Here is a 57,671-nt window from a genome sequence, read left to right as displayed (position 1 = left end):
CACGCTCGCTTCCGCTTTCGTAAAGGGGACATGGGAGTTTTCGGCGCGATTATTCAAACGTTTGTGCGATTGATCCTCGACGCCGGCATGATCTTTCCGCGCTGCGGCATAGGAGCCGAGCTTGTAGGTGAAAAGTCATTTTATCTTGAACTTGATATTTTTCTCCCGGCGATCGAAGGCGGGCATAGTAAACATGCTGTCTACCATCTTGTTGTGTCCACATTGGAATCCGCGATAGACGCCCGAACGATGAGAGATCTATGAAGGTCAATGACCGAACGATACGGCGCGCCTTGATCGTCGTCGCGCTGGGCGGGCTCGCAGTTGGGCTTGTGGCCACGCTTGCGGCGCGGTCCGAGATCGCGCACTGGGCCTGGATCACTGGAACGGCGCCAGTTATCACAGTTCTCTTGTTTGCGATTGTCCGTGACCTGCGCGCCGGCCGAATGGGCGTCGATCTGCTGGCGCTCCTTTCGATGGCCGCGGCTCTTGCACTTGGCGAAACCCTCGCCGGAGTGATCGTCGCCGTCATGTACGCCAGCGGCCAGGCACTGGAAGACTACGCGGTCGGGCGCGCGGAACGAGACTTGAAAGCACTCATCGATCGCGCGCCGCGCGTCGCACATCGAAAGCGCGGTGACGCCCTCGAAGATGTGCCGATCGACCAAGTCGCGGTTTGGGACACGATTCTCGTGAGCGCCGGCGAGGTCGTTCCGATCGACGGCCAGGTCGCTAGCTCCAGCGCCTTGATCGATGAGTCCATGTTGACAGGCGAGCCCCTCCCTGTGATGCGACAAGTCGGCGAAGCTGTGAGTAGCGGCACGATCAATGTCGGCGAGACATTCGAGATGCGCGCCAGCGCGACAGCGGGCGACAGCGCTTATGCCGGAATCGTTCGGATGGTCACTGCGGCGCAGACCGCCAAGGCGCCATTTATCCGTATGGCGGATCGCTATGCGCTTCTACTCGTGCCCGTCACGCTTTGCATTACCGGCGTCACTTGGTGGTTGTCGGGTGATCCCATCCGAGCGCTGGCGGTGCTCGTTGCGGCGACGCCCTGCCCGTTGATCCTGGCTGCGCCGGCCGCCTTTATTGGAGGCACCGCGCAAGCTGCGCGCCGCGGCATCTTGGTCAAGGGCGGCGGGCCGCTCGAGACGCTCGCGCGCATCCATACCGTGATGTTCGACAAGACCGGAACCTTGACGGTTGGCGGCGCTCGCCTCGTGGCCGTTGAGACCGCTCCTGGCGTGGCGCCCGACGAAGCGTTGCGGCTTGCAGCCTCTCTCGAACAGGCGTCGCACCATGTTCTGGCGGCGACGATCGTGTCCACAGCTCAAAGCAAAGGCCTCTCTCTTCACGCACCTGATAATGTTCGCGAGGCCTTGGGATCCGGATTGGAGGGCGTCATAGAGGGGCGCAAAGTCAGCGTCGGCTCACTCCAATTCGTCCACGGCGAAGGCCGGCTCGAGGAATGGGCGCGCCGGGCCGCTCGGCGCGCATCCTGGCGTTCGGCGCTTACGGTGTTCGTGGCCGTCGACGGCCGCGTGATCGCAGTGCTTTTATTCGGCGACGAGCTACGCCGCGAAACGCCGCGAGCCATTCAGGCTCTGCGACGTGCTGGCGTCGCCAGGATCGTGATGGTGACGGGTGATCGTGCCGAACCGGCCGAAACGATCGGCGCGGCCCTCGATCTCGACACGGTGCTTGCCGAGCGCGTTCCCTCCGACAAGGTCGACGCGGTCGTCATGGAGCGACGGCTCGCTCCAACCTTGATGGTTGGCGACGGCATCAACGATGCCCCAGCTCTTGCCGCGGCAAATGTTGGCCTGGCCATGGGCGCGCGCGGAGCCAGCGCCTCCTCGGAGGCTGCAGACGCGGTCATTCTGGTCGATCGGCTGGATCGCGTCGCCGAGGCGGTTGCGATCGCCGGGCGTACGCGGGCGATCGCGATGCAAAGCATGATCGCGGGAATGGGCCTGTCGGGAATAACGATGATCGCCGCTGCGTTTGGATATGTGACTCCGGTCGCTGGAGCACTCATCCAAGAGGCCATCGACGTCAGTGTGATTCTGAATGCGCTGCGCGCGCTTGCGCCGCCGGGCGCCTTCGATCAGCCTCCGATGTCGGAAGCAGCAGCGACCGTTCTTCGCGAGGATCACGAAAGGATAGAGATTAGCCTTGAGCGCCTACGTCAAATCGCAGACGCGCTGGATGGCGCAGAGGCGGCCGAGGCGGTCGAACATGTTCTCGAGGCCAATCGGATTGTGGAGACGGTCATCGTCGGACACGAACGCGAGGACGAAGAGACGATCTATCCGCGCGTATCGAAGTATCTCAACGACAGCCATGGGTTGAGCGCCATGAGCCGCGCCCATCGTGAAATCTTGCATCAGGCCAGGCTGTTGGGGCGCTTGTCGGACGGGCTGCGGCCGAATGAGGCTGAACCCTATCTCATACGCGACGCCCAGCGTATCATTGAGTCCATCGAATCTCTGGTGCATATACACAACGCGCAGGAAGAAGACATTTATGAGCACGCTGCGGCCCGGCTGGGCCTTGAGGCGAGTGCGCCGCGCGATGGGACGCCGAGGATGCATTCCGGACGTGGAGCTGCGGCATTTGAACATGCGCTCGAAAGCGCGTCCGAAGGCAGAGGACGTTGGCCGATGCTCGCGGGCGCGCTGATCCTCCTTGCTCTGGTGGCCGGCGGCGCTTATTGGGGCGGCGACTTTTTTGCTCGCTTTCGCCCTGGGGCGCCCTTGGCGGAACGCGAATTGAGCGAGATTAAGACCGTGGGCGTTGTCAGCGGCGAGACGGAGATGCCGATCACAGCTAGCGTCTCTGGGGTCATCGCGGCGGTTTCTTGCGACATCGGTTCCATTGTGAAGGCTGGGCAGGTTTGCGCGGAAATCGACTCCCGCCCGTACCGTCTCATTGTCGAACGCAGCAATGCCGATCTGACTCTCGCCAATGGCCGGCTCACGAAGGCCAAAGCCCAATTTGCTCGCGCGCAAGCGACCTATGAGCGAGCCCAGAATCTCTCTAACCGCAAAGCTATCGCCTCCGGCGCGCTGACGGCCTCGCAAAAACTATTGGAGCAAAGGCAGGCGGACGTCGTACGTGCAGAAGCCTCCGTCGCCCTGATCGAAGCGGCGCTCAGTTCGGCGCGAGGCGATCTCGAGCGCACATCCATCCTTTCGCCAATTGAGGGGACCGTGGTCGCGCGAGACGTCCGGACCGGCCAAACGGTTGTGGCCGGCCATCCTCTGTTTCGCGTCGTCGCCGATCCTCGCATCGTGAAAATCAGAGTTAGCGTCGATGTACGAGTTGCCACCGCACTGCGAGTCGGCGACGCGGTGTCGTTCAGCGTCGAGCGGGAGCCCGACTATCGGTTCGAAGGCCAGGTAACGCAGATTTCCATTGACCCGAGGGCGACGGAACCCTCCGGGAAATATGACGTCGTCGTCACCGCGGCAAATCCGGATCTGCGGCTCGCGCCGGGTATGTCGACGACGATCCGGATGACGCCTCGGAGTCAGGCCGCTCCCGCCGCCCGACGACGACATAAGTCTCCGTCCCAATCTGCCGATGACGCCGTCAGTCAAAAACGGCGACAGCATAGCCGTCGCCTGGGACGGAGCGTTCTTGCGCGCCATTTAGGAGGCGGCGATAATCAAACAGGCGCCACGGCCGGCTGAAGTTCGTCGGCGCTAAGTTGGGTTTGCTCGATGGATCAGCCCGCGATAACGCGCCCTGCCGTTTTCCTCGCGCGGGGCCTATGCAAGAGTTACGTCTCGGGCGAGCGCGTAATCTATGCGCTACGCAATCTGGATCTCGACATCTACGAGGGCGAGTTTGTCGTTCTACTGGGGCCCTCGGGATCTGGAAAGTCGACATTGCTCAATATTCTCGGCGGGCTCGATACGCCGACCTCGGGAAATGCTGCTTGGAGGGAACACGTACTGACGGGGGCGAGCGAAGCGGAGCTCACACGCTATCGACGCGAACATGTCGGGTTCGTATTTCAATTTTACAATCTGATACCCAGCCTCACTGTATTGGAAAATGTCCAGCTCGTCGCGGAGATCGCCTTAAATCCAATAAGGCCGGAAGTTGCGCTGGATCTCGTCGGGCTCTCTGAAAGGCTTGACCATTTCCCGTCGCAGCTTTCGGGCGGAGAGCAGCAGCGCGTCGCTGTCGCGCGTGCGATTGTTAAACGACCGGATGCGCTTCTATGCGACGAACCGACAGGTGCCCTCGATCTTGAAACCGGCAAAATGGTCCTTGCGGCGATCGCCCGCGCGAATGTAGAGATCAGGTCAACGACGATCGTCATTACACATAACAGTTCTATAGGGGGAATGGCCGACAGAGTCCTGCGTCTCAGCCAAGGCCGCATTAGCGCTGTCGAACACAATCGTCGCAAGATCGAGCCAAAGGATTTGAGCTGGTGAGCATGCTCGATCGAAAGGTTCTCCGTGACCTTTGGAACCTACGTGGACAGGTGGTGACGATTGCGCTTCTTGTCGCCGCTGGCGTCACGGTCCTGGTCGGATCGGTCAGCGCCTATGTTTCTCTCGTCACAACAGCGGAGAATTATTATCAGACGAATCGCTTCGCAGTGCTTTGGGCCGATGTGAAGCGCGCCCCGCGCAATTTGGCGGGTAGGATCAGCGAAATTCCCGGGGTCGGCATCGTCGAAGCGCGTGTTGTTAAAGAGGTCCGGGTCGACTGGCCGCAATCGGAAACGGCAGTGTCCGGGCGGATGATCTCGCTCCCCGACGCAGGGCAATCGGAATTGAACGGCCTCACGATTTCGATCGGGCGTTCCGTCGATCCGGCTCAGCGGGACGAGGCGGTCATCAACGCGGCTTTTGCGGAGAGCTGGAACGTTAGACCTGGAGACGCCATAGACGTCGTTCTAAACGGACATGCGCAGAAATTCCGCATCGTCGGGATCGCAAATTCTCCCGAGTTCGTCTATGCGGCGACCCCTGGCAAGCCGCTCCCAGACGATCGCACCTTTGTAGTCATGTGGGTCGCAGAAAGGGCGGTCGCTGCTGCTTTCAACATGGAAGGCGCGTTCAATTCACTCACGTTGTCGCTCGCTCCCGAGGCGATGGAGGCTCAGGTGATCGCCGAGATCGATAGAATCTTGGCGCCTTATGGAGCGGTTGGCGCCTTCGGGCGGCGCGATCAGCCCTCACATCGCTTTCTCTCCGACGAACTCGCTGAGCAGCGAACGCTGGCCTTGACGGCGCCACTCATCTTTTTTTCGATTGGAGCGTTTCTGCTCAATATCGTGCTGACACGTCTAATCGAGGCACAGCGCGAGCAGATCGCGGCTTTAAAGGCGCTCGGCTTCCCTTCCGTCCCGATCGCCATGCACTATGCAAAATTTGTCGGAACAATCGCTCTCGCCGGTTCCCTCGCAGGCGTCTTCATGGGGATTCGTTACGGGCAGGGAATGGTGGCCAATTACCGACCGTTTTTCCGCTTTCCGGACCTCGTTTATGTCGTACCGACCTGGCTCCCTGTCCTGGCGACATTGGCAAGTCTCGCTTCGGCCTTGAGCGGCGCGGCGCTGGCGGTACGGCGGGTGCTAAGGTTGACCCCGGCGGAGGGAATGCGCCCGGAGACGCCTGCGGGCGTCGCATTTCGCTTTGTCGACGAACCAATTCTAAGGAGATGGGGCCCCGGCACGAAGATGGTCTGGCGCGCGATCCTCGGCCGACCTGTGAAATCCGCATTGACCGTCCTCGGTCTAGCGCTCGCATTGCCGATGGTTGTCATGGGTCTGTTCTGGTGGGACGCTCTCGCCTACATGGTCGACGTCCAGTTTCGATTCGTCGAGCGCGCTGATGGGACCGTCACGATTGATGAACCCGTCTCTGATCGGGCTGTCCGTGAGATTGCGCATTTGTCGGGGGTTTGGGCGGCAGAGGGGTTGCGTGTCGTTCCTGTGCGGCTTTCGGCCGGCCACCTTAATTATCGCATGACGCTCACTGGCCTGGACGCCGACGCGGTCTTGCGCGCGCCCCGGGACGAGCGTCTGAGGGTCCATGCAGCCCCCCCAGAAGGACTGCTGTTGACTCGCGGTCTTGCCGATAGGTTGCATGTCGCGAGGGGGTCGGTCGTTGTCGTAGAATGCCTCGAAGGTCGCCGGGACGTGTTCCAGTTACCAGTCGCTGCCATCGTCGACGAGGCCCTCGGTTACAACGCTTACGTGGAAATTGGCGCACTCAACCGCTTGCTTCACGAAGGACGGGTGGTCAACCAAGTCGTCATGAGCGTCGATCCAACGCAATCGAATTCGATTTGGCGACGACTCGCGGAACGTCCGCACGTGATGACGACATCGGTCAAATCGGCGTGGTTGCGCATCTTCGATGAAAAAATCGGCGGGCTTGTCGTTCTTGCCGCCGTCGTACTGACGGCCTTTGGCGTAATCATCAGCGTGGCGATCGTCTATAACAGCGCTCGCATCGCCCTGCAGGAGCACGCATGGGAGCTGGCGAGTCTCTGCATCCTGGGCTTTACGCGCGGGGAAGTGTCGAGGATTCTTTTGGCGGAGCTCGGCGTGCAAATCGCAACATCCATCCCCTTGGGCCTCGTGCTCTCGCAATATATCGTGACGGTCATTCTTGCCGCGCGCAGCAATGAGAGCTTTAGCATTCCGCCTGTCATCAGCAACGCCACCTTCGCCTCCGCGACGCTTATTGTGTTCGGCGCAGGCGCGGCAAGCGCGTTGCTCGTGTGGCGGCGGATTGATCGGCTAGACCTCACGACGGTTTTGAAGACGCGAGAATGAAATGAACAATGCATGGCGCGTGCTGATCGGCGCAGTCCTTGGTCTTGGAGCCTTTGGAACCCTGTATTGGGCGTTTCGTCCGACGCCTGCCATTGTTGAGATTGCGACTGTAGCCGAAGGGACATTCCGGGCGACTGTCGAGGAGGACGGCAAGACCCGAGTCCGCGATCGTTATATAGTGTCCGCGCCTCTTTCTGGCCGTCTGTTGCGGATCGCAGTCAAAGCCGGGGACGAAATTAAGGCAGACAGCGTCCTCGCATGGATTGTTCCGGCGCAGCCAAGCATTCTCGATCCGAGGTCGCGGCGCGAGGCGCAGGAAAAGCTGGGCGCCGCGGAGGCGGCGCTCCAAGAGGCGTCCGCTCGTTTGGATCGGGCGCGGGCCATACTGGATCAGGCCAAAACAGATGTGCAGCGCGTTCGGATTCTCGAGCAACGCGGTTCCGCGACCGCTCAGCGGAGGGAACGGGAGGAGCTCAACCTGCAAACGAGCGAGCGCGAATTCAAAGCGGCGGAGTTGCGCAAACACGCAACCGAACACGATGTCGAGCTCGCGCGCACCCTGCTTCGGCGCTATGACGACAAAACCCCCGACGAGCGGTGGAAGGTGACGGCGCCCGTTGATGGACGCGTGCTGCGCGTCGTCCAGGAGAATGAGGCTGTCGTTACGGTAGGTGCGCCTTTGGTGGAAATCGGCGATCCCAGCGACCTGGAAGTCATTGTTGATTTGCTCACGACCGACGCCGTTAACGTGAAGCCTGGCGCCGACGTTGAGCTGGAGCGATGGGGAGGGCCGGCTGCTCTGCGTGGTCGTGTTCGACGCGTTGAGCCGGGCGGATTCACCAAAGTGTCCGCCCTTGGCGTGGACGAGCAGCGTGTCTGGGTGATTATCGACATCACGTCTCCCCGCGAGCAATGGTCCTCTTTGGGGGACGGGTTTCGGGTCGATGTTCGCATTGAGACCCAGACACTTCCCCAGGTGGTTATCATTCCTGTCGGAGCGTTGTTTCGACGCGAAAGCGGATGGGCGGTTTTCACCGTGGAAAACGGCGTCACACGCGAAAAGCGAGTCGATTTGATCGTCCGCTCAGGTCGACTCGGGGCAGTCAGATCGGGATTACACCCAGGGGAACAGGTCATAATCTTCCCCCCAAGCAATTTGACAGAGGGCTCACGCGTCCAGCTTAGGCCGAGCTAGCGCGCCGATTATAATCAATCGCTGATCTAGCCCCTAAGCGCGAACCGGAGGAGCCGTATCCCCTCGGACTTTCGCACCACAGCAGTTAGGATAGCAGCAAGGAAGGCGAAGTCGGATCGAGCCTGCAGGCCTGCGGCAGTGCTCGAAGGAGGCGCGGATGCATCAGCTAAAGCTTGTCTTTTGCCTCCTATTGTCCGCCGTTGCCCCTTCGGTAAAAGCCGCCGAAGTTTGTCGAGACATCATCGGTGAGGATCAATCGGTTGAAGTAGCAGCCGGCAAAACCGCCCGAGTGATGTTTTTTCTTCGCGGTCCAGAGGCAGGGTATATCGAAATATGTAAAATACACGGCCAGAAAACGGAGCTTGTGTTTGCTGCCGCAGCAGAGGCAAGTGGCTGGTATCAAGCAGTTGACCTTCCAGCGGAAACAGCAAAATTCCAGGCAAAGAACTACTCAGCATGGATTGCAGGGCCCATTCCGCATTCGTGGACCGGCGTAAGAAGGAGTTCTACCCCCGATGGTTACACGTTTAATTGGTTTGAGAACGCGGACGACTCGATCCCGAATATGATTGTCGAATTTTGTCTTCAGGGCGACCCCGAAAAATGCCCGAGCCATTCTCCCGTGCAGCGAGCGAAGAATTTGGCAGGAATGAGTGAAGACGCACGCAAACGATGGTTGTCGCGCTGGGCGGAGAAGCACGGCTATAAGACGAGCCGACCGGATTGAGGAATGTCGCGGCGTGCGTGACCAATGCCGAGCTGAAGGTTTTCAATGGTTGGCAGTCCGGTTCGGAGTGCGGAGGCCTCGATCACCCCACGAGCAGGAGGTTCGCTTGCTAAGTCATGTGGTAACACACCTATCTTCAGGGCCATTGGCGAAGGGCTGAAAAATGGGGAGGCCGGATCGGGATCCCGCGCCGACTGGGGGCGACTATTGGTCGAGAGCCCGGGTTCATGCCTTCGCCCGGCTGGCCGCCACTTTCGGCGGGATTTATATTTGTTCCCTTGTGTGGGCGCCGTTCTTATCGACGTTCACCTGGGCGTTGACGCTGGCGATTCTGTTCGCGCCTGCTCACAAAGCGATCGAAGAGAGGCTGAAAAGCCCAAATCTCGCGGCCGCCGCTTCTGTGCTAATTGTCGCGCTGATCGTCGTGGCGCCGATGTTCTTCGTCGCCGAGAGACTTGTTAGCGAGGCGGCAGTTAATGCGGATTACATTCAACGTCAGATTGCGTCGAGTGATTGGCGACAGATAATCGAGAGGCGCCCCTGGGCCGCTACACTCAGCCACTGGATTGCGGAGGAGATTGACCTCCGAGCGATTGTTGGCCAGGTCGCGTCTTGGCTCACGAACATGGGCGCCGCATTTGTTCGGAAGTCAACCGCTGAGCTCATTGGCGCCCTCATTACTTTCTATGCTCTTTTCTATTTGCTTCGCGATGGGCGCGTTGCGCTGTTGATGATGAAGCGCATTTCGCCGCTAGCTGGATCTGAGACGAACCTCATCAAAACTCGCGTCGCGGATACGGTTTACGCAATCATATACGGAACCGTCGTCGTTTCCGCCGTACAAGGCGCTTTGGGTGGACTGATGTTTTGGTGGCTGAACCTGCCAACTCCGTTGCTTTGGGGCTTGGTCATGGGGATTTTGTCAATCGTGCCAATCCTTGGCGCTTTTGTCGTCTGGATTCCAGCGGCGATCGTTCTGGCGCTCGACGGACATTGGACCAAGGCGATTATTCTGGCCTCATGGGGCGCTCTGGTCGTCGGCACGGTGGACAATTTCCTTCGCCCCCTACTGATGAGCGGTCGGCTCAAAATCCATACGTTCACGACCTTCATCTCATTGGTTGGCGGTCTCAACCTCTTCGGTGCGCCCGGGCTCATCCTTGGACCGGTTGCTGCGACGGTAACGATCGCGCTTCTTAGTTTATGGCGCACGCGTGACGAGACGATGGAAACGATCGATGGCGTTCCACCTACGCCCCCGGCAAGAAAACTATGGCATTGCGCGTCAATCAACGAGGTTTTTGACCAGCTCGGCGTTTCGGCGATGGGTCTATCGACGGCGAGAGCGTTAGAACTGCTCGCCGCTCACGGGCCCAACACTCTGAAAGAAACCAAACCAATTCGGGCATGGGCGATCTTTTTCGCCCAATTTGGCAGCATTCTCATTTGGATCTTGATCGCTGCCGCCGTCTTATCCGGGTTCCTCGGCGACGAAATGGACGCGATCATCATCTTGGCCATCGTGTTCCTGAACGCCTTTGTCGGATTTTATCAGGAGTTCAGCGCCGAAAAGTCGATTTTAGCATTAACGCGGATGACCGCTCCTCGCGCGAAAGTATGGCGCGACGGCGCGTTGACGACCATCGCCTCTGCGGAGGTTGTTCCAGGCGATATTTTGGAGCTAGAAGCGGGCGACCTCGTCGCCGCCGATGCGCGACTGCTGAACGCAGCGTCGCTCGCTTGCGTCGAGTCCGCCTTGACAGGGGAATCGGAAGCCGTCGCCAAGAGCGCCGAAACATTAGATCAAACCGACCTTCCAATCGGCGACCGCAAAAACATGGTTTTCATGGGGACCAGCATTGCGACTGGCTCCGGTCAAGCGGTTGTGGTCGCTACCGCGATGCAGACTGAGTTCGGCGCTATTGCCTCTCTCCTTGGCGAAGCGGGCGAGGATGCCGGAACCCCAATTCAGCAGAGGTTGGAAGTTTTCGGGCGCGTCCTGCTCTGGGCCACACTCGCGATCGTCTCGCTGCTGTTCGGACTGGGAGTTTGGCGGGGCGGGGATGCGCTTGAACTCTTCATGACGTCGGTCAGCCTCGCTGTTGCGGCGATACCTGAGAGTTTGCCGGCTGTCGTCACTGCGGCGCTTTCCCTAGGCGTGATGCAGATGTCGCGACGTGGCGCTTTGGTTCGAAGACTTGCGTCTGTCGAAACACTCGGGTCGACGAATGTAATCTGTACCGACAAGACGGGGACTCTCACGGTCGGACAAATGACCGTGCGGCGTCTATTTGTTGCCGGGCGGACTTATGAAGTCACGGGTGAGGGCTATGGCCCCGAAGGCGATATCCGCTTTGAAGGTAAGGCTATTGATCCCGGTTTCGGTGGTTTGAGACTCCTCGGTGAGATTCTCGTCGGGTGCAATAGCGCTAGTTTAGAGCGAGAGAACGACGCCTGGAAGGTAATCGGCGATCCAACGGAAGGCGCGCTCCTCTCGGCTGGGCGAAAAGCGGGGGCCGACAGAGACAGCCTGGAACAAGAGCAGCCGAAAATTTTCGAGATCCCATTTGACTCGGACCGCAAACTCCACTCGGTTGTCCGTCGCCTGCCCGAGGGGCGGCTGCGCGTCTTAACGAATGGCGCGCCTGAACTTTTGCTCGAACGTTGCTCGCACATTTTTGGCGAGTCAGGCGTGCGTCAGATAACGGCTTCCGACCGGGAGGAGATCGCGCGCCGGAACGCTGAATTTGCGGGTGGCGCCTTGCGCGTCCTCGGATCGGCGTTTCGGGATTTCGATGCCATCACCCTCGATCCATCTGGGTCGCCGACGGTCGAAGGTGATCTCGTATTCGTCGGGCTGTCCGGGCTATTCGACCCGCCGAGACCGGAGGCGAAGGACGCCATCGCCAAGTGCCGAAGCGCAGGCGTTCGCGTCGTGGTCATTACCGGTGACCATCCCCACACCGCGACCGCCATTGGCCGTGACCTCGGGCTGGATGCCGAAGGCCGCGTTTTGTCCGGCGTCGAGCTGGACAAGTTGACGGACGAGGGCCTCGCGAAAGAAGCGCCGAATACCGCAATCTATGCCCGGGTGAGCGCCGAGCATAAGCTAAGGATCATTAAAGCGTGGCAAGCGAATAAGGCAGTCGTCGCCATGACGGGGGACGGCGTAAACGACGCGCCCGCAATAAAAGGGGCCGATATTGGCGTCGCGATGGGGCGAGCCGGCACGGAGGTGACGAAGCAAGCCTCCGACATGGTCATTACCGACGACAACTTTGCGACCATAGTCGCGGCCATAGAAGAGGGTCGCGGGATCTATGAAAACATCCGAAAGACGCTTTTATATCTTCTAGCCTGCAATTCCGGCGAACTGCTTTTGATGACGATCTGCATCATCATTGGCTTGCCTGCGCCGCTCCTCCCAATTCATTTGCTGTGGATCAACCTTATTACGGATGGTCCGCCGGCGTTATGCCTTGCTGCGGATCGGGTCGACGCCTCGGTTATGAGCAAGCATCCGCGTGAGCGGAACAAGGAAATCGCCGATGAAGAATTTCTTTGGACGATGTTGCTTGTCGCGGCGCCGACGGCCGGCGTGTCATTCGCCGCTTATGCCTACGGTCTCTATTCCGCGGATTTAGAAATTGCCCGCACCTACGCTTTTATGGCGATGATCTTTGCCCAGCTTTTCACTTCCCTGGGCGTGCGGAGCCGAACGCCAATCTGGCGCCAGAGCTTGTTTTCAAACATCGCCCTTCTGATCGTAATCGTCGTATCGATCTCCATGCAGATCTCGATACAGCAAAACCACTTTCTTGCAGACCTCCTCAAGACAGCGCCGATTCCATTCAAAGACACGGTCAAATTGTTGACGGTCGCCCTCATGCCTCTGCTCGCACTGGAAACTGTTAAATTTCTTGAGTCCCTTTTTGACGGGGAGAGGACGGACCGTCTGGGATTCGCCTTGGACCGGGACGAAAGTGATTTTGATCGAACTGAATCGACGATCTTTGCTCGAAAGAACGGAGACGTAGAGACGACTGGGCGCGGCTTGGATTTGGTAAGAGGCTCAGCGATCGGCGTGTTCGCCATCATGATGGTTATCGGAGGATGGTTTTATTGGTCCTGGCGGCAAGCACCCGGTATCCAATCCGCTGAAAACGAAGCGCGTGGATTGGTAACCCGTAGCCTTACGGCGATTGGCGCTGTCAGCACAGAAAGTGCGTCTCCAGTTGTGGCGGCTGCGCCAGGCATAATCGAAACTCTCTATTGCGATGTCGGTGTGAGAGTTGTCGCCGGTCAGCTATGCGCGAAAATTGATCCGCAGCCCTACCAAGCTGTTGTGGAGCGCGCAAGAGCGAATCTTGCGGCGGCAAGAGCGAAATTTGAAACGGACGCGGCAGAACTTACGCGCGCGAAATCGGCGCTCGAGCGCAATCAGGCGCTCGCGCAACGCCGCGCCGCAACACGCCGCACGTTGGTTGGTTACGAAGGCGCCTATAAACGAGCGCTGGCGAAAGCTAAACGTGACGAGGATCTAATCGCCCAACTTCAATCGGAGCTGAACGCCGCCGAAATCGAGCGCGAAAAAACGAATATCGTTTCTCCGGTTGACGGCACGGTAATTTCCCGATCCACCGAAATCGGCATGAGAGTAACGGCGGGCTCAGTTGACGCCCCGCTGTTTCTCATCGCCTTAGCAAATGCGGAGCTCAAGGCTCAATTTGATGAGAATGACGCCAGCGAGATCAAGATTGGGGACCCGGTCTCCGTCACGGTCAACCACCTGCCGAACCGCATTTTTCAGGGGACGGTTAAAAGTGTCCTTGAATTGTCGCAGACGACGCTGGGCAATAGGCCCTACAACGTCGTCGTCAGCGCGCCAAATCCGGAGGCTTTGCTTGTCCCGGGGATGAAGGCGACAGTCCGAATTGCGATCAATCGGCAGAAAGATATATAGAGCGCAACATCTCGCCTCCATTTCCCATTTTTCCAGCGGCGCCTGGCGAGCGCATCAATTAGTCAGGGACCAGGTCCATTCCGGTCTCTGCCTTCGGAGTCATTCTTTTCCCGCGCTCTTGACCGGCTCGCGCGGAATGGCTCGGGTCGAACCGTGCCGGTGGAGCGCGAATTCGGAGTCCCTGCTGACGTTGAGCCGGGCTACGTCGAGCGGGCCGACGAGCTGATATCGAGGATACCCAAAATTACAGGATCACGCGCGAGGCGCACTCCATAGCCCGCTGGTTCGAAGGCTACCTGCCGCGGATGCGATTCGGCCAGGGCAACGGCAAGAAACGCTCGTCGAGCCAAGGCCTCATCGGTCTGTCCATGACAGGCTCGCTCTGCGCCCTTCGGCAAATCACTAATTTTTTCTCAATCATCGTCGAACGAGCCTTGTTCGGCGCCCTTGTGGCAAGCTTTGCAGTCGCCTTTAAATTTTGCGCCATTCTCCGCAAGAGCAGCCGGACCAACCCGGTTTCTCTTTTCATGTTTGCGTTTCCACCACGGTAGGTCGGTGATACGCGCCGGCGTGACCTCTGGATTGAGGTCGCGAAGCAATTTCGCACCGATGCCTCCCGTGTCAGCGGCATTGCCGACAAGGTAGTCGGCAATCGCTTTTGTCGTCGAGCGAAGCGTTCTCGCCAAAATGGTTGTTAAGATTGGCGACGATCGAGGACCACGAGCGGGCGGGTAGAAGTGCGGGCGGATACAGCATATGGCAGGCCGCGCATTCCTTGGCGACGGTCTTGTCTCGCACTGGGGTAAGGCTCAACCCATCGGCCATTAGCGACTGTGCGCCGAAAGCAACGCCAGACAACGCGGCTACGACGGCGATCGTTCCGGAATTCACATAGTGGCCCATTAGTGATCTCCTCAGATCAGATGGAAAGCAGGAACGCGAGGATGTCGGATTTCTCCTGAGCGGAACATTCCCGACAGAGAACGTCCGAACAATTTCTCTTGAACCATTTCTCCACCTCCGCCCGATCGGTGAAGCGATTGGGCGCGGCGGAAGCCGCCATCGGCTCAATCATTTTACCCGCGCGCGTCTTGCCCGGGCCGGAATGATTGGTGGTATGGCAGGAGATGCAGGACGGCGATTCGGCCTTTCCTCCGGCATGGGTGGCGAAAAACGGGGCTTTGCCACTCGGTCTGTAAATCGGACGCGAGCTTGTTGAGGCCTACGGCGGAATGATTTGGCTCGGACGTAGCGACCTAGGCGGGCTCTCCGTTGAAGTCTCTGTTCCTTATCGGAACCCCAATTGAGATTATTCGACCGCCAACCTTATCGTTCGTGATCCTCTTCGGCGTGCCGTTTTGACCGATCGCCCTTAGCGGGAAGGGAAGCGCCGCTTTGCGATCCCGATTGGCCGCCAGCAGGAAGTGGCGCCGCCCTTGTCGACGGCCCGATACATCGTATGTGTTCTAGGGGCTATACGAGGGAATTTTCCGCTCCGTTGTAAAGGCGTTCGCGTCCGACCTTTGTCCCTGAGCATCTGCGGGCCGGAGGTATCGGCTGATTCAGCACGACCGTGGCCTCCTGCAACTTATTGCCAGCATCGTCACAGGACTCCTCTGGGACAAGGTTGGCCATGCCGCTGGGTCGCCTGTGCCCCCCTCGGTAGCCTCGCGCTTCTCTTAGTGGTGCTGGCGCGCAGGAGTCCGGGCGACTAAAGAGGGCAGTCCCCTCATAAGACATGGGCGGGCGCGAGACGGCATTCCATCGCGCCGGTTTCGATCTGGATTGTCGCGTGCTGAATGCAAAAGCGATGTTCCAGCTCGTGAGCTATTTCTGCTAAAAGCTGGTCGTTCAATTCGACGCATGGGCACACAAGATGCGCAGTTAGAGCAGTTTCGGTCGTGCTCATCCCCCAAATATGGAGGTCATGAACTTCGGTGACGCCGGGCAATCTCGTCAAATAATTTTCCACTGTCGAAGAATCGATTCCTGATGGAACGGCGTCGAGCGCGAGATTGAGCGTGTCGCGCATAAGGCCCCAGCCGCTCCAGAGGATTACAACGGCGACCGCGATGCTGGTGGCTGGATCGAGCCACAACCACCCGGTTTGACCAATGACGAGCGCTGCGACCACCACGCCGAGCGACACGGCAGCGTCCCCCGCCATGTGAAGGAACGCGCTTTTTATATTCAGATCATGCGCGCGCCGGCGTAGAAAAAGCAGAGCCGTCGCTGTGTTGATGACGATTGCAGCCGATGCCACCCATAGCACCGTACCGCTTGCGACCGGCTGGGCATTGGTGAGCCTTTGCGCGGCTTCAACGAACAAGCCGCCCGTGGCGACGAGGAGCAATGCCGCATTGCCGAGGGCAGCCAAGATGGAAGCCCGCCGATAGCCGTAAGTATGCGAAGCGCTTGGCTGCCGCGTCGTCAGCCACGACCCTCCCCAAGCTAAGAGCAGGCCGAGAACATCCGAAAAATTGTGCACGCCATCCGAAATAAGAGCGAGCGAATTCGACAGGAACCCAAACGACAATTCCGTCAGAACGAGCCCGAGATTGAGGGCCGTCCCGACCGCGAACGCGACGCCAAAGCTATTCGGCGCGTGGGTGTGGTCATGCTTGTGGTGCGGATGTTTGCTCGGCATCTCGAACTTGTAACGTAGTTTGTTTGGTTTTTGTACTCTTCTCCGGTCGCGATCTTCTGTCTACAAAAATCAAGCGGTCCGTGAGAAAGGTCGGCGCTGAAAGGATTCCTTCGGGTGGGCGTTGTAGGATCGTCGGCGAGTGACCAACGACGTGCTGGATATGCAACAGACGGCCGCAGCCGCGGGGGAAAATTTGGGCGCCGAGAAGATCTATATCGTCGCCGATGCGAGCTATTTTGGAAGCAATGGGGCGCGGCAATGTTGTAGAGCCCGGGACGCTTATGCCGAAATTTTTCGGGGGCTAGCGATAACTTGGGAGGTTTCAAATGACAAAGGCTCCGATGCTCTCTATGCCTTAGCCGCTGCCTTCCTCATCTTTTGGCTTTGGCAGCACATCCTCGACGCCCTGCCATTCTTAGTCGTAATCGCTTGCCCCCTCATGCATCTCTTCATGCATCATGGCCATGGCCGCTGTCACATTGCATGAAATTGTAAGAATGCGCCGGTTCGTGCGCGTTGCGCAGCTAATTGGTTCTTCCTGACGCTCTGTTGCAGCAGGAATCCCTTTTCAGCCCCTAACTTTCGGAAAAGAGCGCGGAAATGCTGGTAACACGCTATTGATTGTCCGCCGGATCCAACCACCCAAGTAGTGGTCAGCGAGGGCGATGCCCACAGTCCAGAATGCGACCTCCAAAAACCGTATTCGGAGGAGTTCCGATAAGACCCAAGCCGACGGATCAGCCTGTCCCAGGCGAACGATTTGCGACGCCACCATTGAAGCAAAGGCGGCAACGAGCCAAAGCGGCGCAGGAATGTTCCAGTGTGACATAGCTGAAGTCGGGCGCGGACGCGTTGAGTAAGGCTAGACAGCGACGAGCTAAGTGCTAGAGCTCGCCGAGCAGTCGAACATTTAGGGGGGCCAGACTGAACAGATGTCTCGAATTGCAGCGATAGCGACAATGGTCGCGGTAGTCTCCTTCATTTGACATGCGAAAGCCCCGGAGCGTGGTAACGCTCACGAGGCCAATACACCTCGCCTTGCGAAGTGCAGAGCGAACATCTAACTATTGGCAGGAACGCGCCGCGCGGGGTCTTTGCGTAACCTGGTCCTGGTCTGAGCAATATGATCGACTTTGGTGCGTCTGGAATGTCAGTCTTGAAGTTCAAGACGCCCGCGACCTGGCAGGTCGCGCTACAATACCCCGTGGCGTCATGCTGTCTTGCATGTGCCCTCCTTTTCTTAAAAAGGACTAACTCCGGTTTGTCGCGCCGATACTCGAGGTCCAGCTTGATCACAGGGCTAGCCGCCCTTACGATCGCGATAGAATGAAATGCTGAACCTAGAATCTGTACTTCGACCCGGTTTTGAGACAACCGACGGCGGCTATTCAGGCGGCCAAGGGTAGCTGTGCGATGTTTCCCTCGGCAACTGAAAGGTGTTCGGTTCTTACCTGATCCGGCGTTTTGTAGCCATGCCGGGCGACGAGCCAGGTTTTGTTTTAACGTTCGGCGAATTCCAAGAGGGCCAACAGGAGTCCTCGATCGTGTGGAACGCCCTGACCCACAGCAGGTTCTCCTTCAGCGTATGGATGAAGCGCTCGGCGACGCCATTGCCCTCGGGCTCGCGCACGAAAGAGGGCGAGGCTTCAATTCCCAGGCATCTGAAAATCTTCCGACATGTAATTGGACCCGTGATCGTGACGCAGTCTCAATCCGCAGGCAGTTTTTGGAGCGATCGCGCCGAAGCAGCGTTTCACGCCCTGCCGAACCGGCTCCAGCGCCTCGAACCTATTGGCTGATTTTGCGGCGTGAACGCCGACGACCTCCGAGTTGGCGTGTTCGACGGCGACGAACACATAGGCCTTGCCTTCGTCGGTCGTAACCGTTTGCGTCATGTCGGTTCCCCACATTTCATTGACGCGATCGGTGATGATCGTGCCGTCATGCGTCTTGGCCGACGCCGACACCGCCCGATGCGGCGCAAGCAATCCATGTTCGCCCATCACGCGCCGCACCCGCCGGGGACTGGCGCGCACGCCAGAAAACCGGAGCCGCGCCCATATCTTCCCGTAGCCCTAGCCATGGAATTCAGAGGCCTGGATTTCGCGGCGGATATGATCCGCCGGTTCGGAGGCCCGCGTCACGCGCGACAATCCATAGATGCGACCGAAAGACAGAGAACGAGCTCGGCTCATTTCCTCGGCCTCCGGCGGGCCAAAGGGCGTTTGTTTTCCAGGACGTCAATCTTGGCGTAGAGAAGCTCGTTATCCATGGTGATCTCGCCCACCTTGGCCTTCAGCCGGGCGATCTCATCGTCGCGGTCATCCTCTCGCGCTCCTTCAGAGCTGAGGTGGCCCCCGCCAGAGCCCGATCCCGCCATTCGGTCAGCTTCTGGATGGTGACATTGGTCTCGCGAGCCACCAGTTCCAACGGCTCTCCGCGCAGGAGGCGGGCCACAACCGCCATCTTGCGCTGAACGGAAAAACGCTGGCCCCTGGCGCTAACCTTCTCTTCTTTGGTCACTTTCATATCTCCGGTTGCGGTTCAAATTACCGCAGCCGGCTGTCTTACCTAACCGTGTCGCACCCCAGCTGAACCTAGAATCCGCTTTCGTCAATCACAAATCGACTGCGACCCATCAGTGCGTCGAAGCAACCAAGCGGACACGCTTCGTCGCCGGTAACGGTAACTTCGACGATGAGTTGATGAACGTCAGGCGCAAATCACTTTGCACGCACCATGTCAGCCTGCCTCTCACGCGATTCGTGACGACCTTTTTTGGTGTTAACCGGCCCGAAAGAAAAAGGGCGGCGCATGATACGGCAACGTCGGGCGGGCCAGCTCCTTTTCATGCCGCCGTTGGAGCCGTCCCGGCTGGCATAGGCGAGGCCGATATTGGCACGGTCGGTGGTGGCCTTACGGCATTGGCTACTGCTGGCGCTGGGACCCCTATTATGCCCGCTGGGTTTGGATCTGCTATTGGCAAGGGACTGACGCCTCAGCCGACGCGTGTGTGGTAATTAAGGCTGGCGAGGGTGACCGCTCTCTTGCTGTGACGATCAGCGGGGAGGAGCCGCTTCTCGACCTAAGTGTGGCCGAGGCCGTTAGTTACGCGGAAGGAAAGTAAGCGGGGAAATCAGACACCTAAGATAACCCCGCTAATCTGCGCGGCCTTGCGTTCCTTGTCGACCGCAGGAGAGTCATGTCCGCATATTTCAGCCAACGCGTTTTCCGATTTTCCTCAGCACTTCCTACAAGGACGCCGCGCCACAGGCGGCTGAAATAGGCTTAAATGCCATAGCAAAGACGCCCCCGTCACTACATCCGCGCATCGGCGCGCGCGCGGGTTCTGTCGCAAACGTTTTTTATTGCGGGATCGGCCTGGGTTATGCTGGTTGGGAGCAGGGCGGGCGGAATAGCACAATGATCGAGTTCAAAGGCAGCCATTTTGAACGTGACGTGATCCTGTGGGGCGTGCGCTGGTATGTCGCCTACCCGATCAGCTACCGGCAACTCGAGGAGATGATGGAAGAGCGCGGGGTCGAGGTCGACCATTCGACGCTCAATCGCTGGGTCGTCAAATACGCGCCCGCGCTGGACCGTCAGTTCCGTTCCCGCAAGCGGCCCGTCGGCTCCAGCTGGCGGCTGGATGAGACCTATGTGAAGATCAAGGGCTCCTGGAAATATCTCTATCGGGCCGTCGACAAAGCCGGCGCCACGGTGGACTTCCGCCTGACGACAAAGCGGGATCGCAAAGCGGCGTTGCGGTTCCTGCGCCGAGCGATCGGTCAAACCGGCGCGCCGAAGAAGATCACGATCGACAAGAGCGGCGCCAACACCGCGGCGATTGAGAGTAACAACGCGCAGCACGAGGCGGGCATCGAGATCCGGCGAGGGAAATATCTGAACAACATCGTCGAACAGGACCACCGAGCGATCAAGCGAGTGGCGCGGCCGGCGCTCGGGTTCAAATCCTTCCGCTCAGCCGCGGCGACGCTCACAGGCGTCGAGCTCATGCACATGATCCGGAAGGGGCAGTTGCGAACGACGGGTAAAATGCGCCCAGCGAAGCAGTTCTACGCTCTCGCGGCGTAAGCCTTGAGAGCCCCGCTATCGCGCGTCTCGTCCTCAAGCAAAATTTGCGACAGAACCAGAACTATGGGCAAGGGTCCTCCCGCGAGCATGCTGCCGCGGCGCCCCGGTATCTTGGTCTCAGGATCGTCGTCGCGACGAGCTTCGCCCGCATCCGTCGGCAAAACCTGATCAATTACCCGGAATTCTTCCGCTCCAGCTCGTTGAGCCAGGTGATTTTGATCGGCTAGAAGAGAACGCCACACTTTGGGTCCAGAGGCTGTGCCAGAAGCTCGCAAGCGGTGACGCGATCGTGTTGGAATCAGCCGGCGAGACAATAGAGACGCTACACGGTCTGACGCCCCACCAAGTGGAAATCATCCTCGCTGGCGGCGTCATAAATCAGCGAAGCAGACAGCTTGCGAACTAATCGTCGGGTCCGCTCTTCGGTCCACGCAACGAGGAGAATCAAAGCGGAGCAAGGAGATGACTGAAATAGAGAAATTGGTGCGAAATATCGAATTGCTGAGGGGGTCGATTAAAACAGATTGGGCCGATCTGAATTCGAACCCTCTCAGAGAGAAGGAAAGGGAAGATATCCGTTCCCATCTAGAGATTTGCCAAGCCGAACTTAAGAATCTTCTTGAGCGATTGTTGGCGTCGGAGGACGGTAAGTCAGTTTAGAGCTGATGTCGATTGGTACTTCAATCTAAGACTCTGGGGTACGGGTACGATTTCAGGCATTTCATGTGAGACTTCGGCGGGCTTAGTCTCGATTGAAAGGGAAATGCAGTCCGCGGTTCTCTTTGGCTGAAACTGGCATCGCGCAAGAAAATGGCTTCATCGATCGACCGGTCGACGAATTCCACTTTGAGTGGCCAAAACGTCTGCGTCAGTCCCGATCGAAATGCCCAGAGTGGCACTTCGGTCTCAGGTAAGTTCATTAAATTTCAGTGACAGGGGAGTCCCAGATTGAACTGCCGATCGACACCAGGCCTCGCCCGTTGAAATGGAGGGCTCCACGACGGGAAGAGGCGCTCTGCCGGCTATCCACAAGGTGCCGAAGAGGGCTGCACCTTCAGGCGACTCGCGCCGGGTTTCACGCGAGCTGTCATAAAAGACTTATATCGGAGGTCGAGGCTGAACCGCCCATTGTCGCGAGGCTTGAACTATCGAACGAGGCGAGCTATGTCCCTCGTCTTTCAAGGCACCGCCTTCGACAACTCCTACACGTGGAGCTTGGGCGGCGATATGTCCGAAAAAAAATTGGAGGATAAGGTAATGTCAAATCATTTCACTGGACTCAGCCTTGGCCCGCCACTCGATGACCAGCGGCTCGATCTCTGCGATCTTTATGTGTTTCAGTCCCCTGCGGACAGCACGAAGACGGTCTTCATACTCAACGCGAACCCAGCGGCGGACGGATTTCATCCGGATGCGATCTACCGGCTGAACATCGACACTGACGGGGATTGCGTTACCGATGTGGCGATCAGCTATATCTTTTCGCCGGTGATAGATGGCCGGCAAAACGCGAGCGTCTTCATCGCAAAAGGAAACGACGCAAGGTCGCCAGAGGCCGTCGGGGAGAAAATAATCTGCGGCGCCGAGGTTTCTTTTAAAACATCTCCGAATGTCGTCTCCGCTGGCCCCTATCGGTTTTTCGCGGGTAGCAGAAGCGACGCCTTCTTCTTCGACCTCGAGGGAATCCTCAAGCTCTACGACACGAAGGGAGGACGAAACTTCACGTCGCCGCAAATGGGCGGGAAAGCGCCTTGGACGGGAATTGACGCGAATCTGCAAGCGAACGTATGCTCGACGGTCATCGAGATTCCGACGGCGGCGCTCAATCCCAAGCCGCTGATTCGCGTCTGGGGCAGATGCAGTCTGCGCCGGGACGGCAAGCTGATCCACGTCGATCGCGCCGGGCATCCCTCGGTCAGCAGCTTCTTCAACACAGACGAAACGAAAGAGGAATATAACGCCAGCGAGCCAGTCAACGACCGCGCCCGCTGGCTGGGCCAGTTCGTTCACTTGATGGGCCATACTGGCGATTATTCAGAAGAAGAAGCGGTGCGGGCGATCGATGCCGAGGGCATTCTGCCTGACATGCTGAGTTTCGACCCGTCGAAACCTGCGGCCTACCCCAACGGCAGGCTTCTGACCGATGATGTCCTGAATAACCGCCTCGCCTTCCTGTCGAAGGGCGAGATCCCGCACGACGGACTCGTGCCTCACACTGACATTCTGGACGACTTCCCCTATATCGGCACGCCTCACTTGAAGACGTTGTGAGGCGGCCTGGACTTTCCTGAGCGGTAGCTTTGGAAGAGTCGGGCTCTGGTCTCATAAGAGGGTTCTGTCGCAAATTTTTGCTTGAGAACGAGACGCGCGATAGCGGGGCTCTCAAGGTTTACGCCGCGAGAGCGTAGAACTGCTTCGCTGGGCGCGGGACCCACTCTCCGGTGACCGTGATCCATTCCCCCGCGGAAATCGTCGCGGCGTGGCCGAGACAGTGACTAGGTCGCGATGACCGCGCGCCTTCACGCGCAAGACGCAGAAGCCATTCTCCTCATTGTGGAATGTCACACGCTCGACGATTCCGGCAAGAACCTCTCCGGCTCGAGGCGATGTCAAATTAACTCTCTCAGAGGGCAGCGAAGTCCCCGCTGCCTCGATTTTAGGCGGGTAGCGTCACGGATCTCCACTCGGCGAACGCCCTGAGGCGATGCAGATGTATAGCGATGGCGGAGTGGCGAGAAGGTTGGGGCGGGACGAAGAGGTTGCGGAGTGCGGAGAAAACGTCGACGAAGCGCTGCAACCCGCGCCACGATCTGAACCCCTGCATCGCTCGCTCTCGCTTTCGTAGCGGGACATGGGAGTTCTCCGCGCGGTTGTTCAAACCCTTGTGGGATCGATGCTCGACGTTCGGCAGAGTCTTCCGCTGCGCTACGGCATAGGAGCCGAGCTTGTCAGTGACCATCCGCCGAGGGCGGCAGCTCTGCTTATGGAGGAGGCGCTTTAGCAATCGTTCGGCGGCCCTGGCGTTGCGGCGAACCTGGACGATTTCGTCGAGGACGTAGCCATCCTGGTCGACGGCCCGCCAGAGATAGCGCCTCTCGCCGTTGATCGAGACGACGACCTCGTCGAGATGCCAGACGTCGCGCCTGCCGGGCTTTTTGCGCTTCAGGCGATGGGCGTCATCCAGCCCGAATTTCATGGCCCAGCGGCGGATGGTTTCATAGGAGAGAACGATCCCTCGCTCGAGCAGCATTTCCTCGACGAGGCGCAGGCTAGGCGGGAACCTGAAATAGAGCCAGACGGCGTGGGCGATGATCTACGCCGGGAAACGATGGCGTTTGTAGCTCACAGGCGGCTGGGTCATGCCCGCCCTTGTCGGCCCAAAGCGAGAGCTGGCCCCGCAAATTCGGGCAGTAGGTTGAGTGGATTTTCTGCCTGACGGCGGCGAGGATTCTCGCTGAGAATCAGGAGCATTGGATGACGAAGAGGAGCCGCCGGACGCATTCTCCGGCGTTTAAGGCGAAAGTGGCTTTGGCCGCGATCAAGGGCGAGAAGACTCTGGCCGAACTTGCGCAGCAGTTCGACGTCCATCCGAACCAGATCACGACGTGGAAGAGCCAGTTGCTGGACGGCGCGGCGGGCGTGTTCGGGCCGGAGAAGACGGAGCCCAGGGAAGCCGCCGTCGATCTGAAGACGCTTCACGCCAAGATCGGCGAGCTGACATTGGAAAACGATTTTTTGTCCGGCGCGCTCGGCAGGGCCGGCCTGCCGAGCGCAAAAAGATGATCGACCGCGACCACAACCTCCCACTCGCCCGGCAGGCGAAGGCGCTCGGCCTCGCCCGCAGCACGGTCTACTATATGCCTCGGCCGGTTTCGGCCGAGGACCTGAAGCTGATTCGGCGCCTCGACGAATTGCATCTCGATTATCCCTTCGCCGGGGCGCGGATGCTGCGCGATCTCTTGCGGCACGAGGGCGTCGTCGTCGGCCGCCGGCATGTGGCGACGCTGATGAAGCGAATGGGGATCGAAGCGCTCTATCGGCGGCCGAATACGAGCAAGCCGACGCCAGGACACAAGATCTACCCGTATCTTCTGCGCAGCGTGACGGTCGAGCGGCCGGATCATGTCTGGGCGATGGACATCAGCTACATCCCCATGCGGCGCGGCTTCGTCTATCTGGCGGCCATCGTCGACGTGGCGAGCCGGCGCGTGCTGGCGCATCGCGTGTCGATCACGATGGAGGCGGAGTTTTGCATTGAAGCTGTGAAAGAAGCGCTGGCGAAGCATGGCAAGCCCGAGATCTTCAACACGGATCAGGGGAGCCAGTTCACCAGCCTCGACTTCACGCGGGTGCTTCTCGATGCAAAGATCGCCATCAGCATGGACGGCAAAGGCGCCTGGCGCGACAATGTCTTCGTCGAGCGGCTATGGCGCAGCGTGAAATACGAAGAGGTTTATCTGCGCGCCTATGACACTGTGTCCGAGGCGCGTGCGTCGATTGGCCGTTATCTCGCCTTCTACAACGAGCGGCGCCCGCACTCGAGCCTTGACGGGCGCACGCCCGACGAGGCTTACTTCGGCGTCAAGGAAACAGCGATGGCCGCATGACCGTCGCTTTCGATTTTGCCGCCGCTCTGGTCGGGCTACGCCCTCCCGACGCCGCGGCAAAATCGAACCGCCCCGCGTTCAGCAAACCCCGGCAGAAATCCACTTAAAATCCGCGGGGAGCTGTCCAAACAACCGGAGCCAGCTCTGCGCTACCCAGCTGTTAACGTGACAACACCGGCGCCGGCGCCCAACCGAGGGCTCGCGCTCGCGTGCAGCGGGGTCAACGCGATTGCGCTCGTTGACATCACCAGGAAAGCGCAGTGAGCATGACGATCGTAACGTCGCAAGGCGGCGAGTTGCTGAAGCCGACCTATGCTCGGCGCGGCTTCCTCCCGGACGCCGACCCCCTCGCCGCGTTTCCCTCGGGCTCACCCTACGCCGCGCTGGACGAGATCGGGCGCGACCTGCCGAGCCTGCTGCATGACAAAGGCTTTAGGGCTTATGCGCGCGCCCTGCATATTCCGACGTGGGACGACCCCCTTTCCGCCGACACGCTGCCGCAGCTTCGTCTCTACTACTTGCGGGTTGGCTTCCTTGCTTCCGCCTATATCAACCAGGTCGGCGAGGAGCCGGCGACGACTCTCCCCCGCCCCCCAACCTTGCCGGACGTCTCGTTGGGGTGGCGAGGCTGCTCGGGCGCCCCCCGATACTAAGCTATGACGGCTATGCGCTGTACAATTGGAAACGCTTCCGCAAGGATGGGCCAATCGCGCTCGGCAACATCGACACCATCCAGAATTTCGTCCACATGTATGACGAGCGGTGGTTCATCCTCGTGCATGTCGAAATTGAGGCGATTGCAGCCGAGATCCTCAGCGCGATCGCCACGATCAAACGGCAGTTGGCGGATGACCCGGCAGCGGATTTCAGCGCGGAACTGTGGCGCATTGCAAACGCCGTCAATCGACAGGTCGATGTGCTCAAGCGCATTCCCGAGCACATGGACGCTACGCTGTACTACAGGACCTTCCGGCCTTACATCCGCTTCTTCGAAAATGTGACCTATGAGGGCGTTGACCATGCCCCCATGCAGTTTCGCGGCGAGACGGGGGCGCAAAGCAGCATCATGCCGACGCTGATCGCCTTGATGAAGATTCCTCACCGCCGCACCGCGCTCACCGATCACCTCGATGATATACGCAACTACATGCCGACCGAGCATCGGGCGCTGATCGCGGAGGTCGCAGCCATGCCTGACATTCGCAGCGTCGCTGTCAAGGAAACTTTCAACGCAATTCTCGACGCGATGGCGGCCTTTCGCCGTATTCATTACCGCTGGGCGCAAGAATACATCAACCGCTGGACGGACGATCCGCGGGGAACCGGCGGCACTCCCTATATGAAATGGCTGCAAACAGATGCTGGTCGAAACCGAGGCCCACCGCCTTTGAGTTGCAAAGCTAGGCGAGACGAATCGGCCGCGCGCCAGCCACGGCGGCTTGACGCGCCAAGGCAAGGGCCGAGGACAAACCCGGCAGCGGGTCTGTCTACGCTTGGCCGCTGAGTCTTGAAAAAGCGCAGGGCGTTCATACCTTCGAACCGATTAGCGCTCCAGACCGGCGAGTGCAATTGGGCGGGCTACTCATAACCCTTGAAGGGCCCTGGGGTTGCTCAGGGCCTTTTATCGAGGAGACGTCCGCCGGTTAGCGGTTGTGTTTAATCGTGCTATCCGTCGATCCGACTTGCCGCGACAAGGCCGAATGCGCTACTGGCGTCACCAATAAGCTCATGGACGAAAGTCGGCATGCGAAGGCGCAATGCCTCTGGTTCCTGATAGCGCTATAAGCGACTATCGAGCAAAAATTCCCCTCCCCGCGTCTCGGCGCTCAGCGCGCAAATAGCGAGCAGATAGTTGGCGGCGCCCTTGATTTCCGCGCCTCGTCACATCTCTTGACCGGCTCCGCGCCATGGCTGAGACTCGCTCCCACATGGACGCCATCATTCTGCATCGCATAGACGCGGCTAAGAACATGCGCCGTTTCTATCGCCTTGACGTAGCGCCCGACTTATTCGGGCGTTGGTGTCTTGCCGTCGAATGGGGGCGGATCGGCCGCAGCGGACGTCTGCGCCTCATAGTCTATGAGAGCGCGGCCGAAGCTTGGGAAGCTCTTGCGCGGCAGCGGCGCGTCAAGGAGCAACGCGGCTATGTCGCCATATGACAAAGCCTTCATCAACCCCAATTCGAAGACAAGGACACAGCTCCTGGTTTCGAACGATTTCGCTAAGCCCTCTCGCGCATCGCACGCGAATGAATGGGACCGCCAAAGACGGACGCATTCGAAGCTCTCGACGGAAAGGAAACGGACTCTTTCGGAGAGCTTCGGGTTGCAGGGCGCTACCGCCCTGCCCTTCACGCTGGGGCGACGCGGCTGCCAGCGGCTTCAGATCAGCTCTTTCCCTGATAGCCTTTCGAGCTCGAGCATTGAGATTTCTGCGCCGTCCCGCGCAAAGACCTTGATGTTCGGCTCATGCTCAGCCTGTAAGGCCTTGGCCCGTTCGAGGCACGCCGTAGCCGTTTCTAGGCGCTCTGTTTCTTCATTGGGGTCTGTCCCATGCTTTATTGCATACGCCATTTCGTCCTCCTTGCGCCAAGCCATAAGGGAAGAAGTTGGGCTCTGGTCCAGCCGGGCAAGCGTTCAGGTTAGCGATTGGCTCGTCAATCGCTGCAGAAGACTGGGGAATCGCGAATGTCCGATCGCGAACGTCATGTTTGAATAGCTAACCAAATTCCTGCGAAGCTTGACGAAGTATCCCCGATCCCGCGCGGGAGCGGGAGTTGCCGCCCCCGTTTGATGAACCTGAGGGCTACAGTATGCCGCGAATGGCGGTGTCCCCACTCATTGCGAGAGCACACCCGTGGACAGGCATTTCATCCAAATCACCCGCCCGAGGTTTAGAGCAAGACCGACAAGAGCGGCCTCTGTTCGATATGCTTGCGGATAATTGCGCGAAGGTTGTCCATGGAGGCTTCGAACTGGGCCTGCCTTAGATCTCCGCGCACCATTTCATGGCGGAGGAAGACGCAGAACGTCGCGACCACGTCGGTCAGGCAATAATCCGCTACTTCGGCGAGACGACCGGCCGCAACGAAAGCCTCGACCTGACTGCCATCGACGCCTCCAATCTTCACGGGAACATTTGCGAGCGCCGCCATCTCGGCGAGGCTGGGTTTGGTCGAAGCGCCATAGGCTGAGAGCACGTCGCAAAGGTCGATGTGATCCTGACCGAAACGATGCCAATAATTCCGACGGCCGCCATTATGCAGCCCGGGCACTGGAACGCCGAGCGCGAAGGCGCGGTAGCGCAGCAACGGTAGGTCGAATCCATTGCCGCCAAAGGTCACAAGAATGGGGCCCGTCCCGCGACTATCCATCGGGAGGCTTTTAACAAAGCCGAGCAGCAGTTCGGCCTCGCTCTTTTCAGCCATCGATCGGCTGCCGATCTGGGTAACCGTCCAAGGGCCCCCGCCCTCTTCGCGCTTGGCATAGAGAGCGGCGATCGAGACGATCCGATAAAGCGGCGTTTTCAAGAAGGCGGTTGTCGGGTCCTGGCCATCGCGTGCGTAGCGCTCCCCGAGCATGCGCCTGACGTCGGCGTCGGGCGCGTCTTCCAGCTGGCCGAGCAGACGCCGGCCGACCTCAAGATCGGGAACAGCTTCAATATCGAAGACAACCAGCGCGGTCATGGATCAACCCCATGGGGAACGGCGACCCTTGCCCAAAGTAGCGGCCATGGCTTGCCAAGACCGTCAGGGAAACCGCGGCGCTGATTCTACCATTGACCCTTGGATCGACCACCTGGGCAGCGTCCCCCTCTCCAGCGTTCTATATTTGTTCGACATCCTGCGCTAGGCTTGCTGCAAGCTTTTCGATTCGGCGGCCCCATGGCGACAGTGATCATTACGGAGAAGTCCAGCCAAGCCAAGGACCTACGGGCCGCCCTGGGCGCGCGCTTCGGGCAAATTCTCCCGGCTGAGGGGCACCTCCTCCGCTTGGCCGAACCCGAGGAGGTTAATGCGGCCTGGAAGAGTTGGTCCTGCGTCGTCCTTAATCCCGAGGGGCTCTATCCGACCCGCCCTGCCACAGGGGGAAGCAAAGGGCCAAAGCTGAAAGCCATCGCCGCGGCGCTCAAGGCCTGCGACGACGTCATTCTGGCCACCGACTGCGACCGTGAGGGCCAGTTGATCGGTCAAGAAATCCTAGAACACCTCGGCTATCGCGGACGGGTGCGGCGGGCCTTGTTCACGGCGCAAGATCCGAAAACGCTGCAGCAAGCCTTCGCTCGGTTGAAGCCGAATGCAGAGATGCGCCCGCTCTACGAAGCTGCGGTGGCTCGCCAGCAGGCGGATCAGATCTTCAATCTTTCGCTCACCCGCACCGCAACGAAGACGTTGGTCCCCCCGGGCGTGCGCGGGGTCATCGGGATCGGTCGAGTGAAGACGCCGACGCTGGCGATTGTCTGCCTGCGTGAACTGGAAATCGTCAATTTCCGGCCTGAAGCCTTTTTCGAGGTTGTCGCCATCGCAACGGTCGCCACCGGCGACTTTTTGATGCGCCACGCGCCTTCCGCGAAAATGCGCATCAAGGAGCGCGCCCAGGCCGAGGCGATCGCGAAGGCTGCGGCAGGGTATCAGGGATCGCTGAGTGTCTCGGTCGAGGAGAAGCGACAAGCGCCGCCCCGTCTATTTGACCTGCCCTCCCTGCAGAAGACATGCGGCCAGCGTTGGGGATGGACAGCAGATAAGACGCTCGCCATCGCGCAGGAGCTGTATGACGGCGACGGCAAGAAATTGATCACCTATCCTCGCTCAGAGGCCCGTTACCTCAGCGAAAACCAGATCCATGACGCGGTGGCGACCGTCGCCGCGCTTACGCGCCTGCGTGGCTTTGCTCACCTGGAAATTGCTGCGCCAGTGATCCGCCGCGGGAAATCGGGCCATTTCTGCGACAAGGCGCTCGAGGGTGTTTCGCATCACGCCATCGTTCCCAATGTCAACGTTCTCGATGATCTGGAAAGCCGGTTAGTCCGCCTGAACGACGACGAAAAGCGCTTGTTCGCTTTGATTTGTCGGTCCTACTTGGCGATCATCATGCCGGACTACGAATATCGGCAGACTGTCGTCACCATGCCGGTTCCTCTGCCCGATGGGGGCTCGGCAGAGTTTCGGGCAGTCGGCCGCGTTCCGCTGCGCCTCGGCTGGAAGGCAGTCTATCAGATCGGCGAGGCGGAGCCGGACTCAGAGGCAGAGCAGACGCTGCCGCCCATCAATGACGGTGACGCCGCGACCCTGTCGGAAACGAAGGTGGAGGCGAAAAGAACCCAGCCTCCGCCTCGCTATAGCGAAGGCACGCTGGTAGACGCGATGCAAAACGCATGGCGCTTTGTCGAAGATCCAGCCTTGCGCGACCGGCTCAAGGAAGCCAAGGGCATCGGGACCCCCGCCACCCGGGCTGAAATCATCAAGGGATTGAAGCGTCAAAACTTGCTGATTGCAGAAGGCAAGCTGGTGGCGCCAAGCCCTGCGGGACTCCAACTGTTCGAGCTTCTGCGCGCTTCGGCGCCTGCGCTCGTCGATCCCGGCACAACGGCATTATGGGAGATGCGTCTCGACGAGGTTGTCACCAGGAAGGCGGATTTCCGCGCGGTGATCGACGGCATTGCCGCCGCCGCGGCGGATCTGATTGAGGCGCTCCAAAAGCGATCGAGCGCAACGATCAGTCTAGAAAATTCCACGCAAACTCGTCGATCCGGGCGGCAGCGTTATGGCGGAAAGACGAGCAATCGGTCCGAGACTAAGGGACGGAAGCCGGCTCGAACACAGCGCCGATCGACAAACCGCCGAGTAACGACACGCAATGGTCTCGCCTCAGTCGCGAACGCTGAGGACGCAAGAGCTGGAAACCGGAAAGCGCCTACCGCCAAAATGGTCGCATACGCGCAGACGATCGCGCGCACTAAGAAGACACCCTTGCCAGAGGGCTATCAGCAGGATTTTGACGCTTGTCGACGCTTTCTTGATGAACATGCGAAATGACCGGACGGCGACAGCGCAAAATTTATCGAGAAGCAGGCGCATGAGGACTCCAGATTGCAGGGTTTCGATTGCCTTTTGTGCTAGAAAACCGTCCGACTTCATTGAAGCCAGCTTCCGTCCCCTTGCGTAAAAACGCTTCGTGTTCGTGCAGGTAGCCGATGCGCCGCAGAGGTTGCGAGCCTGAGAGTTGCCCCGGGGGCCGGACATGCAGATCAGGCTCTTAAGTCCGGCGCGGGCGAAAACCGCCTCCCCTGGCATCGCCAGGACGGGTGCCGTCGCGCATCACGAGGGCAGCCGCGCCTTCTATCGTCCCTCGACCGACAGCATTCATTTGTCGCCCCGCGGTCTCTTTTGTCTCGCCACATGCGGCGCGTGTTGTAGGTGTGCGAGAATTTATGGCTTCGCTCTTCGCTGCCGGTAAAGTGCCTCTTGTAAATCCGCCCATAGAAGCCGCGCCTGTCGTCCAGGGTGACCTAACGTATCGCACCCTCACCTCATGGTCGTGCAGCGCATAGATCCCATGTTGTCGCGCCAAATCACGTAGGCTAACGGGCGGCTTGGTTGCGAGTTCTTGGAATGGCCGACGGGTCAAGGTCCATAATCAAACTTGTGCTTGAAGTCCCACATCTAACTTGCGGGGGTCCCCGCCGCCAGGCGCTGGCGGACTGTCACGACCCGAAGCCGCAGGCGGTTTCGGCCCTAGGGGCTTCCATCCTTGATGCGGTCCAGCATGACCGCCTTGCCCTTCGTGAACCGCTTCAACCAGCCCAGTGATCGTCACTCAGGGCTGGAGGGCGCATACCACGTGTGGATGGCTAGCCGAATTTCGCCGCGTGTAAGGGGCGGATGTGTTGACTGCCGTCAAAGCGGCTGGAACGCCCTGAGAACCAATGAATTAGCGCTTGGCAATGATTCTCGCGGCCCGCTGACTGACGCATCGCTTCCTGGTAATCTTTTGTTAACTCTATAATTCTTGCCAGCTCGAACGAATCGGACATAATGGCGCTAAATCCGCCGTTAGAGAGATCTTGGCGCTATTTTCTAATCGGGCAAAAAGCTCATGTTGCTTCCGGCATTCGAATTCGATGACAAGATACTCGCTCAGGGCGCGGAAATATCCAGGAAGCTTGATCAGCTTCGCCTGGAAAAGTTTCCTCCCAATGCCAAAAAGACTCTTCGATATTTTTCAATGGCCGAGGTTGCGCATTATCTTGGCGTAAGCCCCAACAATCTAAAAAGACTTCACCTCGAAAAAAAAGGTCCAGAGCCCAAGATCGCCGCCGGCGGGCGCCGGATCTATTCAGCTGAACAGATGATCGAGCTGCGGCAATATCTGGACAAGAATGGCCGATCGGATGCCAAAAAATATGTGCCGCATAGGAAACCCGGCGAGAAGCTGCAGGTTATCGCGGTTGTGAATTTCAAAGGCGGATCTGGCAAGACAACGACCGCCGCACATCTTGGCCAGCACCTCGCGTTGACGGGGCATCGGACCCTTGCCATCGACCTCGATCCGCAAGCGTCTCTTTCCGCTCTGCACGGGTTTCAGCCAGAGATAGATCGAAACCCTTCGCTGTTCGACGCCATTCGTTACGACGATGAAAGAAAGCCAATACGGAATGTCATCGCAGCCACTAATTTTCCGTATCTGGACATCATCCCTGCCAACCTTGAGCTGCAGGAATACGAATACGCCACGCCGCTCGCTATGCAAGGTTCAGCGGAAGGGAAGAGATTCTTTGCTCGGCTTGGTAACGCGCTCGCCGATGTCGATGAGCTATACGACATCGTTATCGTAGATTGCCCACCGCAACTCGGATACCTGACCTTGACGGCGCTAGCGGCAGCTACCTCAGTGCTGATCACCGTCCATCCGCAAATGCTGGACCTGATGTCGATGAGCCAGTTCCTGCTCATGCTCGGCAACATCACAAAGACTATTAAGCACGTGGGGGCCCATGTGCAAATGGACTGGCTTAGGTACCTGATCACGCGCTACGAGCCTACAGATATTCCGCAGGCGCAAATGCTTGGGTTCATGCAGTCTATGTTGGCAGAAGAAATTTTGAAAAGTCCGATGCTTAAATCCACTGCAATATCGGACGCGGGCCTCACAAAGCAGACATTGTATGAGGTCGAAAGGGCAAACTTCAATCGCGATACCTATGATCGCGCGATCGAATGCATGGACGCCGTTAATTTCGAGATTCAAGGCCTCATCCATCAAGCATGGGGCCGGCTATAATGTTGACGGCCGTAAAAACTATGGAAACACGTCTTCTTTTCAGCCAGTTAGATCCATGAGGAGGATGAACGGTGGCTCGTAAAAACCCATTCGCTAGCCTCATGGCTCACGACAGTCCCGAGGAGAAGTCTCCTGCGGTCGATTACGCGTTGAAAGGCGCGTCACGCTCTCTCCTGAGCTCTATTGACGAACTGGCCGCCAAAGCGGACAAGCTCATGGAAGGAGAGACGATTGTCGAACTCGATCCAGAGCTCATCGAGGTTTCCTTCGTAAAGGATCGACTTGATGGCGACGATCAGGAATTCAACGAACTGGTGGAAGCGATCCGCGACCGGGGGCAAGACTCTCCTATTTTAGTGCGCCCACATCCCGCTAAGACGGGCCGCTACATGATAGTATTCGGCCACCGGCGAGTCCGCGTGGCGAAGGTCCTCGGTAGGAAAGTGCGCGCGGTCGTTAAAGACTTGAAGGATCGCGAACACGTTGTTGCACAGGGCCAAGAAAACTCAGCCCGAGCCAATCTTTCTTTCATCGAAAAAGCGCTCTTTGCTTTAAATCTTTCCCGGCTTCGCTACGACGAAGATAACGCGACAATCCTCGCGGCTCTTTCGATTGACCGGGCGACGCTTTCCAAGATGCTCTCCGTGGCGAGTTTGCCAGAGGAAATTCTCCGAGCCATCGGGCCCGCAAAAGGCGTGGGCCGAGATCGTTGGTATGAGCTTAAGCTTTTACTCGAAAAGCCAGGCAATCATGATGTCGCGCGGAAGGTTATCGAGGGAGAGGGCGTATCTTGCCTCTCCAGCGACGAACGATTCAACGCGATCATAACTTGCCTCAAAAACGCGAAGTCGGCGAGCCGTCGTACGAGTCAAAAGCAGAACTGGGCTTCGGAAGACGGAGCGCTGTCCGCTGAAATGTTAGCCGAAGGCAAGCGCTACACCGTAACGCTTAAGGCAAGAGGTCCTGACGCAAAGGCGTTTGGAGAATACCTGTCTGAACACTTGGCCGATTTGTATCGAGCGTTCAGACAGGGGAAATCTAATACCGAGCGTGGAGATTGAACCGCAAAAGAAAAAGGCCCCCGAAACGTCACCGCTCCGGAAGCCCTTCTCGTATCTAAGCAATCCGAGATTCTCACTTCCGCGAATCACTGTCAAGAGTCGGCGTCCTTTCGGCGAGCAGATTTCTTTTGCCTAAGCGAGGCAAAGGATCATGCAGACACAACCAACGACGCCCTTTGGGCGGCGAACGCTGTCGCTCGCCATGGTGGCAAGCCAGGCGGCGACAAAAGAATTCGCGTCGCGCCCTGACGCGTCAGAAACTGTCGTTCACAAATGGCGGCTATTTCGCGCCTTGACGGAGGCGAAAGCTCCACTGGGTGTCACCGACCGGGCGCTGTCGGTTTTGCACGCACTGCTAAGCTTTCATCAGGAGACGGCGCTGACACTTCCCGAGAAGGATGCAAACGGCTCGGAAAGCGCGGCGGTCCCCGGGATCGTCGTCTTCCCGTCCAATAAGGAGTTGTCGATCCGCGCTCACGGAATGGCGCCGGCGACGCTGCGCCGTCATATCGCCATGTTGGTCGACGCTGGCCTGATAATCCGCCGCGACTCGCCCAACGGCAAACGCTTTGCGCGCAGAGGGCAGGGGGGCGAGATTGAAGACGCCTTCGGCTTCGATCTGACCCCGCTCATCGCGCGCGCAACGGAAATCGAAAATCTCGCCGAAGAAGTGCACACCGAGAACCGCGCGATGGCCTTGCTGCGTGAGAGGATCACCCTGGCGCGGCGCGATATCGTCAAGATGATCGAGACTGGGATGGAAGAGGGCGTTCCCGGCGACTGGGAAGCCCGCCACCGCGATTATCAGGCGCTTGCCAGCCGGCAGGCGCGCAAAATGACACGGGCAGATCTGGAGGCTTTGGCGGGGGAACTCGCCGCCCTTGCAGCTGAAATCAATAGTGCGTTGGAAAACCATATAAAAAGCCAAAATAAGAGCGCCAATGAGTCTCAGGCTGAGCGCCACATACAGAATCAAAACACTAACATTTCTGATCTTGAACCTAGCCTTCAAAAAGGCCGGGCCGAACCGTTGGGGCCAAACGGCGACGATGTGGCAGCGGGTGGGGTAAGGACGTCGGAACCTGAGAAACTGAGAGGCGAAACTTACGCCCGTCCCACGCCAACCCCCAGAACCTATCCACTGGGGATGGTGCTGCAAGCTTGTCCGGATATCGTCGATTACGCCAGGGGCGGTGAGATTTCTTCGTGGAGGGATCTCGCGACGACGGCCGCGACCGTGCGCTCAGCACTGGGCGTCTCGCCTGACGCCTGGGCGCAGGCCTTGGACGCCATGGGGGAGCATGACGCGGCAATCGTTATCGCCGCCATCCTCCAAAGGGGAGAGGAAATCAGATCCGCTGGCGGCTATCTGCGCGTTCTGACCGCCAAGGCGCGGGCAGGGGAGTTTTCACTCGGGCCGGTGTTGATGGCGCTGTTGCGAGGCAAGGCCGCAAAAGGGGCGCGCGAGCGGAAGAGGGCAGGGTGATGACGGGAGCGTGCGCCCAAAAGCCTGGGCCTTGAACTACCCCCTTAATGGTGGCATCTAAGCTCATGGAAAAGCGGCGGCCGACCTATGATCTCGAGGCCATCAAGCAGGCGATCGGGTCGGTTGATCGGCTGGCAATCACGACGTCGGCGCTGCGCGACGCTTCCGCATTGGGGTTCGATCGCGTTGCCATCGTCGAGACGATCCATAGCGTCGACCGGGGCATGTTCGTCAAGTCGATGACGACCTTTGCCGACCATCGGCTCTGGCAGGATGTCTATCACGTGCCGGTGCGGGGATTGCTGCTCTATGTGAAATTTCAGGCGGATGTGCTGACCGAGTTCACGGTCGTCTCGTTCAAGGAAAAGTGAGTGATGGCCACGAAAGACGAGCCGCTTCCCGAGATGATGATTTCTCCTGAAACCGGAGAGACGCTGGCGCGCGGCGTGCGTCCGTTTACCGTCGCCTATAAGGGCGAGAGCGTCGTCGTCAATCTGCCGGGCTATTATCCGACGGGCGAAGGCGAGGGCGTCCACATCGGCAAGGACATGGCCATCGTCGACCAGGCGCTGCGCGGTCTCAAGGAGAAGGCGGACGGCGTGCCATCGCCAGAAACGATCCGCCGCCTACGCGCCAAGCTTCAGCTATCTCAGCGCGAGGCGGGTGCGCTGTTCAAAGTCGGCGAGAACGCCTTCGACAAATATGAACGGGGCTTGGTCGAGCCGAGCGGCCCTACGATCCAGCTAATGGCGTTACTAGACCGCCATCCGGACCTCGCCGCGGAGTTGAAATAAGCGCTCACAGCCCGGCGGCCCTGGTGAGATTGGCCCTGAAGCGGTCGCGTTTGCGCTGGTAACGGCGGGTCATTTCCGGGGAGGCGTGGCCAAGGTGCCTTTGCACATGGCCTTCTTCGATTTGCGCCGAGGAGGCAAGGCCGGCGCGTAAGGAGTGACCGGAGAAGGCGCGTCGCCTTTCGCCTTCGGGCAAATCGCCGCGCCGGCCCGCGGCCAGCGCGGTCTTCTGGACGAGGCGGGCGACGTGTTTGCCGCAAAGGCGCTCGGGCGCGACGCCGCCGTTCTTGCGGGCGACGGGCCGGAACACCGGACCCCGCGTGATCCTCCCGAGCTTGAGCCAGGTTTCGAGCATAGAGACAGGGCAGGTGAGGGGAGAGGAACCGCGGCCGATCTCCACCTCACGCCAGCCAGTCTTGCCGTTGAGGGTTAAAAGCAGACCGCCGCCGTTCTGGTCGGAGCCGACGATTTCGATCCAGCCGGTTCCGTCCTCCGTCTGATCCGGCCCGCAGTCAAAGCCGACAATTTCAGAGCGTCTGAGGCCGCCGGCGAACCCGATGGCGAGAATGGCCTTGTCGCGTAACCCCCGCAGGTCGTTGTCGAGGACCGCGAGCATGGCCAGCAACTCATCGGCGAAGATCGCCTCCTTCTGGGCGGATGCCGGCCAGCACCGTCGCGATATGGGGATCGCCCGTGTCGAGCGGACGCCCGAGCTGGCGATAGCGCCAGCAGATCCCGGAGAGCCGGCGCTCCAGCGAGGAAACAGACAACGGCGGCCGACCCGGCCTGCCCTCGACACAGGCGGCGAGATAGAGACCGACGGTCTGCGGGTCCGAGGGCAGGGGGTCGAGGCCCTGCCGGCGCAGCCAGGAGGCGAATTGGCGCCAGTCGGCATCATAGGCACGCTGGGTGTTCTCCGAACGGGCGTTGCGGGCGTAGTCGCGGGCCTTTTCGGAGAGCGCCGCAAGATGGGGGGCAGGCTCGGCCAGCGCCCTGCCGCCAGTCCTGTCCTTGTCGGCTTCAGCCATTTGGTCCTCGCTTACGCCGCCGCGGGGCGGGGCTCGCGCGCGGCTGGGCTTCGAAAATCCGACGCCTCGGCGGGTTTTGAGGAGCCCAAATCGGCGCCTTTCGCCCACTCTAGCAGGGGTTTCCCTTTGTGTCCGATAAGCGCAGATTATTGGACATCAATCCCGCAAGACAAGCCCGGCGGATTGGGCCGGAAACTCCGTGACAAAGCGCCGCCATCCGGTAGGATTCTTTCCATGCAAACGCTTGATTCGACCTCCGCGACCGCGCCCGTTTGTCCCGCAAAGCGGAGGCCGCGCGCGCCTCGCGCCGTGGCGGAGCAAGTGATGCACGCCTTTGAAATACAACCACTTCCGCGCTGGACGCGACCTCAGAGCGGAGATCCTAGGGCGGCGGCCGTTTGCGCCGGCGCCGGCCTGGCGCTGTTCGACGCGTTGCTGCGCGGCGCTGACGGGGGCGAGCCGGTTTATGCCGGTTGCCTGCGCCAGCGGCTGGCGCTGCGCGCCGCCGAGTCCTGCGCGGCGCTTTGCCGGCTGCGCGAGGACGCGGCCGCCCTGCGCGACGCCGAACATCTTGCCGGCGGCGTCGAGACCAGCACTGCTGGGCGACTGCACCGACTCTTCCGGCTTTACACGTCCCTGCCGGCACGACTTGATGCGGCGATCTTGCGCACGGCGGGGCTGCTTGGATTAAATGAGGCGATCGACATCCGCGCCCTCGCGGAAGTGGCGACCACGGCGCCCGATCCGCTCACTGCGGCGGCACGGGGCAGCGCCGCGGCGATAAAGCTCTGCTCGCCCTCCACAGACGCGCAAATTTTCGCCTTCGTCGTCGCCGATTTTGCGTTAGCGCGCCGTCTCGACTGGGCGCGGCCAGTCCCTCTGCTCGCCGTCGCTATGGCCCATCCCTCCCTTAGGCGCGGGGTAGGGGGAAGGCTGCCTAGACCCTCGGACGCGGACTGGCCGGCGGCGGTCGCCTTCGCCTATGCGCTCGCGGTCGCCGAGGCGCATGCGCTCGCCCTCGATCTGGCGCGACGCGCGCAAAAGCTTCTTTCCGTCGCGCCGGTCTTGCGGGCTAAGGGCGCGCGCCGCGTCGTCGATCTGCTGCTTTGCGACGACGGCGTCACACCCGCAGCCGCCGCGGCCCGCGCGGGGATGTCGGATCGCGCCGCGCGGCGGCTGTTCGAACGCCTGGTGACGCTTGGCGCCGCCCGCGAACTCACCGGGCGTGAGACCTTCAGGATCTATGGTCTATGAGCCGCGCTAACGCCGCCCGTCTGGATCGCAATCTCTCCGACCTGCCGGAGGGGATGCGCTGGCGCGAGTGGATGCTGCGCGCCGAGGCGGCGATCTTCGCCTCGGCAAAGCCCGTTTCCCGCGAGACGCTCGCTGGGCTCGTCGGCGACGCCTGCCGGCTCGACGCGCTCCTCGCCGACATCAATGAAGAGCTGAAAGCGCGGCCTTACGAAATCGCCTTCGTGGCCGGGGGCTATCAGTTTCGCACGCGCCCCCGCCACGCCGAAACCTTGCGCGCCCTGGCCGGGACGAAGGATGCGGGGCCGCCGTCTTTCACCAAACTGGAAATGCTGGCGCTCTCGGCCATCGCCTATCAGCAGCCGGTCACCCGCGCCGAACTCTCTCGTCTCGCCGGCCACGACATCAGCCGCGACATCCTCGGCCGGCTGAAGAGCGTCCACGTCATCGCGCCCGGTCCGCGCGCCCCTCAGCCCGGCGCGCCGATTGCCTGGGTGACAACCGCCCGCTTCCTCGAAGTCTTCGCGCTCGGCAGCCTGCGCGATCTGCCCGATCTCGACGCGCTGGGCGCCGCCGGCGCCGGGGGGAGAGAAATCGATGACGAGATCGAAGGCGCCCTTGACGACGCCCTCGGGCTGTTCGAGACGCCAGGCGCGCAGGACGATGACGCACTCACTGAGACGGAGTGGGAGGCGTGACGAGACGAAACTCGATCAGCCGATGAAAGGCGCCGCCTGCCCTGTCAATTTTTCTAGACCTCGGGAGACTGCGATGCAAAGAGACCCTGCTTACGTCCGACGCCAGGTCCTTCGCATGATCGCGTCAGGCGTCGCGGTCTTCGCAGCCTGGGCGAGGGCCTTCGCGGTCGACAAGCTTGCAAAGAGCGACGTCGATTATCGAGACCGCCCGAAAGGCAGGGAGCGCTGCGACAATTGTCGGGTCTGGGTTCCGCCCGACTCCTGCAAGTCGGTAGAGGGAGACATTTCTCCGCGCGGCTGGTGCAATATCTGGCGGCAAGCAAAGATGGAGCGTTGACCCTTTTTACGGGGCGGCGATGCCGATGTACCCGCTTGCTTGGCGAATCATCGCGAGTCAGCGGCGCTTAGTGGAAAGGTTCCCCTTGTTACCGGAGACCGTCACCCCCATGCGTTACCTGCTATTGCCTTTCACAGCGCGATACATGGCCTACTCCGGCGCGCTTATCGCTGTGATGGTCTTTCTGCCGCTTTCCCTTACCGCCGCCGTGTATTGGCTTCCTTTCGGTTTGGCGGCGATCCTTGCGTCTCTGGGCACGCGTGATCTCTTGCAAACGCGGCACAGCCTCCTGCGGAATTACCCAATCGTCGGGCACATCCGATTTCTGCTTGAGGGTATTCGCCCCGAGATCCGCCAGTATTTCGCCGAGAGCGACATTGATACGCAGCCGTTCAGTCGGAGCGAGCGGACATTGGCGTTCGAGCGTTCAAAGAAGGCGAGTGACAAATTCCCCTTCGGAACAGAACTCGACGTCAACGGCCCGTCTTTCGAGTGGATCAACCACTCCATCGCGCCAAGACCAGTCGCAACGGAGGCATTCCGCACCACGGTCGGCGGGCCAAGCTGTCTCCAGCCCTATTCGATTTCGGTCTTGAACATATCCGCCATGAGCTTTGGCGCACTAAGCGCGAATGCGATCCTCGCGCTGAACCTGGGCGCACGGCGTGGCGGCTTCGCGCATGACGCCGGCGAGGGCGGATTCAGCCGCTACCATCGGCAACATGGCGGCGACATCATTTTACAGGTCGCCAGCGGCTACTTCGGTTGTCGCACCCCCGACGGCCGCTTTTCACCTGAGCGGTTCGTCGAGCTCGCCAGCGAGCCGCAGGTGAAGATGATCGAGATCAAGCTGAGCCAAGGCGCAAAACCCGGTCATGGCGGCGTGCTGCCTGCGTCCAAGGTGTCGCCGGAAATCGCCGTCGCTCGTGGGATAGCGCCCGGGCGGGATTGTATCTCGCCAGCCCGCCACTCAGAATTTTGGAGCCCCCGAGGGTTGCTGGAATACGTCGAACGCTTACGCCAGCTCGCGCGTGGCAAGCCCGTTGGGTTCAAGCTTTGCGTCGGCCATCCCTGGGAGTTTCTCGGCATCTGTAAGGCCATGCTGGAAACCGGCCTCTATCCTGATTTTATCGTCGTCGACGGCGCCGAAGGCGGAACGGGAGCGGGGCCCCTCGAATTCATTGATCATGTCGGAATGCCGCTGCGGGACGGGCTGATGTTCGTTCATAACGCGCTCGTCGGCGCGAACCTGCGGCAACACATCAAGCTTGGGGTGAGCGGCAAAATCATTACCGCTTTCGACATGGCGCGGATCATGGCGCTGGGCGCCGACTGGTGCAACTCGGCGCGGGGCTTCATGTTCGCGCTCGGCTGCATCCAATCGCTCCGCTGCCACACCGACCAGTGTCCAGTGGGCGTCGCAACCCAAGACCCGATCAGGCAGCGCGCTCTGGTCGTCTCGGAAAAAGCGAGCCGGGTCGAGTCGTTTCATCGAGAAACCGTTCTGGCGTTAGCCGAGCTGATCGCCGCCGCGGGTTTCGAGCATCCAGCAGAGCTTACACCCGGCCACATTCTCAAACGCACGGCCCTCGGCCAAGTGGAGACCTTCGAGCAGGCATACGATTTCCTCAAGCCCGGCGAACTACTTTCGGGCGTCAGGGACCCGCTGTTGAGGGACGCTTGGTCAAAGGCGCGCTCGGAGTCCTTTTCATTGGCTTAATCCCGAAAACTCCGTTTATCCGCTCTCGAGCAATCGACTATGCCCTTACCCCTTCAGGTAACCGACCGTTTGCGACAGCAGTACCTGGTGGTCATGACTCAGCCCTAAGGCGTTGGCGATGGCCTCCCGGTCGATCCAGGCTCGGATCACTGTTGCGAGCCCATTGCCTGCGGCGAACAAATAAACATTCTGGGAAATCGCGCCTGCTGCGACGGAAGCGTAACTTTCGCGAAGGGCGACCGGCACGAGTTTCAAGCGGCTGTAGTCGGCGACAAAAACCAGGTCCAAGGGCGCATCGTCGACGAAGTCCTGGTACCCCGTAATGCTTCTCAGATCGCTGGAGGCGATGAGCTGTAGCTGGTTCGCCGTGGCGTCGTAGAGGTAAGCGCCGGACGGCAGCGCGACATAAACGTCGATTTCCTGGGCGTCGAGCGCCGACGGGGCAGTTCGGTGTCCATCCGCCCGGTTCACGCCATAGGCAGCCCAAAGCAAATTCGACAGCAGCGGCAGCGGCAATTCCTGGCCCGAAAACTCGCGATCAGATCGACGCTTCGAGATCGCCTCCATCAAAGGGATGCCGCCTTCCTTTTGTGGCTCCGGCAATACGATCGTCTCCGAAGCTTCGCCTCGCGCAGGCTTGGGTCGCAGACGCCCCATCATGCCGAGCGCCAGTTTTGTTAAAGTGCTCATAGCGGCCGCCTCTCCATCTTTGCGCGCTGAGATCCTCTGGTTTGCCGATCGCCCGTTGCTTAGACGAGAGCCAGGGCCGTTAAACGCATGAGACATTACACGCGACGTCGCCGTCGCTCTGCTATTCCGCGTGACGACGGGAAGGGCTCCCGAAGGCATATTCCGGCCGTGCGAGTTCGGTCTCTTTGATGCCGTCCCGGTCAAATTGCGCTTCGTTCGGGATGCCTGATGCCTGTGCGCGATGCAGTTGCTCGCGCAGTTTACGAATAGCCTCGTAGCTCGTCTGGTGAATGAAGATACGACCTTGGTCGTCTGTCGCGAACAAAGAGATTTGCGGATCGTTGCGCACTTGCTCGAAGGCTTGGTCAAGCACGCCGAGACACTCCGCCAGCAACTGAGGATCATCGAACTGGAGATGGCGCTGGATCTCGTCCAGATGCAGGCAATGCAGCGATGGTGGATCTGTTAGCGAGTGGGAGTCACGGCCCAACTCGAAAAACACCTGAACTACCGGGAGCATGCGCGAGATCAGCTGAAAAATCCGAACGGCGTCGTCCAGGCTGCATTGAGCAAGCGACCCCGCCTCTACATTTGACGGGCTCTCATCGCGCGTTTTCCCACTGCCCAACGCCTTGACGATCTGGCTTTCGATCCAGCGCCGCACTTCGGGCGGCGCCGCGCTGATCTCCTCGGCGCTAAAGGTAAAACTGACCATGAATTCCTCCCATCTCAGCTTGAGCGTCCCGGGAATTTGAACATGAACGTGATAGAGCCATGGCCTTCTTTTAATCGGCGAAGCCAGCGTCGTCGATCGGGTCGTCGATTTCGCTTTGATTTCGCTTTGGTGACTGAACACGGCGCTGCCGCTGGTGACGATCTCGAATAGTTTCTTCAAGGCAGCCTTGGTCAAGTCTTCCGCGGCATCGTCGATGCCTGCGCGCATCCGGCAGCAGGCCAGAATGGTGAAGTCAAAGTCGGGAAAGTTTCCAGCGACACGGCGCGAGTCTCCAACAGGTCAAAGATAGGCGCGATGACGGGTTTTGCTCTTCCGACGTCGAGGAAGGAGAGGCCAGCGAGCAGGGGCCGCGTCCACAAAGGCAGAACACGGAACTGATCATTCTGCGCTCGCGGAATGGGCGGTTCGATAAAGCGTCGGTGAACAAGCTCGAAAATAAAGTCGCAGGGCGGCCTCTTAGGCCACCCGACTTCCAGCTTCGAAGCACGCTGGATGTAATCCTTCCTTGAGCGTTTGCCTCGCGTAAAAGCGGAATACGCGGAAGTTTGACGACCAATGGTGACGCGGCAATCCAGCCTTTTCCTTCAGGCGCGCGAGAAACTCCTGTTTGTCAGGCAGCATTTCCCAGACCGCAGGAAGAAACACGGCATGCCGGCCAGCGTCTTCGATAAGCAAACCGTCCTCGAATGGCTGGACTTTCGATAAGAGCTCCGCTTCGCTAGGAAAGCTTATCGATTGGAGCGGGGACAGCAGCGTCACCGACAAGGATACTTCGTGCCACTCCCCCCGCTCAAGCGGGAGAAAGCGGGAGTCTCGATAAGCGGCTCTCAACGCATTGGCGCTGATATCCTCGATCAATGGACGTCTCGCCAGTATCGCGCCGCAACACCCGCGCAGGTCTCCATTCTTGTGCAAGGTCACGAAGCAGGCCCCCGCGCGATTGAGTGCGGGCGGAATCTTGTCCAAGCCTCGAACACCGCCATTGCCGCAGATGGCGCGACGCGCGACATCATTCATCAGTTGGCCATGGCGTCGGACCGTGTCGTCGTTAGAATCGTTCGCCGCCTCTTTCTCCCAAAAGGCCCAGGCGCCGTAGCCCACGACCCGATCCCGGGGGCCAGCCGTATCGCCAGAATTGCGAAGGTCAAGCGTTCCGATGGACATGCCCTTCCGCCTGGCGACGGTGACGAGCCCTTTGACCGGCGCAGACCCGCAGGCTTGTTCAGGCGTTAGCGAAACAGGATCGAGACGTTCGATCGTGGCGCAGGTTTTTCCATCGATCCTTTGGCAAGCCTCATGGTCCAGGTAATGCGAAAGATCGGACGAAACGACTATGAGCGTTTCCGGGCCGCCCCAGAGCGCCTCTAGCAAATCAGCGACCTGGTCCCCGCTCACTCGACCGCAAATGATCGGCACAAGGCTGAAGTCGCCAAGGATGAGCTGCAAAAACGGCAGTTGCGTTTCCAGACAATGCTCCCCTTCATGAACCTCATCCGAAAGCCCGAGGGGTATGGCGTTTGACGCCCGTTCCAGCCAGCTGTGATCAATCGGAACGAGGCCGAGGGGGGTCTCATAGGCGCGCGCCCGAGTCCCCGCCATGCCGGTAAAAGCGAAGCGATGGGACGGTCCGAGCAGCACGACGCGGGAGATTTTGCCGCGCGCCTTGGCCAACAAGTGGTAAGCTGAGGCGGCCACCGGACCCGAGTAAACATAGCCCGCATGGGGCGCTATTAAAGCCTTGGGCAGGGACGAATCGAGGCCTGCGACGCGAGCGGAAGCGTTACTATGAGTGGCCTGATAAAGCTTTCCCGAGCGGGCGCCAGTCTCGTATTCGGTCTTAGCGTTTGCGAGCAGCCCGCCAACGGTCGAGTGTAACTCCAGCGGATCCGACGGGTAGAACAGGCCTGCCACCGCCGCGGGTCTGACCGCGTCCTCCCGTTGCGACTGTATCATTTAAACCCCTTTCATTCTGCGCTCTGCGTCGCCATCTAGCGGTCATGAACGCAGCAACACTTCATCCCACGTCGACGCCGGCGAGATCCGCCCGTTATTGGCATCAACTTGAGGACGACCGCATCCAATGTGATCTCTGTCCGCGTTTTTGCAAGCTGCGAGACGGTCAACGCGGGCTGTGTTTTGTAAGGGCGCGTGAAGGCAATGAGATCGTCTTAACCACTTACGGCCGGTCGTCGGGGTTCTGCATCGATCCGATCGAGAAGAAGCCGCTCAACCATTTTCTGCCCGGATCGCCCGTGCTCTCCTTCGGAACCGCAGGCTGTAATCTCACCTGCAAGTTTTGCCAGAACTGGGACATCTCCAAGGCGACCGAGTTCGATCGCCTCCAGGATGAAGCCTCTCCCCAGGCCATTGCCCAAGCGGCGAAGGAGCTGGGAGCGAAGTCGGTCGCCTTTACCTATAACGACCCCGTGATCTTCCTCGAATACGCCGTGGACGTCGCTGCCGCCTGCCACGACGCAGGGCTCAAAACCGTGGCGGTGACCGCAGGATACATCACGCCCGAAGCCCGCAAGGAACTGTTTGGCGTCATGGACGCGGCGAACATCGATCTCAAGGGCTTCTCCGAGGGCTTTTATAAGACGTTATGTTCGGCCGAACTGCGGCCCGTCCTCGAGACGCTCGAATATGTAAAGCATGAGACCCCTTGCTGGCTGGAGATTACGACGCTGCTAATCCCTGGCCAGAATGATTCTCCGGCAGAAATCGAGGCTTTAAGCAGCTGGGTCAGGGAGCGGCTTGCACCGGACACGCCTCTCCACTTTTCCGCCTTCCACCCGGACTGGCGCATGCGCGAGACTCCGCCAACACCGGCGGCAACGTTGCAAACTGCGCGGAAAATCGCTTTGGAAAACGGGCTTCGCTACGTCTACACGGGCAACGTGCGCGACGAGGCTGGCCAGAGCACTTATTGCCATAATTGCAACCAGCGTCTGATTGGCCGCGACCGGTATGACATTACGTCTTGGGCGATGACCGAAGACGGTCGCTGCTTAAGCTGCGGAGAAACTTGCGATGGCGTCTTCGAGGCGGAACCCGGGTTATGGGGCTCCCATCGCCTGCCAGTGCGGCTGGCTAATGCCAGCTACATACCTAATCCGAGATGAATTACCGACGGCATAATCTTGTCGGGGGCGGATCGTGAAGGACACCGCTGCGAAAGGAAGGAAGATGACGATAGACGACAGTCGATTCGGCAGCATCACGGTCGACGGCAAGACGTATGAACATGACGTCATCATTCGTCTCTCGGGCGACATCGAAAAACGGAAAAAGAAGCTGTCGAAGGAAAAGTACGGGACCTCGCACATCATATCCAAAGATGAGGCCAAGTTCGTCTACGAAGATGGTTGCGAAATCGTGATTGTTGGAACAGGCCAACAAGACAACGTACGCCTTTCTCCAGAGGCGAGCGAATATTTGAGTAAAAAAGGTTGCAACGTCGTGCTCCAGCCGACGCCTGAAGCCATTCATTCGTTCAACGAGACACGCAAGAGAAAGGTCGGCCTCATGCATGTGACCTGCTGACGGCGAGCGGGTGAGGATCCTTTCGCTGCGAGGCTTCTTTTCGTCCCCCGAGCGCGGCGGTCCATGATGAAAAACGAACTTTTGAATGTCGAAACCCGTTGCGAGGGATGGACCACCCTTTCGGTGGCAGGCATTCGATTGCCCAACGGACAAATCCTCCAGCGAGAGGTCGAGGATCACGGCGTCGCCGTAGCGGTGCTCGCCTTTGATCCCGAGCGAAAAACCGCCATCCTGGTTAGACAATTCAGAGCGCCACCATTCCTGACGACGAGGCAGGAGTATACTCTGGAAGTGATCGCCGGCCTCGTCGAGGATTCGGACAGCGTCGCATCGGCGCGGCGCGAGGCGCTCGAAGAAGCCGGGCTTCATTTACGTTCGCTCGAACGCATCGGCGCCGTTTGGACAATACCTGGCGTCTCAACCGAACGAATGACCCTCTACCTTGCGGCTTACCAGCCGTCTGATCGCATCGCAAAATGGGGCGGGGTCGTGACTGAACATGAAGACATTACGGTTATCGAGATGGAGTTGAGCGCCCTCGCAGCGTTGATGGAGTCGGCTGAGCTCGTCGACATGAAAACGATGGGCGCTGACGCAAGCCCTAAAATTGCGTCGCCCTGAACTGTTTGTATAATGGAATGTCGGCGTTGGCTAAAATCACGATAAATCTGGACATCGCCTCGTGGAGATGATTGCGTTCGTTGCGCCGGTGATTCTGGTGCTCGGCGCCGGGCTGTTCGCGGCCGGCGCACTGTCATTCCTGGATATCCATTTCTTCGAGAAGAAGCTGGCCGAAAGAGCGGCCCTCGCCGGCGGTCTGTCGCTCCTTTTCTTGGCCGAACTCATTTTCGCGTCAAGCGACATGAGCATGCGCTTTCTCAATGGGCAGCGGAGCGATGTTCTCGAGTGTCGGCTCGATCTGGAGACGGCCCTGCCCGAGGAACGGCATAAAGATAGCCGCGTCATGCAGGTCAAAATCATCGATTGCATGAAAAAGTTTGGCTATGAATGGGATCCTCACAACGCACGGTGCAAGGAGGGGCCGGTCGCAACCAACCCGTTTTGTTACCTGCCTACCCGCGGTTTTGATCGAGCCGTGACCAAGCTGTTAATGATGCTGGGCTGAGCGCCAGACCTGGCCAGGGCCTGTCGCCGGACGCGATCAAGCCAGCCTGACCAAACAGCCGCGACCTTCGTAATTTTGGGCGTTGGTCCTTTAGATTTAGAGAGCGGACAAATGCCCAACCACCATGAACAGATTTTCTAGGCAAACTCGATAGCATGGCAATTAGCCGTGCTAGACAGCGTGAGTGGCGAGGCCTGCTCGGCGCATACACCAATTTTCTCCGCACAAGCCATGAATCTGGAACATATTCACAATAGGCGTTGAATTCCTCGGTGGGGCAGGTCACAGGCGCTACCATGTGCGACTGCAGGCAGTGGGTACGACGCCGGGGGCGTCTGGTCGATTGTCTGCACTTGAGCGACCGCAACGAAACTTTCTGTTCCCATTGGAGACTAACTTGCGATTCTGTAACGCGATAGCGAACCTGTCCTATTCCATCTGCGCCCTCGCGCTGAGCGTGACGTTTCCTTCGCACTCTAGGGGCGAAGAGTCGCTTGACCGCGTAAGCCATGTTCTTATCGTCTACATGGAGAACCACCGCTTCGACAACCTGTTTGGGGAATATCCCGGCGCCGATGGCATCGCGAATCTGGGGGCTCATGCAAAGCAGAGCGATAAGAAAGGCAAGCCATACGAATATTTGCCTCCAGCGAAGGACCCTTTCACTGGGGCAGATAATCCCACGTCGTTACGAGCGGTCGAAGCGTTGGTTGGTTTGCCGAACGGGCCATTTCGAATTGATGGCGTTCTCCCTGGGGTCTCCATTGCAACCGTAGTCAGAGACCTTCGCCATCGTTTTTACACTCACCGTGCACAAATCCACGGCGGCGAGATGGACCAATACGCCGCTTGGTCTGATGCAGGTGCGCTGGTGATGGGCCATTACAGCAAAGAGGCACTGGAGAGCACGCCTCTTTGGCGCTTGGCGCATAAGGGCGTTTTGATGGATCACTTTTTCCAAGGCGCGTTCGGCGGTTCGTTCCTAAATCATTTTTGGCTGATCTGCGGCTGCTCTCCAGCATGGCCCGACGCACATGATGATCTACGGTCGCATCTCGATGAAAACGGCGCCCCCATCGAAGGTCCGAAAGGCGATAACATCGTCACCGCCAGGCCAGACGACTGGGCAGTCAACACTGTTCAGTCCATCTTCTTTAATGATGGAAAACAAGGCGAAATTCTGCTACCGGGCCAAAACGCCCCGACCATCGGCGACATGTTGACAGCGAAGGGAGTTGATTGGCGCTGGTACGCGGGCGGATGGGACTTGGCGATAACCCAAAAGCGCAACGTGGAGCAAGACGACATGCTCCTCAATGTATTCCGGTTCCAATGGCATCATCAGCCCTTCGCGTACTTCGAGCGCTTCAGTCCAGACACTGAAAAAGGCCGCGCAGAACGCAATCTGCACCTGAAAGGAGAGGCCGCGCTGGAGGAAGACATCGTCAATGATAAATTGCCGCCTGTGGCCTTCTACAAGCCAACCGGCAATTTGAATGAGCATCCCGGCTACGCTGGAATAATTAGCGGTGCGGAGCACATAGAGCGCATTCTGCACCTATTGGAGCAGAGTCCAAGCAAGAACAGCTTCGCAATGATCATAGTTTATGATGAGTACGGCGGGTTCTGGGATCACGTTCCCCCTCCGAAAGCGTCCAGCGTCAAGTGGAAGGCCGACGCTTTTGACCCGGGCTCGCGCATTCCGGCAATTTTGATTTCTCCGCTTGCGCCTAAAGACGTGGTCGACTCTACGCAGTATGATACGACCGCGGTAATCAAGCTCATTCAGGACTGCTTCCACTTGGATCATCTTCCAAGCTGTCGCGTGAACGCTCAAAGCTCAATGGCCAAACTTTTTACTTCTGGCGCGAGTCCCACACACGTCGGTGAGCTCGATGTCTCAGAGCACCAATTCGAGCCTCCGAAGTTCTGCAAATGAGCAGACGGTTCTGTCTCGGCCGCGGTCGCGCGGCCGAACGAGGCCGTCAATCACGAGATGATTTCTGCCAAAAATGCTTTTTCATAAGAATGCGACCAATTTGGTCCGTTTATCTTTTGGCCAAAAAGGCACGTGCAAAATTCACCCGCGTTGCCTCGCGACCTTTCCCGCTCAGCGAGGATCCGAATGTCGCTCGATCAGGCCTTAGGAATGGACGGACCACATTCGGCCTGTGGTCGCTCGCTCAGGCGGGGATGCGCGAGATCCCCGCGCTGACGACCTACGCCCTGCAGGTCTCGCCGCAGAACCGCAGCTGACAAGCGGGCGGCCGTAATACCAACGGTCTTGCCGACTGACTCATGGGAGGATTCCTCTGAGGAGATTTTTCTGACTCATTAGGCGCGAAGGAGATTCGCGCCATGCCAGCGGCAGTGAGATTACGAGAGGATTTCTCGGCGGATGAGCCGCGGGGCTTGGCCCGGCGCTCGAAGGACGTCAGTCAAAGCCGGCGACTGTTGGCGCTGGCGGCGGTCCGCGACGGTAAGGACCGGGCCGAAGCCGCCAGGATCGGCGGCATGGACCGGCAAACCTTGCGCGACTGGGTTCATCGCTTCAACGCCGGCGGCCCGGAAGGGCTCTTCGACCATTGGACGAACGGCCCCAAGCCTCGCCTTTCCTCGGAGCAACTGGCTGAGTTTGCCAGGATCGTCGAAGCCGGGCCGGATCGCGAGCAGGATGGCGGTGTGCGCTGGCGCCGCGTCGATCTCCGGCGCGTGATCAAGGAACGCTTTGAAATCGACTTTCACGAGCGCTATGTCGGAACGCTTTTGAAGAAGCTGGGCTTCTCCCACATCAGCGCACGACCGCGCCATCCGGCGCAAGATGAGGGGACCGTCGAAGCCTATAAAAAAACTTCGAAGCGACGCTGAGTGCGCATGTGGCCCATTTGCCGCCGAAGACGCCCATTGAAATCTGGTTCCAAGACGAAGCGCGCATCGGGCAGAAGAACGGCCTTGTTCGTCAATGGGCGAGACGTGGGACGCGGCCGCGTCAGCCCGCCGATCAGCGCTATGAAAACGCCTATCTCTTTGGCGCGATCTGCCCGGCCAAGGGCAAGGGGGCAGCGCTGGCGCTGCCGCGTGTCGATACCGAGATGATGCAGCTTCACATCGAGGAGATATCCCGCCATGTCGCAAAGGGCGCGCATGCTGTGCTGCTGCTCGACCGCGCCGGATGGCATACGACGACAAAGCTCGTCATGCCCAGGAACATCACGCCGATCCTGTTGCCGTCGCGGGCGCCGGAGCTCAATCCGGTAGAGAACATCTGGCAGTATCTGCGCCAGAACTGGCTCTCCAACCGTGTCTTCGACGATTACGACGCCATTATCGACGCCACTTGCGACGCATGGCGAAGGCTTATCGCCCAGCCCGAAACAATCACATCAATCGGGATGCGCGACTGGGCTCATATCGGTCATACCTCATAGCCGCTGGTATAACGCTTCCAGACAAACACGCTTCCCGAGGCAGAGAGCCGGAAATGAAGGTGATGCAGAGGTAATGACCGCGGCCAGCGGGACGGGCCGCCTCTTTTGAAAGGGAAGTGATGGAAAATCACCGTGTCACCAGGCCCTCCGTTTTGATGTTCGCCCAATTCTTCAGGCCTTCGACTGTGATGCCGCGAAGGAACGGATTGCGGTTTAGTATTTTGGCGCGGGTTACTTCAACCGCCGGTGACGAAAACGTGCGTCTCACAGCGCCTGGGAAATAAAAAGCCGCCCCCAAATTATCGCTCTTCACCGCAGAGCGGTGCATAAAGGCGGTTAGGCTTAGGACCTATTAATTTTGGCCGAGGCGTGATTCACCGGTCTGGCGGCTCCGGTCCGTCTCGATGAAGGAGACAAGTTCCTTCGCTTGCTCCGTGTAGAGTTGCAACTTCCTGACGTCGAGCGGCTCGCACAGGAATTGAAGCATGAAAATGTCGCTCCCATCGAAAAACGCAGGACCAACGCCGCAAAAGAAAAAGCCGAGGTCGCGCGCCTGGCTTACGAGGAGAGGCAGGCCCGGATCACCGAGGGGCGCCGAAAGCTGCACGGCGCGGGCGCCGAGGCCGAGGACGTCCCGAAAAGCTTGCTTGAGCTCGATCCCGGCGTTGGCGCCGATCTGCTCGAAGAAAATCGTCCCATAGGCGCGCTGGTTGATCGAGAGTTTCGTTTTCGACTCCGTCATGGCCGGCGTGGCAGGCGCGCGGGGCGAGGCCTCGACGCCGAGGCTCTCGTAAATCCGGCGCAGGACGTCGCGGTAGGGTTCGGGCGCACAAATCGCGCGTTCGGGCGGCGGCGTGAGGAAACGAAAGGCGATGAGGTTGCTTTGCCGCTGGCCGACCGTCGGATAATCCGCGTCCTTGGGGTGTGAGCCCTCGGAAGTCGCGCCGAGCAGGACGGCGCAAACCGGCATGCCCGCCCGCTCGTCGTTGCGTTGGGAAAAGGTATGGATGGTGACGGGCACGGCGAAAATCCCGATCAGGCCGAGCTTCTTCGCCTCATCGGACAGGCGCTCGGTCATCTTCTCGAGCAGATGGCGCCCTCGGTAGGCGCTCAGCACGACCGCCTCGCCGCGTTCGGCGATGACCGCGCCCGGCTCGCGCTCGAGCGCGACATGTCCGATCACCTCTCCGTTTTCATTGCGCGCCACCACGGGAAGTAGCTCGCCGCATTCGACCTTGCTCCAATAGCGCTGTGGCGAAAACACCTCCGCATGCACGTAATTGCGACCGTAAACGTCAAGAAAACACCGGGCGATCTCTGCGGCGTCTTCCCGCTTGGGAAGGTCGATCTGAACATCGGCGGTCGGAACCGCCGGGGCGCGCGCTTGCGGCGCCGCTCTTTCGCTTATCCCTCTCTCGAACAATTCGGAGAGCGTCAGCTCCTCCGTGAGCGGACGGCGAAAGCCGAGCTCCCATCCGTCGATCCCGCGCTCGCGGACGGAAAGCCCCGCGTCGCGCCGCACGAATTTCGAAAGCGACGTGACGAGCGACGAAAAACGCGCATGTCCCTTGACCACAATCGCGCATTCGACGTCCTCGAGAGAGGATGAGACGCGCACGCTGGCGCTTTCCCGACCGGTGGCGACCGCGCAAAGGACCGCCCAGGCGTGCAGCGTATCCTCGGCGATGAGGCTCGCGATCAGGGAGCGCGCCCCTTCCAGCAGGGCCGCTTCCCGCACGAACGACCGGACGAGCTCGCCCCGGCTCAGCTCCAGGGAAAGCCTGATCTCAAAGGGGCGCGCGCGTTCCCTTTTCACGGTGACTGGATCTCCTGCCTGCGACGCACTCATCGATGAACGGAGAAAAATCTAAAGCGGTTTTTCCCGCGGAGGAAGGGGGCGCCGCGCGCCCTGTTCACGAGCGCTAAAAACATCGACTTACGAAGCTGGGCCGAACGTGCCCTCGATTGGCGCGTCGCCCGCATCCTACGCCGGGCTGCTTGCGTTGAGCGCTTGACGGGGCGGCGGAAACTGGCGGACCGTCGGCAATCAATTCCTGCGCCCGAAGCGGCATTACCATCGGCCGGCGGAGGTGCGGGACGCAACTCCTCACAAGACGCGGACGTTCGGGCCCGTCGTTGGCCCGCCGCAAAATGCGACGGGCGCTCGCTTGTGCTTGGCTGAGCGAACGAGTGCATGTCAGGCGGTTCCCCTAGCTAAGGGCAAACCGCCTACCTCGCCGTCGCTCAATGATGTTCCGCTCGTCCTTTCTTCGGCGCCGCGGCCGGCGGCGGCGGTGTGACCGGCATGTATTGCAGACTGATTTGCCGATGCCGGTGGAGAGATTGAGACCGATTCCCGCCGACACCGAGATTGGCTGCAGGGAGTTCGTCTTGCCGGAGCCGCCGACGAGCACCGCGCCGCCGACGACCGTGACGGAGCCCTGCGCGCCAGCATAATCGCCGGCGAGCGCTCCTTGGGATGTTCACTCTATCAGGATCCAGCTTTCCGATATCGACTATGCCTGAGGCCTTGCAATGGCTGACCGTTACCGATCCCGTTCGTAATTATCTGGGGGTCGTCCGAGGCGCGCTTTTAAAAGGCATCGGATTGGCCGAGTCGTGGCCACAAATGGCGGTGTTGGAAAGGATTGTCGCCCTTGATCTCCAGAAGCTCCGCCGCCTGATCGAACATCGAGGCGATTTCGGCGTTTTGGATCGGCATGGGACTTCCTCGCGCGGGCGCGCACCAAGCCGAGAATAGGCCCCGCCCCGACCCATGGCGAGATTTTTTGCAAGGTCTTTACATTAGCCCACGCCCGGCGAGGCTCGGCCCTGGACAGGCGCCAGCGCCGCGTCGGTCAATCGCGTGAAAATGTCCGATCGACAAGCGCAGGCGGCGACCGCCGTGGAAATGGCCGGCAGGCAGAAAGAAATCTCCGTTTCGGAGTTCTTTCTCAAAAACCGTCATCTGCTGGGCTTCGATACGCCCGCCAAGGCCTTGGTCACGGCAGTCAAAGAGGCGGTCGACAATGCGCTCGACGCCTGCGAGGAAGCGGGCGTGCTGCCGGAAATCTCGGTTGAGGTAAGCGGGCGTCTCGAACAGTCGCGGGTCGCCGTCGAAGACAATGGCCCCGGCATCGTCGAAAGCCAGATCGCGCGCATCTTCGGCAAGCTGCTCTATGGCCCGAAATTTCACAAGCTCAGCCAGTCGCGCGGCCAGCAGGGCATGGGGATTTCGGCGGCGGCCATGTATGGTCAGCTCACGGTCGGCAAGCCGCTGCACATTATCAGCCGAGTCGAGGGCGAGGCGCTGGCCTCTGAGCTTTACGTTTCGATCGACACGGCCAACAACCGCCCCGACATTTACAAGAAGAAACACATTGCCTGGACGCGACGCATCCTTTAACCCCTGTCGACATAAAGCGGGCGAAAGGTGCGTTGCGCAACGATCCTTTCTTCATCGCCCATCCACAATGGAGCGCCGCGATCAAGCAATTGCTCGACATGGGCGTGCGCGCGGAGCAGCAGGCGCTCGCCAAATGGGGCCTGAACTATGTCGTCGAGGAATATCTGCCGCGCAAGCTTGCGGACGTCAGCCGGTTTTTGCCGTAGGCGTTGTCGGGCGGCTCGCCGCAGCCGGCGCGACGCGAAGGATCACGCGATAAAGGCAAGAAAGTGAAACAGCACGATCTCCGCCGGTTTTCGGCCCGGCGCCGACCACGGCGCCAGTACGCGGCTAATACGACGAGAACGTCCCGACTGCTGAGACGAGCGCCGTTTGCAATGTCGCTACGACGACGAGCGCTATTTTTATCCCCGTGATGGCTTTGGCCGCCGCGACAGCTTCCCTGGTGATGAGCGTCGGCGCAAGTAAAAAGCGCGCCAACATGACGTCTTCAGCAAGGTCGCACGCCACAAAAAATCCGGGCGCCAAAGCAAGCAGCCAATCCGCGTAGGAAGGCCATTGCAGGGTATGAGCGGCAGCCACTGAACCGAGCCCAAGAAAACCGCCGAAGCAGAATAGGAACAAGGCGTCGAGTGGAAAGAGCACAGGAAAGGCGTAACGACGGGCTTTCGCTGGGTTGCAGAGAACCCATTCGGTCAGGCTTTCCCGGTTGTAGCGCGGGTTCACCTCAAGGAAACGCCCGGAAACGTCTGGCCCAATCCGGTCCGCTACCACAGTGACAACAATCTGGAGCACCGCCGCGGATGAGGCCAGAAATATCAGAAGGTCGATCATCTTCTCGTGACTTACCCAGAAATAATGCCAGAGTTTCGCCCAGAGACGTCAACTTCGGAAGGCAGAAAGATCTAACATTCCGGCGCTTTTGGTTTTAGTGCGCGTCATGTGTCGCGCCGAGAACTCGGTTTGACAGTCGGTCGACGCGCCGATTTCCAAGATAGGCTTGGGTAGAGCGCAGGCGTAACAATTACATGAAAGTTATGGCGGCGCTGCGTTCGTCGCAAAGCTACGCCCGCAAAATTTTGTCAGGTGTCCTCGCCTATGAGAGACAAAATCAAGTGGCTTTGTTAGGGTCACGTCAAGAGACGACATCAAGTAGCGCCCTGTGGATGTCCCAAGTAAACTTCGCTGGAAGATCACTGCCAGCAGCGGCGATCCGCGGCTTGCTATCGACGGCAATTATACGACGTCGTGGCATGCGGAGCCATGTAAGACACCCTGGCTTGAGATCGATCTTGGCGAAATCGCGATGGTCGGCGGGCTCGAAGTTTATTGGGGCAAGCAGGCCCCGATAATATATGGATTCGAGTCGTCGCTCGACGGCAAAATCTGGGCGCATCTTTGTCGCACGCGCTATGGCGAAGGCGGGCAGGAAATCTTCGCCTTTCCACCAATTGCGGCCCGCTTCCTGCGCTGGGCAGGCGACGATGCGGGACCGGCGCGATCGGTCCAAATTGTCGAGATCAATCTTTACGGCCCCTCCAAGGCTCCCTCGGTTACGGAGGAAGGACGCGTCGCAGCGCTCGGGCATTCGCCCGTCACGCTCCGCGCCGGGGAGAGCATTACGGTTGATTTCGGTTATCCCCGCTTCCCTCTGGGCGCGCTGATTGCATGGGGAAAGACATACGGAACGGATTTTTCGGTCTATCTCTCCGACGACGGCGTAAACTTTCGCACAGTGGGCCGCATCACGGTCGGCAGCGGCGAGAGTGATAGCTTCTGGTGGCGCTCCACGACCGCCCGCTACTTCCGCCTGATCGTTCACGAGACCAGCTCGCCCGATGGCGCCGTCGTCAACGAACTCAAGCTCCGCGTCCTGAACAAGGACCGCATGCCCATCGGTCAATTGGAACGCGGCGCTCGGGCGGGGCGCAGCGATCTTTACCCGCAGGCGCTTCTGGGCCGCCAAGTATATTGGACCGTGGTGGGGGAACCGAGCCACACCGAGGAAGCGCTTTTCGACGAATATGGAGACCTCGAACCGAAAGCCCAATCGCCCCAGATCACGCCCTTGCTCCGGCTAAGCGGGGTCCTGCGCGGTGCGCCCGCGAGCGACGCCGTCAGCCAATCCCTTGCCGAAGGGTCGCTGCCGATCCCGCGCGTGGTCTGGTCTCTCTGTGGCGTCGAACTCGCCGCGACAGCCCTCGCGCATGCGGGGGAAGCGCTGGTCGAATACCGCGTCACAAATCGAAGCGGCTTTTTGCAGGAGGGCGCGCTCGTCCTTGCCCTGCGCCCTGTCCAGATCAATCCTTACTGGCAACATGGCGGCCACGCGGCCATCGACGCCATCGCCGTCGATGGCCGGCAGGTTTGGGTCGACGACAGGCCATATCTCGCCGTCTCGCGCGCGCCCGACATCGTCTCGATCGCCGACTTCGACAATGGAGACATTGTGCGACTGATCGGCGACGCGCCAAGAGAGACGGCGCGGAGCCTTCGTTCGGACTCGAGCCTCCTCAGCGCCGCCTGCGAGTTCAGCTTTCGTCTCGCTCAGGGAGAGAGCGTCGCCGTCGTCGTGTCGTCGCCGATGCGGGATGGCGTCACGCCCCGCGCCGACGCCGATTTCAACGCCCTTCGCGCGGAGGTCCTCCGCTTCTGGCGGGAGAAGATCGGGCCGCGAAAGATCACGGTAGGAGACCGCGAAGTCAGCGACACGGTCGAGGCGCAAAGCTCATATATCCTCGTCAACTCAACGGGCTACGCCTTCAAGCCCGGCCCGCGCAATTACGACCGCACCTGGATTCGCGACGGCTCCTCGCAAGCGCTTGCCCTGCTCTGGGCTGGCTTGGCCGAAGAGGCCAAAGCCTATGTGATCTGGTATGCCAAACGGATCTACGAAAACGGCATGGTTCCGCCGATTCTCGACCTGGATGGCGGCGTTTATCGCGGCTATGGAAGCGACATCGAGTTTGATTCACAGGGCGAGTTTGTCGGCATTGCCGCCGACGTTTATCGCAACACTCGTGACCGGGCCTTCCTCGACGCGATT

General features: G+C 59.7%; 46 protein-coding genes and 5 pseudogenes (2 of these 51 running past the window's edge). 35 read left to right on the top strand and 16 right to left on the bottom strand.

Annotated features, from left to right (window positions below):
* The 8 genes and pseudogenes from WOC76_RS24465 to WOC76_RS22610 all read left to right on the top strand — a co-directional run.
* Positions 1-264 carry the 3' portion of a hypothetical protein gene (locus WOC76_RS24465; protein ID WP_445928484.1) on the top strand. 36 nt of this gene lie to the left of the window's left edge, so 264 of the gene's 300 nt are visible here — the last part of the coding sequence; the start codon falls outside the window, past its left edge; it ends in the stop codon at positions 262-264.
* Positions 261-2,549: pseudogene (locus tag WOC76_RS22640) on the top strand (heavy metal translocating P-type ATPase); the annotation flags it as partial. The gene WOC76_RS24465 and the pseudogene WOC76_RS22640, both read left to right, overlap by 4 nt.
* Before the next feature lie 42 nt (positions 2,550-2,591).
* Positions 2,592-3,698 (top strand): efflux RND transporter periplasmic adaptor subunit, encoded by a 1,107-nt coding sequence (locus tag WOC76_RS22635; RefSeq protein WP_341103630.1) that lies wholly within the window; start codon positions 2,592-2,594, stop codon positions 3,696-3,698.
* Between the two features lie 30 nt (positions 3,699-3,728).
* Complete coding sequence (locus tag WOC76_RS22630; RefSeq protein WP_341103562.1) at positions 3,729-4,454, top strand: ABC transporter ATP-binding protein; 726 nt, start codon at positions 3,729-3,731, stop codon at positions 4,452-4,454.
* A gap of 2 nt (positions 4,455-4,456) precedes the next feature.
* On the top strand, positions 4,457-6,811 hold the full coding sequence (locus tag WOC76_RS22625; protein WP_341390287.1) for an ABC transporter permease: 2,355 nt from the start codon (positions 4,457-4,459) through the stop codon (positions 6,809-6,811).
* 1 nt (position 6,812) lies between these two features.
* Positions 6,813-8,006, top strand: a complete 1,194-nt coding sequence (locus tag WOC76_RS22620) for an efflux RND transporter periplasmic adaptor subunit (protein WP_341103560.1) — start codon at positions 6,813-6,815, stop codon at positions 8,004-8,006.
* A gap of 157 nt (positions 8,007-8,163) precedes the next feature.
* Positions 8,164-8,733, top strand: a complete 570-nt coding sequence (locus tag WOC76_RS22615) for a hypothetical protein (RefSeq protein ID WP_341103559.1) — start codon at positions 8,164-8,166, stop codon at positions 8,731-8,733.
* 163 nt (positions 8,734-8,896) lie between these two features.
* Complete coding sequence (locus tag WOC76_RS22610) at positions 8,897-13,696, top strand: HAD-IC family P-type ATPase (protein ID WP_341103557.1); 4,800 nt, start codon at positions 8,897-8,899, stop codon at positions 13,694-13,696.
* 413 nt (positions 13,697-14,109) lie between these two features.
* Here the strand turns inward: WOC76_RS22610 and WOC76_RS22605 are convergent.
* From WOC76_RS22605 to WOC76_RS22595, 3 genes and pseudogenes are all read right to left on the bottom strand, one after another.
* Positions 14,110-14,452: pseudogene (locus WOC76_RS22605) on the bottom strand (hypothetical protein).
* A gap of 163 nt (positions 14,453-14,615) precedes the next feature.
* A complete protein-coding gene (locus tag WOC76_RS22600; protein ID WP_341103627.1) occupies positions 14,616-14,897 on the bottom strand; it encodes a DUF1924 domain-containing protein in 282 nt (93 codons plus the stop codon).
* 528 nt (positions 14,898-15,425) lie between these two features.
* The gene (locus tag WOC76_RS22595; protein ID WP_341103553.1) at positions 15,426-16,343 is read right to left on the bottom strand and encodes a cation diffusion facilitator family transporter; all 918 of its coding nucleotides are present in this window, start codon (positions 16,341-16,343) and stop codon (positions 15,426-15,428) included.
* 139 nt (positions 16,344-16,482) lie between these two features.
* Here WOC76_RS22595 and WOC76_RS22590 point away from each other — a divergent pair, with 139 nt between their 5' ends.
* Positions 16,483-16,830, top strand: a complete 348-nt coding sequence (locus tag WOC76_RS22590; protein WP_341103551.1) for a DUF2933 domain-containing protein — start codon at positions 16,483-16,485, stop codon at positions 16,828-16,830.
* A gap of 901 nt (positions 16,831-17,731) precedes the next feature.
* Here WOC76_RS22590 and WOC76_RS22585 read toward each other — a convergent pair.
* A pseudogene (locus tag WOC76_RS22585) lies at positions 17,732-18,872 on the bottom strand (IS3 family transposase).
* Positions 18,873-19,766: 894 nt separating this feature from the next.
* On the opposite strand from WOC76_RS22585, the gene WOC76_RS22580 reads away from it, so the two are divergent.
* From WOC76_RS22580 to WOC76_RS22570, 3 genes are all read left to right on the top strand, one after another.
* Positions 19,767-20,438: an IS6 family transposase gene (locus tag WOC76_RS22580; RefSeq protein ID WP_341103549.1), complete on the top strand. Its 672-nt coding sequence runs from the start codon at positions 19,767-19,769 to the stop codon at positions 20,436-20,438.
* A gap of 44 nt (positions 20,439-20,482) precedes the next feature.
* Complete coding sequence (locus tag WOC76_RS22575) at positions 20,483-20,665, top strand: hypothetical protein (protein WP_341103548.1); 183 nt, start codon at positions 20,483-20,485, stop codon at positions 20,663-20,665.
* A 937-nt stretch (positions 20,666-21,602) separates the two neighbouring features.
* On the top strand, positions 21,603-22,709 hold the full coding sequence (locus WOC76_RS22570) for a DUF4331 family protein (RefSeq protein ID WP_341390139.1): 1,107 nt from the start codon (positions 21,603-21,605) through the stop codon (positions 22,707-22,709).
* 111 nt (positions 22,710-22,820) lie between these two features.
* On the opposite strand, the gene WOC76_RS24460 is transcribed toward WOC76_RS22570, so the two are convergent.
* Positions 22,821-23,003 (bottom strand): YrrC family ATP-dependent DNA helicase, encoded by a 183-nt coding sequence (locus WOC76_RS24460; RefSeq protein WP_445730593.1) that lies wholly within the window; start codon positions 23,001-23,003, stop codon positions 22,821-22,823.
* 91 nt (positions 23,004-23,094) lie between these two features.
* Positions 23,095-23,751 carry an IS6 family transposase gene (locus WOC76_RS22565; RefSeq protein WP_341103624.1) on the bottom strand — a complete coding sequence of 219 codons (657 nt, stop codon included), beginning with the start codon at positions 23,749-23,751 and terminating at the stop codon, positions 23,095-23,097.
* A gap of 161 nt (positions 23,752-23,912) precedes the next feature.
* Between WOC76_RS22565 and WOC76_RS22560 the strand changes: the two genes are divergently transcribed.
* From WOC76_RS22560 to WOC76_RS22545, 4 genes are all read left to right on the top strand, one after another.
* Positions 23,913-25,045 (top strand): IS3 family transposase gene (locus tag WOC76_RS22560; protein ID WP_341103545.1). Its coding sequence is split into 2 segments (ribosomal slippage): positions 23,913-24,168 and positions 24,168-25,045, totalling 1,134 coding nucleotides; the frame shifts between segments, so codons are not numbered across the junction.
* A gap of 266 nt (positions 25,046-25,311) precedes the next feature.
* The gene (locus WOC76_RS22555; RefSeq protein ID WP_341431620.1) at positions 25,312-25,698 is read left to right on the top strand and encodes a hypothetical protein; all 387 of its coding nucleotides are present in this window, start codon (positions 25,312-25,314) and stop codon (positions 25,696-25,698) included.
* Positions 25,665-26,549 carry a hypothetical protein gene (locus WOC76_RS22550; RefSeq protein ID WP_341431608.1) on the top strand — a complete coding sequence of 295 codons (885 nt, stop codon included), beginning with the start codon at positions 25,665-25,667 and terminating at the stop codon, positions 26,547-26,549. Before WOC76_RS22555 ends, WOC76_RS22550 begins: the two co-directional genes overlap by 34 nt.
* A 403-nt stretch (positions 26,550-26,952) precedes the next feature.
* Complete coding sequence (locus tag WOC76_RS22545) at positions 26,953-27,204, top strand: WGR domain-containing protein (RefSeq protein WP_341103540.1); 252 nt, start codon at positions 26,953-26,955, stop codon at positions 27,202-27,204.
* 222 nt (positions 27,205-27,426) lie between these two features.
* Here the strand turns inward: WOC76_RS22545 and WOC76_RS22540 are convergent, their stop codons facing one another.
* Positions 27,427-27,618 carry a hypothetical protein gene (locus tag WOC76_RS22540; protein ID WP_341390145.1) on the bottom strand — a complete coding sequence of 64 codons (192 nt, stop codon included), beginning with the start codon at positions 27,616-27,618 and terminating at the stop codon, positions 27,427-27,429.
* Positions 27,619-27,938: 320 nt separating this feature from the next.
* Entirely contained in the window at positions 27,939-28,730 is a 792-nt protein-coding gene (locus WOC76_RS22535; protein ID WP_341103537.1) for a 3'-5' exonuclease, read from the bottom strand.
* A 198-nt stretch (positions 28,731-28,928) separates the two neighbouring features.
* On the opposite strand from WOC76_RS22535, the gene WOC76_RS22530 reads away from it, so the two are divergent.
* The 6 genes from WOC76_RS22530 to WOC76_RS22505 all read left to right on the top strand — a co-directional run bounded on the left by WOC76_RS22530 (position 28,929) and on the right by WOC76_RS22505 (position 36,665).
* The gene (locus tag WOC76_RS22530) at positions 28,929-31,079 is read left to right on the top strand and encodes a DNA topoisomerase (protein WP_341103536.1); all 2,151 of its coding nucleotides are present in this window, start codon (positions 28,929-28,931) and stop codon (positions 31,077-31,079) included.
* A gap of 1,060 nt (positions 31,080-32,139) precedes the next feature.
* Positions 32,140-33,324, top strand: a complete 1,185-nt coding sequence (gene repA / locus WOC76_RS22525; protein WP_341103533.1) for a plasmid partitioning protein RepA — start codon at positions 32,140-32,142, stop codon at positions 33,322-33,324.
* A 71-nt stretch (positions 33,325-33,395) separates the two neighbouring features.
* Positions 33,396-34,385, top strand: a complete 990-nt coding sequence (gene repB, locus WOC76_RS22520) for a plasmid partitioning protein RepB (protein ID WP_341103530.1) — start codon at positions 33,396-33,398, stop codon at positions 34,383-34,385.
* A gap of 151 nt (positions 34,386-34,536) precedes the next feature.
* Complete coding sequence (gene repC / locus WOC76_RS22515; RefSeq protein ID WP_341103528.1) at positions 34,537-35,871, top strand: plasmid replication protein RepC; 1,335 nt, start codon at positions 34,537-34,539, stop codon at positions 35,869-35,871.
* A 65-nt stretch (positions 35,872-35,936) separates the two neighbouring features.
* Positions 35,937-36,242 (top strand): type II toxin-antitoxin system MqsR family toxin, encoded by a 306-nt coding sequence (locus WOC76_RS22510; RefSeq protein ID WP_341103527.1) that lies wholly within the window; start codon positions 35,937-35,939, stop codon positions 36,240-36,242.
* 3 nt (positions 36,243-36,245) lie between these two features.
* Positions 36,246-36,665, top strand: coding sequence for a type II toxin-antitoxin system MqsA family antitoxin (locus WOC76_RS22505; protein WP_341103621.1), 420 nt, complete (start codon positions 36,246-36,248; stop codon positions 36,663-36,665).
* A gap of 4 nt (positions 36,666-36,669) precedes the next feature.
* On the opposite strand, the pseudogene WOC76_RS22500 reads toward WOC76_RS22505, so the two are convergent.
* A pseudogene (locus tag WOC76_RS22500) lies at positions 36,670-37,690 on the bottom strand (tyrosine-type recombinase/integrase).
* A 324-nt stretch (positions 37,691-38,014) separates the two neighbouring features.
* Here WOC76_RS22500 and WOC76_RS22495 point away from each other — a divergent pair.
* From WOC76_RS22495 to WOC76_RS22480, 4 genes are all read left to right on the top strand, one after another.
* Positions 38,015-38,944: a DUF1403 family protein gene (locus WOC76_RS22495; protein ID WP_341103524.1), complete on the top strand. Its 930-nt coding sequence runs from the start codon at positions 38,015-38,017 to the stop codon at positions 38,942-38,944.
* On the top strand, positions 38,941-39,639 hold the full coding sequence (gene scpB / locus WOC76_RS22490; protein WP_341431607.1) for an SMC-Scp complex subunit ScpB: 699 nt from the start codon (positions 38,941-38,943) through the stop codon (positions 39,637-39,639). Before WOC76_RS22495 ends, scpB begins: the two co-directional genes overlap by 4 nt.
* A 73-nt stretch (positions 39,640-39,712) precedes the next feature.
* Complete coding sequence (locus WOC76_RS22485) at positions 39,713-39,976, top strand: hypothetical protein (protein WP_341431606.1); 264 nt, start codon at positions 39,713-39,715, stop codon at positions 39,974-39,976.
* Positions 39,977-40,085: 109 nt separating this feature from the next.
* On the top strand, positions 40,086-41,696 hold the full coding sequence (locus WOC76_RS22480) for an FMN-binding glutamate synthase family protein (protein WP_341103620.1): 1,611 nt from the start codon (positions 40,086-40,088) through the stop codon (positions 41,694-41,696).
* 45 nt (positions 41,697-41,741) lie between these two features.
* Here the strand turns inward: WOC76_RS22480 and WOC76_RS22475 are convergent, their stop codons facing one another.
* From WOC76_RS22475 to amrB, 3 genes are all read right to left on the bottom strand, one after another.
* Positions 41,742-42,386: a SagB/ThcOx family dehydrogenase gene (locus WOC76_RS22475; protein ID WP_341103521.1), complete on the bottom strand. Its 645-nt coding sequence runs from the start codon at positions 42,384-42,386 to the stop codon at positions 41,742-41,744.
* A gap of 121 nt (positions 42,387-42,507) precedes the next feature.
* Complete coding sequence (locus WOC76_RS22470; protein WP_341103519.1) at positions 42,508-43,329, bottom strand: hypothetical protein; 822 nt, start codon at positions 43,327-43,329, stop codon at positions 42,508-42,510.
* A 249-nt stretch (positions 43,330-43,578) separates the two neighbouring features.
* Positions 43,579-45,075 (bottom strand): AmmeMemoRadiSam system protein B, encoded by a 1,497-nt coding sequence (amrB, locus tag WOC76_RS22465; protein WP_341431605.1) that lies wholly within the window; start codon positions 45,073-45,075, stop codon positions 43,579-43,581.
* 44 nt (positions 45,076-45,119) lie between these two features.
* Between amrB and amrS the strand changes: the two genes are divergently transcribed.
* The 6 genes from amrS (at position 45,120) to WOC76_RS22435 (ending at position 51,219) form a co-directional block, all read left to right on the top strand.
* Positions 45,120-46,244, top strand: coding sequence for an AmmeMemoRadiSam system radical SAM enzyme (gene amrS, locus WOC76_RS22460; RefSeq protein WP_341103516.1), 1,125 nt, complete (start codon positions 45,120-45,122; stop codon positions 46,242-46,244).
* Positions 46,245-46,278: 34 nt separating this feature from the next.
* Positions 46,279-46,665 carry an Mth938-like domain-containing protein gene (locus tag WOC76_RS22455; protein ID WP_341103514.1) on the top strand — a complete coding sequence of 129 codons (387 nt, stop codon included), beginning with the start codon at positions 46,279-46,281 and terminating at the stop codon, positions 46,663-46,665.
* A gap of 66 nt (positions 46,666-46,731) precedes the next feature.
* Complete coding sequence (locus WOC76_RS22450; RefSeq protein ID WP_341431604.1) at positions 46,732-47,286, top strand: NUDIX hydrolase; 555 nt, start codon at positions 46,732-46,734, stop codon at positions 47,284-47,286.
* Positions 47,287-47,347: 61 nt separating this feature from the next.
* On the top strand, positions 47,348-47,791 hold the full coding sequence (locus WOC76_RS22445) for a hypothetical protein (RefSeq protein WP_341103510.1): 444 nt from the start codon (positions 47,348-47,350) through the stop codon (positions 47,789-47,791).
* Between the two features lie 397 nt (positions 47,792-48,188).
* Positions 48,189-49,730: an alkaline phosphatase family protein gene (locus WOC76_RS22440; RefSeq protein WP_341103508.1), complete on the top strand. Its 1,542-nt coding sequence runs from the start codon at positions 48,189-48,191 to the stop codon at positions 49,728-49,730.
* A 419-nt stretch (positions 49,731-50,149) separates the two neighbouring features.
* Positions 50,150-51,219 (top strand): IS630 family transposase gene (locus WOC76_RS22435; RefSeq protein ID WP_341103506.1). Its coding sequence is split into 2 segments (ribosomal slippage): positions 50,150-50,636 and positions 50,636-51,219, totalling 1,071 coding nucleotides; the frame shifts between segments, so codons are not numbered across the junction.
* A gap of 352 nt (positions 51,220-51,571) precedes the next feature.
* Here the strand turns inward: WOC76_RS22435 and WOC76_RS22430 are convergent.
* The 3 genes and pseudogenes from WOC76_RS22430 to WOC76_RS22420 all read right to left on the bottom strand — a co-directional run bounded on the left by WOC76_RS22430 (position 51,572) and on the right by WOC76_RS22420 (position 53,941).
* A complete protein-coding gene (locus WOC76_RS22430; RefSeq protein ID WP_341103504.1) occupies positions 51,572-53,035 on the bottom strand; it encodes a hypothetical protein in 1,464 nt (487 codons plus the stop codon).
* Between the two features lie 394 nt (positions 53,036-53,429).
* Positions 53,430-53,639, bottom strand: a pseudogene (locus tag WOC76_RS22425) (DUF992 domain-containing protein); the annotation flags it as partial.
* Between the two features lie 173 nt (positions 53,640-53,812).
* Positions 53,813-53,941: a helix-hairpin-helix domain-containing protein gene (locus WOC76_RS22420; RefSeq protein WP_341103502.1), complete on the bottom strand. Its 129-nt coding sequence runs from the start codon at positions 53,939-53,941 to the stop codon at positions 53,813-53,815.
* 150 nt (positions 53,942-54,091) lie between these two features.
* Between WOC76_RS22420 and WOC76_RS22415 the strand changes: the two genes are divergently transcribed.
* Both WOC76_RS22415 and WOC76_RS22410 read left to right on the top strand, forming a co-directional pair.
* Positions 54,092-54,625, top strand: coding sequence for an ATP-binding protein (locus WOC76_RS22415; RefSeq protein ID WP_341103500.1), 534 nt, complete (start codon positions 54,092-54,094; stop codon positions 54,623-54,625).
* 32 nt (positions 54,626-54,657) lie between these two features.
* Entirely contained in the window at positions 54,658-54,831 is a 174-nt protein-coding gene (locus tag WOC76_RS22410; protein ID WP_341103498.1) for a hypothetical protein, read from the top strand.
* A 124-nt stretch (positions 54,832-54,955) separates the two neighbouring features.
* Here WOC76_RS22410 and WOC76_RS22405 read toward each other — a convergent pair whose 3' ends face one another.
* On the bottom strand, positions 54,956-55,459 hold the full coding sequence (locus tag WOC76_RS22405; protein WP_341103496.1) for a hypothetical protein: 504 nt from the start codon (positions 55,457-55,459) through the stop codon (positions 54,956-54,958).
* A 328-nt stretch (positions 55,460-55,787) separates the two neighbouring features.
* On the opposite strand from WOC76_RS22405, the gene WOC76_RS22400 reads away from it, so the two are divergent.
* Positions 55,788-57,671 carry the 5' portion of a discoidin domain-containing protein gene (locus tag WOC76_RS22400; RefSeq protein ID WP_341103494.1) on the top strand. 990 nt of this gene lie beyond the right edge of the window, so the window shows 1,884 of its 2,874 coding nt (coding positions 1-1,884); its start codon is at positions 55,788-55,790; its stop codon lies off the right edge, out of view.

It is taken from the genome of Methylocystis sp. IM3 (assembly GCF_038070105.1).
GTDB lineage: Bacteria > Pseudomonadota > Alphaproteobacteria > Rhizobiales > Beijerinckiaceae > Methylocystis.
This window is presented reverse-complemented; position numbering and strand designations above follow the sequence as displayed.

Coding starts and splice junctions, on each gene's coding strand:
- WOC76_RS22580 (WP_341103549.1), top strand. CDS start 19,767: ATGATCGAGTTCAAAGGCAGCCATTTTGAACGTGACGTGATCCTGTGG.
- WOC76_RS22630 (WP_341103562.1), top strand. CDS start 3,729: ATGGATCAGCCCGCGATAACGCGCCCTGCCGTTTTCCTCGCGCGGGGC.
- WOC76_RS22415 (WP_341103500.1), top strand. CDS start 54,092: ATGTCCGATCGACAAGCGCAGGCGGCGACCGCCGTGGAAATGGCCGGC.
- WOC76_RS22610 (WP_341103557.1), top strand. CDS start 8,897: ATGGGGAGGCCGGATCGGGATCCCGCGCCGACTGGGGGCGACTATTGG.
- WOC76_RS22615 (WP_341103559.1), top strand. CDS start 8,164: ATGCATCAGCTAAAGCTTGTCTTTTGCCTCCTATTGTCCGCCGTTGCC.
- WOC76_RS22480 (WP_341103620.1), top strand. CDS start 40,086: ATGCGTTACCTGCTATTGCCTTTCACAGCGCGATACATGGCCTACTCC.
- amrB (WP_341431605.1), bottom strand. CDS start 45,075: ATGATACAGTCGCAACGGGAGGACGCGGTCAGACCCGCGGCGGTGGCA.
- WOC76_RS22475 (WP_341103521.1), bottom strand. CDS start 42,386: ATGAGCACTTTAACAAAACTGGCGCTCGGCATGATGGGGCGTCTGCGA.
- WOC76_RS22485 (WP_341431606.1), top strand. CDS start 39,713: ATGCAAAGAGACCCTGCTTACGTCCGACGCCAGGTCCTTCGCATGATC.
- WOC76_RS22505 (WP_341103621.1), top strand. CDS start 36,246: ATGGCCACGAAAGACGAGCCGCTTCCCGAGATGATGATTTCTCCTGAA.
- WOC76_RS22405 (WP_341103496.1), bottom strand. CDS start 55,459: ATGATCGACCTTCTGATATTTCTGGCCTCATCCGCGGCGGTGCTCCAG.
- WOC76_RS22450 (WP_341431604.1), top strand. CDS start 46,732: ATGAAAAACGAACTTTTGAATGTCGAAACCCGTTGCGAGGGATGGACC.
- WOC76_RS22595 (WP_341103553.1), bottom strand. CDS start 16,343: ATGCCGAGCAAACATCCGCACCACAAGCATGACCACACCCACGCGCCG.
- WOC76_RS22555 (WP_341431620.1), top strand. CDS start 25,312: ATGACGATCGTAACGTCGCAAGGCGGCGAGTTGCTGAAGCCGACCTAT.
- amrS (WP_341103516.1), top strand. CDS start 45,120: ATGAACGCAGCAACACTTCATCCCACGTCGACGCCGGCGAGATCCGCC.
- WOC76_RS22545 (WP_341103540.1), top strand. CDS start 26,953: ATGGCTGAGACTCGCTCCCACATGGACGCCATCATTCTGCATCGCATA.
- WOC76_RS22495 (WP_341103524.1), top strand. CDS start 38,015: ATGCACGCCTTTGAAATACAACCACTTCCGCGCTGGACGCGACCTCAG.
- WOC76_RS22530 (WP_341103536.1), top strand. CDS start 28,929: ATGGCGACAGTGATCATTACGGAGAAGTCCAGCCAAGCCAAGGACCTA.
- WOC76_RS22570 (WP_341390139.1), top strand. CDS start 21,603: ATGTCCCTCGTCTTTCAAGGCACCGCCTTCGACAACTCCTACACGTGG.
- repC (WP_341103528.1), top strand. CDS start 34,537: ATGCAGACACAACCAACGACGCCCTTTGGGCGGCGAACGCTGTCGCTC.
- repA (WP_341103533.1), top strand. CDS start 32,140: ATGTTGCTTCCGGCATTCGAATTCGATGACAAGATACTCGCTCAGGGC.
- WOC76_RS22535 (WP_341103537.1), bottom strand. CDS start 28,730: ATGACCGCGCTGGTTGTCTTCGATATTGAAGCTGTTCCCGATCTTGAG.
- WOC76_RS22540 (WP_341390145.1), bottom strand. CDS start 27,618: ATGGCGTATGCAATAAAGCATGGGACAGACCCCAATGAAGAAACAGAG.
- WOC76_RS22625 (WP_341390287.1), top strand. CDS start 4,457: ATGCTCGATCGAAAGGTTCTCCGTGACCTTTGGAACCTACGTGGACAG.
- WOC76_RS22635 (WP_341103630.1), top strand. CDS start 2,592: ATGCATTCCGGACGTGGAGCTGCGGCATTTGAACATGCGCTCGAAAGC.
- scpB (WP_341431607.1), top strand. CDS start 38,941: ATGAGCCGCGCTAACGCCGCCCGTCTGGATCGCAATCTCTCCGACCTG.
- WOC76_RS22620 (WP_341103560.1), top strand. CDS start 6,813: ATGAACAATGCATGGCGCGTGCTGATCGGCGCAGTCCTTGGTCTTGGA.
- WOC76_RS22510 (WP_341103527.1), top strand. CDS start 35,937: ATGGAAAAGCGGCGGCCGACCTATGATCTCGAGGCCATCAAGCAGGCG.
- WOC76_RS22470 (WP_341103519.1), bottom strand. CDS start 43,329: ATGCGCGCAGGCATCGACGATGCCGCGGAAGACTTGACCAAGGCTGCC.
- WOC76_RS22420 (WP_341103502.1), bottom strand. CDS start 53,941: ATGCCGATCCAAAACGCCGAAATCGCCTCGATGTTCGATCAGGCGGCG.